52 protein-coding genes, 1 pseudogene and 1 riboswitch (1 of these 54 only partly in view) are annotated in these 57,671 nt (G+C 41.7%); of the genes and pseudogenes, 46 read left to right on the top strand and 7 right to left on the bottom strand.

Annotated features, from left to right (window positions below):
* Positions 1-1,184 carry the 3' portion of an ABC transporter ATP-binding protein gene (locus HMPREF2571_RS07025; RefSeq protein ID WP_070847542.1) on the top strand. It extends 604 nt beyond the left edge of the window, so 1,184 of the gene's 1,788 nt are visible here — the last part of the coding sequence; its start codon lies off the left edge, out of view; the stop codon is at positions 1,182-1,184.
* A gap of 96 nt (positions 1,185-1,280) precedes the next feature.
* Here the strand turns inward: HMPREF2571_RS07025 and queA are convergent, their stop codons facing one another.
* Positions 1,281-2,324, bottom strand: coding sequence for a tRNA preQ1(34) S-adenosylmethionine ribosyltransferase-isomerase QueA (gene queA, locus HMPREF2571_RS07020; protein ID WP_070847540.1), 1,044 nt, complete (start codon positions 2,322-2,324; stop codon positions 1,281-1,283).
* Positions 2,325-2,474: 150 nt separating this feature from the next.
* On the opposite strand from queA, the gene HMPREF2571_RS07015 reads away from it, so the two are divergent.
* The 31 genes from HMPREF2571_RS07015 (at position 2,475) to HMPREF2571_RS06865 (ending at position 38,265) form a co-directional block, all read left to right on the top strand.
* Positions 2,475-3,176 carry a glucosamine-6-phosphate deaminase gene (locus HMPREF2571_RS07015; RefSeq protein WP_070847538.1) on the top strand — a complete coding sequence of 234 codons (702 nt, stop codon included), beginning with the start codon at positions 2,475-2,477 and terminating at the stop codon, positions 3,174-3,176.
* Positions 3,177-3,373: 197 nt separating this feature from the next.
* Positions 3,374-4,357 (top strand): oxygen-dependent tRNA uridine(34) hydroxylase TrhO, encoded by a 984-nt coding sequence (locus tag HMPREF2571_RS07010; RefSeq protein ID WP_002889116.1) that lies wholly within the window; start codon positions 3,374-3,376, stop codon positions 4,355-4,357.
* Between the two features lie 178 nt (positions 4,358-4,535).
* Positions 4,536-4,733: a helix-turn-helix transcriptional regulator gene (locus HMPREF2571_RS07005; RefSeq protein WP_014621323.1), complete on the top strand. Its 198-nt coding sequence runs from the start codon at positions 4,536-4,538 to the stop codon at positions 4,731-4,733.
* A 13-nt stretch (positions 4,734-4,746) separates the two neighbouring features.
* On the top strand, positions 4,747-5,241 hold the full coding sequence (locus HMPREF2571_RS07000; RefSeq protein ID WP_014621324.1) for a DUF6773 family protein: 495 nt from the start codon (positions 4,747-4,749) through the stop codon (positions 5,239-5,241).
* A 78-nt stretch (positions 5,242-5,319) separates the two neighbouring features.
* Positions 5,320-6,090: a nucleoside phosphorylase gene (locus HMPREF2571_RS06995; RefSeq protein WP_070847536.1), complete on the top strand. Its 771-nt coding sequence runs from the start codon at positions 5,320-5,322 to the stop codon at positions 6,088-6,090.
* A gap of 90 nt (positions 6,091-6,180) precedes the next feature.
* Positions 6,181-6,864 carry a VIT1/CCC1 transporter family protein gene (locus tag HMPREF2571_RS06990; protein WP_002890291.1) on the top strand — a complete coding sequence of 228 codons (684 nt, stop codon included), beginning with the start codon at positions 6,181-6,183 and terminating at the stop codon, positions 6,862-6,864.
* A 129-nt stretch (positions 6,865-6,993) separates the two neighbouring features.
* Entirely contained in the window at positions 6,994-7,713 is a 720-nt protein-coding gene (locus HMPREF2571_RS06985) for a 16S rRNA pseudouridine(516) synthase (RefSeq protein WP_070847534.1), read from the top strand.
* A gap of 247 nt (positions 7,714-7,960) precedes the next feature.
* The gene (locus tag HMPREF2571_RS06980; protein ID WP_070847532.1) at positions 7,961-9,097 is read left to right on the top strand and encodes an amidohydrolase; all 1,137 of its coding nucleotides are present in this window, start codon (positions 7,961-7,963) and stop codon (positions 9,095-9,097) included.
* A 457-nt stretch (positions 9,098-9,554) separates the two neighbouring features.
* Positions 9,555-10,667, top strand: a complete 1,113-nt coding sequence (gene ald, locus HMPREF2571_RS06975; protein WP_070847531.1) for an alanine dehydrogenase — start codon at positions 9,555-9,557, stop codon at positions 10,665-10,667.
* A gap of 210 nt (positions 10,668-10,877) precedes the next feature.
* On the top strand, positions 10,878-11,240 hold the full coding sequence (locus HMPREF2571_RS06970; protein ID WP_037601547.1) for a hypothetical protein: 363 nt from the start codon (positions 10,878-10,880) through the stop codon (positions 11,238-11,240).
* 35 nt (positions 11,241-11,275) lie between these two features.
* Positions 11,276-12,076 carry an alpha/beta fold hydrolase gene (locus HMPREF2571_RS06965; protein ID WP_070847529.1) on the top strand — a complete coding sequence of 267 codons (801 nt, stop codon included), beginning with the start codon at positions 11,276-11,278 and terminating at the stop codon, positions 12,074-12,076.
* A 170-nt stretch (positions 12,077-12,246) separates the two neighbouring features.
* Positions 12,247-12,807 carry a PepSY domain-containing protein gene (locus HMPREF2571_RS06960; protein ID WP_070847527.1) on the top strand — a complete coding sequence of 187 codons (561 nt, stop codon included), beginning with the start codon at positions 12,247-12,249 and terminating at the stop codon, positions 12,805-12,807.
* Positions 12,808-12,909: 102 nt separating this feature from the next.
* Positions 12,910-13,584, top strand: coding sequence for a response regulator transcription factor (locus HMPREF2571_RS06955; RefSeq protein ID WP_002890309.1), 675 nt, complete (start codon positions 12,910-12,912; stop codon positions 13,582-13,584).
* 67 nt (positions 13,585-13,651) lie between these two features.
* A complete protein-coding gene (locus HMPREF2571_RS06950) occupies positions 13,652-14,899 on the top strand; it encodes a sensor histidine kinase (protein WP_241525151.1) in 1,248 nt (415 codons plus the stop codon).
* Positions 14,900-15,261: 362 nt separating this feature from the next.
* The gene (locus tag HMPREF2571_RS06945; protein WP_061652258.1) at positions 15,262-16,578 is read left to right on the top strand and encodes an FAD-containing oxidoreductase; all 1,317 of its coding nucleotides are present in this window, start codon (positions 15,262-15,264) and stop codon (positions 16,576-16,578) included.
* Between the two features lie 242 nt (positions 16,579-16,820).
* The gene (mvk, locus tag HMPREF2571_RS06940; RefSeq protein WP_070847526.1) at positions 16,821-17,699 is read left to right on the top strand and encodes a mevalonate kinase; all 879 of its coding nucleotides are present in this window, start codon (positions 16,821-16,823) and stop codon (positions 17,697-17,699) included.
* Positions 17,681-18,625 carry a diphosphomevalonate decarboxylase gene (gene mvaD / locus HMPREF2571_RS06935; RefSeq protein WP_061652256.1) on the top strand — a complete coding sequence of 315 codons (945 nt, stop codon included), beginning with the start codon at positions 17,681-17,683 and terminating at the stop codon, positions 18,623-18,625. The genes mvk and mvaD overlap by 19 nt, the downstream gene beginning before the upstream one ends.
* Positions 18,618-19,613: a phosphomevalonate kinase gene (locus tag HMPREF2571_RS06930; RefSeq protein ID WP_070847524.1), complete on the top strand. Its 996-nt coding sequence runs from the start codon at positions 18,618-18,620 to the stop codon at positions 19,611-19,613. Before mvaD ends, HMPREF2571_RS06930 begins: the two co-directional genes overlap by 8 nt.
* 48 nt (positions 19,614-19,661) lie before the next feature.
* The gene (gene fni / locus HMPREF2571_RS06925; RefSeq protein ID WP_070847522.1) at positions 19,662-20,666 is read left to right on the top strand and encodes a type 2 isopentenyl-diphosphate Delta-isomerase; all 1,005 of its coding nucleotides are present in this window, start codon (positions 19,662-19,664) and stop codon (positions 20,664-20,666) included.
* A gap of 459 nt (positions 20,667-21,125) precedes the next feature.
* Positions 21,126-21,281: riboswitch (M-box (ykoK) riboswitch) on the top strand.
* A 223-nt stretch (positions 21,282-21,504) separates the two neighbouring features.
* Positions 21,505-24,165 (top strand): magnesium-translocating P-type ATPase, encoded by a 2,661-nt coding sequence (gene mgtA, locus HMPREF2571_RS06920; protein WP_070847520.1) that lies wholly within the window; start codon positions 21,505-21,507, stop codon positions 24,163-24,165.
* A gap of 281 nt (positions 24,166-24,446) precedes the next feature.
* Positions 24,447-25,829, top strand: a complete 1,383-nt coding sequence (glmU, locus tag HMPREF2571_RS06915; protein ID WP_048676063.1) for a bifunctional UDP-N-acetylglucosamine diphosphorylase/glucosamine-1-phosphate N-acetyltransferase GlmU — start codon at positions 24,447-24,449, stop codon at positions 25,827-25,829.
* 78 nt (positions 25,830-25,907) lie between these two features.
* Positions 25,908-26,456: an NUDIX domain-containing protein gene (locus tag HMPREF2571_RS06910; RefSeq protein ID WP_070847519.1), complete on the top strand. Its 549-nt coding sequence runs from the start codon at positions 25,908-25,910 to the stop codon at positions 26,454-26,456.
* 3 nt (positions 26,457-26,459) lie between these two features.
* A complete protein-coding gene (gene macP, locus HMPREF2571_RS06905; protein WP_070847517.1) occupies positions 26,460-26,720 on the top strand; it encodes a cell wall synthase accessory phosphoprotein MacP in 261 nt (86 codons plus the stop codon).
* A 66-nt stretch (positions 26,721-26,786) separates the two neighbouring features.
* Positions 26,787-27,479: a 5'-methylthioadenosine/adenosylhomocysteine nucleosidase gene (locus HMPREF2571_RS06900; protein WP_070847516.1), complete on the top strand. Its 693-nt coding sequence runs from the start codon at positions 26,787-26,789 to the stop codon at positions 27,477-27,479.
* 392 nt (positions 27,480-27,871) lie between these two features.
* Positions 27,872-30,892, top strand: a complete 3,021-nt coding sequence (locus HMPREF2571_RS06895; protein WP_070847514.1) for a Spy0128 family protein — start codon at positions 27,872-27,874, stop codon at positions 30,890-30,892.
* A 130-nt stretch (positions 30,893-31,022) separates the two neighbouring features.
* Positions 31,023-32,021, top strand: a complete 999-nt coding sequence (locus HMPREF2571_RS06890) for an LTA glycolipid anchor biosynthesis glycosyltransferase, IagA/BgsA family (RefSeq protein ID WP_021144521.1) — start codon at positions 31,023-31,025, stop codon at positions 32,019-32,021.
* Positions 32,022-33,344 (top strand): glycosyltransferase family 4 protein, encoded by a 1,323-nt coding sequence (locus HMPREF2571_RS06885; protein ID WP_070847512.1) that lies wholly within the window; start codon positions 32,022-32,024, stop codon positions 33,342-33,344.
* Between the two features lie 458 nt (positions 33,345-33,802).
* Complete coding sequence (locus HMPREF2571_RS06880) at positions 33,803-34,198, top strand: hypothetical protein (protein WP_014634101.1); 396 nt, start codon at positions 33,803-33,805, stop codon at positions 34,196-34,198.
* 44 nt (positions 34,199-34,242) lie between these two features.
* Positions 34,243-36,189, top strand: a complete 1,947-nt coding sequence (gene thrS / locus HMPREF2571_RS06875; RefSeq protein WP_002890325.1) for a threonine--tRNA ligase — start codon at positions 34,243-34,245, stop codon at positions 36,187-36,189.
* A 49-nt stretch (positions 36,190-36,238) separates the two neighbouring features.
* On the top strand, positions 36,239-37,177 hold the full coding sequence (locus HMPREF2571_RS06870) for an alpha/beta fold hydrolase (protein WP_070847510.1): 939 nt from the start codon (positions 36,239-36,241) through the stop codon (positions 37,175-37,177).
* A gap of 29 nt (positions 37,178-37,206) precedes the next feature.
* Positions 37,207-38,265: a DUF3114 domain-containing protein gene (locus HMPREF2571_RS06865; RefSeq protein ID WP_070847508.1), complete on the top strand. Its 1,059-nt coding sequence runs from the start codon at positions 37,207-37,209 to the stop codon at positions 38,263-38,265.
* Positions 38,266-38,340: 75 nt separating this feature from the next.
* On the opposite strand, the gene HMPREF2571_RS06860 is transcribed toward HMPREF2571_RS06865, so the two are convergent.
* From HMPREF2571_RS06860 to HMPREF2571_RS06840, 5 genes are all read right to left on the bottom strand, one after another.
* A complete protein-coding gene (locus tag HMPREF2571_RS06860) occupies positions 38,341-38,532 on the bottom strand; it encodes a PspC domain-containing protein (protein WP_002886147.1) in 192 nt (63 codons plus the stop codon).
* Positions 38,533-38,588: 56 nt separating this feature from the next.
* Entirely contained in the window at positions 38,589-39,266 is a 678-nt protein-coding gene (locus HMPREF2571_RS06855; protein ID WP_002886236.1) for a PAQR family membrane homeostasis protein TrhA, read from the bottom strand.
* The gene (locus HMPREF2571_RS06850) at positions 39,259-39,708 is read right to left on the bottom strand and encodes a DUF1836 domain-containing protein (protein ID WP_002885964.1); all 450 of its coding nucleotides are present in this window, start codon (positions 39,706-39,708) and stop codon (positions 39,259-39,261) included. The genes HMPREF2571_RS06855 and HMPREF2571_RS06850 overlap by 8 nt, the downstream gene beginning before the upstream one ends.
* A gap of 168 nt (positions 39,709-39,876) precedes the next feature.
* Complete coding sequence (locus tag HMPREF2571_RS06845) at positions 39,877-41,148, bottom strand: hydroxymethylglutaryl-CoA reductase, degradative (RefSeq protein WP_070847507.1); 1,272 nt, start codon at positions 41,146-41,148, stop codon at positions 39,877-39,879.
* A 1-nt stretch (position 41,149) separates the two neighbouring features.
* Positions 41,150-42,316, bottom strand: coding sequence for a hydroxymethylglutaryl-CoA synthase (locus HMPREF2571_RS06840; RefSeq protein WP_070847505.1), 1,167 nt, complete (start codon positions 42,314-42,316; stop codon positions 41,150-41,152).
* A 305-nt stretch (positions 42,317-42,621) separates the two neighbouring features.
* Here HMPREF2571_RS06840 and HMPREF2571_RS06835 point away from each other — a divergent pair, with 305 nt between their 5' ends.
* The 9 genes from HMPREF2571_RS06835 (at position 42,622) to HMPREF2571_RS06800 (ending at position 49,412) form a co-directional block, all read left to right on the top strand.
* Complete coding sequence (locus HMPREF2571_RS06835) at positions 42,622-43,482, top strand: thymidylate synthase (RefSeq protein ID WP_014633426.1); 861 nt, start codon at positions 42,622-42,624, stop codon at positions 43,480-43,482.
* Between the two features lie 108 nt (positions 43,483-43,590).
* The gene (locus tag HMPREF2571_RS06830) at positions 43,591-44,094 is read left to right on the top strand and encodes a dihydrofolate reductase (RefSeq protein WP_045001870.1); all 504 of its coding nucleotides are present in this window, start codon (positions 43,591-43,593) and stop codon (positions 44,092-44,094) included.
* Positions 44,095-44,098: 4 nt separating this feature from the next.
* Complete coding sequence (locus HMPREF2571_RS10555) at positions 44,099-44,269, top strand: hypothetical protein (protein ID WP_002886174.1); 171 nt, start codon at positions 44,099-44,101, stop codon at positions 44,267-44,269.
* Positions 44,270-44,286: 17 nt separating this feature from the next.
* Entirely contained in the window at positions 44,287-45,513 is a 1,227-nt protein-coding gene (gene clpX / locus HMPREF2571_RS06825) for an ATP-dependent Clp protease ATP-binding subunit ClpX (RefSeq protein ID WP_002890340.1), read from the top strand.
* Between the two features lie 9 nt (positions 45,514-45,522).
* On the top strand, positions 45,523-46,122 hold the full coding sequence (yihA, locus tag HMPREF2571_RS06820; RefSeq protein ID WP_002885996.1) for a ribosome biogenesis GTP-binding protein YihA/YsxC: 600 nt from the start codon (positions 45,523-45,525) through the stop codon (positions 46,120-46,122).
* A gap of 132 nt (positions 46,123-46,254) precedes the next feature.
* Entirely contained in the window at positions 46,255-47,631 is a 1,377-nt protein-coding gene (locus HMPREF2571_RS06815) for an amino acid permease (protein WP_070847504.1), read from the top strand.
* An 11-nt stretch (positions 47,632-47,642) separates the two neighbouring features.
* Positions 47,643-48,593 carry a homocysteine S-methyltransferase gene (mmuM, locus tag HMPREF2571_RS06810; protein ID WP_070847502.1) on the top strand — a complete coding sequence of 317 codons (951 nt, stop codon included), beginning with the start codon at positions 47,643-47,645 and terminating at the stop codon, positions 48,591-48,593.
* 112 nt (positions 48,594-48,705) lie between these two features.
* Entirely contained in the window at positions 48,706-48,960 is a 255-nt protein-coding gene (locus HMPREF2571_RS06805; RefSeq protein WP_002886199.1) for a DUF1912 family protein, read from the top strand.
* 74 nt (positions 48,961-49,034) lie between these two features.
* On the top strand, positions 49,035-49,412 hold the full coding sequence (locus HMPREF2571_RS06800) for a helix-hairpin-helix domain-containing protein (RefSeq protein ID WP_002885939.1): 378 nt from the start codon (positions 49,035-49,037) through the stop codon (positions 49,410-49,412).
* A gap of 117 nt (positions 49,413-49,529) precedes the next feature.
* On the opposite strand, the gene plsY is transcribed toward HMPREF2571_RS06800, so the two are convergent.
* Positions 49,530-50,171 carry a glycerol-3-phosphate 1-O-acyltransferase PlsY gene (gene plsY / locus HMPREF2571_RS06795; protein ID WP_002886068.1) on the bottom strand — a complete coding sequence of 214 codons (642 nt, stop codon included), beginning with the start codon at positions 50,169-50,171 and terminating at the stop codon, positions 49,530-49,532.
* A 137-nt stretch (positions 50,172-50,308) separates the two neighbouring features.
* Between plsY and parE the strand changes: the two genes are divergently transcribed.
* The 5 genes and pseudogenes from parE to HMPREF2571_RS06770 all read left to right on the top strand — a co-directional run bounded on the left by parE (position 50,309) and on the right by HMPREF2571_RS06770 (position 57,574).
* Positions 50,309-52,258 carry a DNA topoisomerase IV subunit B gene (parE, locus tag HMPREF2571_RS06790; RefSeq protein WP_013990942.1) on the top strand — a complete coding sequence of 650 codons (1,950 nt, stop codon included), beginning with the start codon at positions 50,309-50,311 and terminating at the stop codon, positions 52,256-52,258.
* 155 nt (positions 52,259-52,413) lie between these two features.
* Positions 52,414-52,962 carry a hypothetical protein gene (locus HMPREF2571_RS06785; protein ID WP_045771883.1) on the top strand — a complete coding sequence of 183 codons (549 nt, stop codon included), beginning with the start codon at positions 52,414-52,416 and terminating at the stop codon, positions 52,960-52,962.
* 618 nt (positions 52,963-53,580) lie between these two features.
* Positions 53,581-56,037, top strand: a complete 2,457-nt coding sequence (parC, locus tag HMPREF2571_RS06780; protein ID WP_045771882.1) for a DNA topoisomerase IV subunit A — start codon at positions 53,581-53,583, stop codon at positions 56,035-56,037.
* A gap of 156 nt (positions 56,038-56,193) precedes the next feature.
* A pseudogene (locus HMPREF2571_RS06775) lies at positions 56,194-57,225 on the top strand (branched-chain amino acid aminotransferase); the annotation flags it as partial.
* 118 nt (positions 57,226-57,343) lie between these two features.
* Positions 57,344-57,574, top strand: coding sequence for a DUF2969 domain-containing protein (locus HMPREF2571_RS06770; protein WP_045771880.1), 231 nt, complete (start codon positions 57,344-57,346; stop codon positions 57,572-57,574).
* The last annotated feature ends 97 nt before the right edge of the window (positions 57,575-57,671 follow it).

Below are 57,671 nucleotides of genomic sequence, written 5' to 3'. Positions count from 1 at the left end.
CTCAGCCCTACTTTAAACAGCAGGCTGATGCTCTAGGTACTCTTAATGGTTTTGTTCAGGAAAATCTGACTGGCTTCAATGTGCTTAAGCTTTTTGGGCGTGAGGATAAATCCTTGGATGATTTTAAAGAAATCACGGAAGACCTTCAGAAGGTAGGCTTTAAGGCTAATTTCATTTCAGGACTTATGATGCCGGTTCTTAACGGTTTATCTGACTTGACCTATCTCATTGTTGCTGTTCTAGGTGGTTTGCAAGTCTTGGCTGGTCACTTGACGATTGGTAATATGCAGGCCTTTGTTCAGTACGTTTGGCAGATTAACCAACCTATTCAGAACTTGACTCAGTTGGCTGGGCAATTGCAGAGTGCTAAATCCTCTTTAGACCGTATTTTCCAACTCATGGATGAACCAGACGAGGCTAATGATGCTACTGAAGTGCTAGAGGGAGATTTGACTGGCCAAGTTAGCTTTAAGCATGTGGACTTCCAGTATGTGGCTGATAAACCTTTGATTCGTGACTTTAATCTTGAGGTTAATCCTGGTGAAATGGTGGCCATTGTCGGTCCTACCGGTGCCGGAAAATCAACGATTATCAACCTTCTCATGCGTTTCTATGATGTGACTGCCGGGTCTATCTCGGTTGACGGTCATGATATCCGTAACCTGTCTCGTCAGGATTATCGTAAGCAGTTTGGTATGGTGCTTCAGGATGCTTGGCTCTTTGAAGGAACTATCAAGGAAAATCTTCGCTTTGGTAATCTTGAGGCAACTGACGAAGAAATTGTTGAAGCCGCTAAGGCAGCCAATGTGGACCATTTTATCCGTACACTACCTGGTGGTTACAACATGGAAATGAACCAGGAATCAAGTAACATCTCACTAGGACAAAAGCAACTTTTGACCATTGCGCGTGCGCTTTTGGCTGATCCTAAAATCTTGATTTTGGACGAGGCAACCTCATCGGTTGATACCCGTCTGGAACTCCTGATTCAAAAAGCCATGAAGACCCTTATGCAAGGTCGAACAAGCTTTGTCATTGCCCACCGTCTGTCAACTATCCAAGAAGCAGACAAGATTTTGGTCCTTAAAGATGGTCAAATCATCGAACAAGGAAACCATGAATCCCTCCTTGCAGACAAAGGTTTCTATTACGACTTGTATAATAGCCAGTTTGCGGAGAAATAAACAAAAAATCCATCAGTTCATAACTGGTGGATTTTTTCTGAATGTGGAGATCAATAAAAGAGACTTCTCCTATAGGGAAAAGTCTCAAAATCAATATTATTTCTCAGCACGTCGTGTGACGAACATGGCATCTCCGAAACTGAAGAAGCGGTAGCGCTCTTGGACGGCGTGTTTATAGGCATCAAGGACGAATTCACGGCCAGCAAAGGCTGAAACCAACATCACCAAGGTTGATTTTGGAAGGTGGAAGTTGGTTGAGAAGGCATCTACGACTGTGAATTGGTAGCCTGGTTTGATAAAGATATTGGTCCAGCCTGAGTCGGCTTGGAGTTTGCCATCGTATTTATTGCCGATTGTTTCTAGTGTTCGGATAGAGGTTGTTCCAACAGCAACAATGCGACCTCCAGCAGCTTTGACACTATTGAGGGTATCGGCAGCTTCTTGGCTGAGAGTGTAAAACTCAGAGTGCATCTCATGTTCGTCAACATTCTCAACAGAAACAGGTCGGAAGGTTCCTAGTCCAACGTGAAGGGTGAGGTAGACCAATTTTACGCCTTTGGCTTCAATCTTTTGAAGTAATTCAGGAGTGAAATGGAGACCAGCTGTTGGAGCAGCGGCAGAGCCATTTTCCTTGGCATAGACTGTTTGGTAACGGTCGCGGTCTTCCAATTTTTCATGGATATAAGGTGGCAATGGCATCTCACCCAAACTTTCCAAAACCTCAAGGAAGATACCATCGTAGCTAAATTCTACGATTCGTCCACCGTGATCTAGTTCCTCAGTAACAGTGGCGGTCAAGCGTCCATCACCAAAACTGACTTTAGCACCTACTTTAAGGCGTTTGGCTGGTTTGGCTAAAACTTCCCATTGATCCCCTTGGGTATTTTTCAAAAGGAGAAATTCCACATGGCCGTGGGTATCAGGCTTTTCACCGTAGAGACGGGCAGGAAGCACGCGCGTATTGTTCATGACCAAGGCATCGCCAGGGTTAAGCTGGTCAATGATGTGGTCGAAGTGGGTATCAGTCATTTCCTTGGTTACAGGATCAATGACCAAGAGTTTAGAGGCATCACGTTGTTCCAATGGGGTTTGGGCAATTAGTTTCTCTGGTAGTTCAAAATCAAAATCGTTTGTATTCATTTGTTTCCTCGTTTAAAAATTTTCAGCCTTTTTATTATAGCACGATATAGGATGACAGTCATTAAAGGAGTTGAGTGAAAGCGCTTGACAAAAAGGTTAAAAAAAGAGATAATAAAGAAAATGGTATATACCAATATCGAGGTGAATAGAATGAAAAAGATTTTAGTTAAGAATCAAGTTGAGGGAGGCCAAGTTGCCTTTGATCTTCTTAAAGAGAGCCTTGCAGCGGGTGCTCAAACCTTGGGCTTGGCGACAGGTAGTTCACCTATCGCTCTTTACCAAGAGATGGTTGAGAGTGACGTGGATTTTTCAGAGCTTTACAGCGTCAATTTGGATGAGTACGTCGGACTAGCACCAGACCATGAGCAGAGCTACCATGCCTTTATGAAGGCTCAACTCTTTGATGCCAAGCCATTTAAGGAGAGCTTCTTGCCTGACGGCATGGCTGAGGACTTGGAGCAGGCGGCTAAGGATTACGATGACGTCTTGGCACACCATGTCATTGACTTGCAAATCCTAGGAATCGGAAGTAATGGGCACATTGGATTTAATGAGCCAGGTACGCCTTTTGATAGTCAAACTCATGTGGTTGACTTGACTGATAGCACCATTGAAGCCAATAGTCGTTTCTTTGCCAGTCGTGATCAAGTCCCTACGAAGGCTATTTCGATGGGAATTGCTTCTATTATGGCTGCTAAGAAGATTATCTTGTTTGCCTATGGTGACAAGAAGGCAGATGCCATTTTCAAGATGGCCAAGGGTCCGGTGACAGAGGAAGTCCCAGCTAGTGTCTTGCAAAATCATCCAGATGTGACTCTTATCCTAGATGAGGCAGCCGCTGCGAAATTGTAGGATAATATATGAGTCAAGAAGTTACGAGTATAGAAAAAAACAGGTTGAGCCATTTGGCGCTCAGCCTTTTTCTTTTGTGAAAAGTCACTTCCAAGCAAATCAATTGCCTAGCCCTCTTTGATAGCGCTATAATAGTTAAGTTGACTTTGACTATCAAACAACAGATATAGATATCTCATAAAGAAAGAGGACATACAATGGCAAAACCTATTCGAGTATTGCTTTATTATAAATACCTTCCCATTGAAAACGCTGAGCAATTTGCAGCTGACCACTTGGCTTTCTGTAAGTCAATCGGTCTGAAAGGACGCATCTTGGTCGCCGACGAGGGAATTAATGGAACGGTTTCTGGTGACTATGAAACCACTCAAAAATACATGGACTATGTTCACAGCCTTCCAGGGATGGAGGACCTTTGGTTCAAGATTGATGAGGAAGAGGAGCAAGCTTTCAAGAAGATGTTTGTTCGCTACAAGAAGGAAATCGTTCACCTTGGCTTAGAGGATGATAATTTTGACAGTGACATCAATCCACTTGAAACAACGGGTGCCTACTTGTCACCAAAAGAGTTTAAAGACGCCCTTTTAGATGAGGACACTGTTGTCCTCGATACACGTAACGACTATGAGTATGACCTTGGTCACTTCCGTGGAGCCATTCGTCCAGACATTCGTAACTTCCGTGAATTGCCACAATGGGTCCGTGACCATAAAGAAGAGTTCATGGACAAGCGCGTGGTTGTGTACTGTACTGGTGGTGTCCGCTGTGAGAAATTCTCAGGTTGGATGGTCCGTGAAGGCTACAAAGATGTTGGTCAGTTGCACGGTGGAATTGCCACTTACGGAAAAGATCCAGAGGTTCAAGGGGAGCTTTGGGATGGTAAGATGTATGTCTTTGACGAGCGTATTGCCGTTGACATCAACCATGTAGATCCTGTCGTTGTCGGTAAGGATTGGTTCGATGGGACGCCTTGCGAACGCTATGTCAACTGCGGTAACCCATTCTGTAACCGTCGTATTCTTGCTTCAGAGGAAAATGAAGACAAGTACCTCCGCGGCTGCTCACATGAATGCCGTGTTCACCCACGCAACCGTTATGTCTCTGAAAATGGTTTGAGCCAAGAAGAAGTTGTCGAACGTCTTGCGGCAATTGGTGAAAGCTTAGATGTAACACCTGCTTAAGTTTAAATAGTGAAGAAGCTGAGAGAAATCTCGGTTTTTTATTTTGCAATTTATTTCTAAAATAATGACATATATATATTGCAAATGGAAATATATAGTGTATAATTAAGATGAAAACAGATGGTGAACCTAATCAATGTCGACGATAATATCAGATAAGATGAAAAGGAGGGGGCATGTGGCAAAGAATTTACGCTTAAAAGCAGCTCGAGCAGAGCATGATATGACCCAGGGTGACTTGGCAGAAGCGGTAGGTGCAACAAGACAAACCATAGGGTTGATTGAAGCTGGAAAGTACAATCCCAGTCTAGCCCTATGTATTGCCATTTGCAAAACACTGGACAGGACTTTGGATCAACTGTTTTGGGAGATTTAGGAAGGAAGTAAAGATGATGAAATTTAAGCTTGTTAATAATAAAGTTACAGATGAACGAGAAAAAGCTCTAAATAATAAAGTTGGTGCAGAATGTTTTTACATAATGATTGCTGGGACGCTTGCGTGCTTGGTCTATAGTTCCTTCTTTAACAAGGGGGTTATTACCTCTAATTACTTGGCCTTTCCATTATTTATAGCATGGATTTGGTCTATTTATAGATCTGAACGACTTAGTGTTAACACATTTGGGGGTTCCGGAATGACAGTCTTAGGTTGTTTACTGGTGACTGCGCTTATCACTCTTATGATAATGTCAGCTAACTATCAGTTTAACCACAATGTCTATCATAATAATCCCCTGGATCCTAGATATCTCATGGCTTGGCCACTTACTTATATTTTGTATATTCCCTTTGTCTTTTTTATGAATTGGGCTCTCACAGCACTGGGAAGATATGAGAGAAGACGTCTTGAAAAACAGCTGGACGATTTGGAGAATGAAGAATAAATAGTGATAGAATCAGACCGTTCTTTTTGGTCTGATTTTTTTGTGTTATAATGGGTCCTAAAACTAAGGAGGTCACGTATGCTACTAACTGAATTTGATGATAATAGACAAGCGATTATCAATCCCGAGGACTTGAATGAGCCTCTTGAGGGGTTTCCTAAAATAGCTGTATCCTGTTTTTCTCGTTCGACCTTTCAACGAATGCTTGAGATGTTTCCTCATGAACTTATCTATGAAACGTCCATGGCGAATGTGGCTATTCCGATATATAAGCTTGTTATTGATGAGCAGGAGTTGGCTCTTTTTAATGCACCTGTAGGTGCCTCTGCCTGTGTGGCTATTTTAGAGGATATTTTTGCTTTGGGAACTGATAAACTGGTGCTCTTTGGGACTTGTGGGGTGCTTGATGAAGATATTAAAGAGACTTCTATTATTATTCCTAGTCATGCTCTTAGAGATGAAGGAACGAGTTTTCACTATGTGGAAGCTAGCAATGAGATTGCGGTAAATGTGGGTGTTTTAGCTTGTTTTCGTTCCTATCTCAATGAGCGTCAGATTCCTCATAAGGAAGGCAAGGTCTGGACAACTGATGGTATTTACCGTGAGACGAGTGCTAAACTCAAAGCTCGAAAGGCAGCAAGGGCCATTTGTGTGGATATGGAGTGCTCTGCAGTTGCAGCTTTAGCAAAGTTTAGAGGTGTTGAGGTCTGCCACTTCTTCTATGCTGCGGATCACCTTTCTGAAGGTAATTGGGACGCTCGTAACCTGATGAATCATATGGACTTGGATGAAAAGGACAAGGTGGCTTTATTAGCTTTGGAGTTTGCGTGTGACTGGAGTAAACCTTAAAAATTCTACTTTTCAAACTTCTTATTTGTAATCATTCTAAATAACTGCTATAATACTTTTTAGAATCATTCTAAATAAGGAGTAAGAGAATTGGAAGATAAGAATTTTGCAGAACGCTTAAATATTTTGAGAGCTGGTGTTTTGGGTGCCAATGATGGCATCATTTCCATTGCAGGAGTGGTTATCGGTGTGGCCAGTGCGACATCAAACATCTGGTTCATCTTGATTTCTGCTTTATCAGCGATTTTTGCTGGTGCCTTTTCGATGGCAGGTGGCGAATATGTCAGTGTGTCAACGCAAAAAGATACTGAAGAAGCTGCTATCGCTAAGGAACAAGCCCTCTTGGACCGCTCTCCTGAGGCAGCTAGAGAGAGTTTGTATCAAACCTTCCTCAGTCAGGGGGATTGTGAAACGGCAGCTGAAGTTAAGGTTAATCAAGCCTTCAATAAGAATCCGATTAAGGTCTTAGTTGAGGAAAAATATGGGGTGGATTTAGATGAAATTACGAATCCATGGCATGCTGCTGTCTCTAGTTTCCTGGCCTTTTCAGTTGGTTCCTTGCCACCAGCCCTAGCTATTATGCTGTTCCCTGAGCCTTACCGTATTCCTGTAACAGTGGTCGTGGTTGCCCTTACCTTGCTCTTGACTGGTTATATCAGTGCCAAGCTCGGAAAAGCACCTGTTAAGCAAGCGATGTTGCGTAACTTGACAGTAGGACTCTTGACCATGCTTGTGACCTTCTTGGTCGGGCATATCTTCCATGTAAATGTGTAAGTGTTAATAATGTGATAAGTCTATCTTTTAAGGTAGACTTTTTGTTTCATCCAGAGTTCTTTTGATACCTTTCTTATGTCCTCCTTTTTTAGTCTGCTAGACCAGGCTTATCCGTGGTACAATAAGGTTATGCGTTTAGACAAATTATTAGGACAGGCAGGCTATGGTTCCCGCAATCAGGTTAAGAAGCTCATTCGTAGTCGTCAAGTTTATGTAGATGGTGTCTTGGCGGATAGAGATAATCTTAATGTGGATGCTAGTCTTCAAACCATCACGGTTTCTGGTAAGGAACTGGAGCATACGCCAGAAGTTTACTATCTCATGAATAAGCCAGCAGGTGTAGTGTCAGCTCGAAAGGACAAGAAACACCAAACAGTCATTGATTTGATTAAGCCTGAAGATCAGCGAGACGGTCTCTATCCTGTGGGCCGATTGGATAGAGATACGGAGGGTTTGGTGCTGATTACTAACAATGGGCCTCTGGGCTTTGCCATGCTTCACCCCCGCTATCATGTGGCTAAGACTTATTATGTTGAGGTCAATGATGTTCTTGGGCCTGATGCACCTGAATTTTTTAAGTCAGGTGTTGTCTTTGAGGATGGTACTGTTTGTAAATCTGCTCAGCTAGAAATTCTAAGTTTTGCGAGTGACAAGAGTAGTGCTCACATTACGATTTCGGAAGGTAAATTTCATCAAGTGAAAAAGATGTTCTTGGCCTATGGGGTCAAGGTGACCTATCTTAAGCGGATTTCTTTTGGAGCGTTTAAGCTTGATGAAGGGATAGCAGTAGGTTCCTATCGAGCGTTAACGGAAGCGGAAAAAGTGATTTTGCGTACTTATTTGGGCTAGTCATTTCTTCTTATTAAGGTATGATAGGAACTTTCAATCTCCTGATAGGTCTACCCTATCACTAGGCTTTATACTGTAAGGCCCATAATGACGGTCTTTTCTAGGGGTATAAGTAAAACTTATGACATTATATAAGTTTTTTTAATTTCTCAAGCCTTGTTTCTGGTGGTATGATGGTATCAATTCGATTGAGAAATGAAGTAAGTCAGGAGCAATGACCAAGTCTAATCAGAGAGGGAGGTTCATTATGACAGAAGCATTTTATAATCATTTAGCAAAGACACGTCATCAGATTCACCAACATCCAGAGGTTTCTGAGGAGGAGCACGAGACGACAGTCTTTTTGAAAGGCTATTTGAGAAATCTAGGTATTGAGCCTTTAAATTATCCCTTGAAGACAGGACTTATCGCTGAGATTGGATCAGGTCATCCGATTATTGCTTTGCGTGCTGATATTGATGCCCTACCGATTAAGGAAAAGACAGGACTTCCTTATGCCAGCGACAATGGGGCCATGCATGCTTGTGGTCATGATTTTCACCAGACCTCTCTTCTCGGAGCTGCTCAGCTTTTAAAAGAAAGAGAAGCAGAGCTTAAGGGGACCGTTCGATTGATTTTCCAACCAGCCGAGGAGAATTTCCAAGGGGCCTATCAGGTCATTGAAGCGGGTGGTCTTGACGGTGTGTCAGCTATCATCGGTTATCACAATAATCCTCACTTGAAACCTGGTCAGATTGGACTTCGTTCGGGGGCTATCATGGCTGGTGTGGAGCAGTTTAGAGTTGATGTTAAGGGTGTTTCTTCCCATGCGGCCCGTCCTGATTTGGGTGTTGATACGGTCTTGGTCACTACTACTATCATCAACAATTTACAGCAAATTGTAGCTCGTACGGTATCACCCTTTGAATCAGCGGTATTGTCAGTTACTCATATCGAAGTTGGAAATACTTGGAATGTTCTTCCAGCAGCAGGCTTTTTTGAAGGAACGATTCGTACCTTTGAGCCTAAGGTTCGTGAAGATGTCATTGCTCGTTTTGAAAAGGTCGTTCAGGCGACAGCAGACCAGTTTGGTGCTCAAGTTGACATCACTTGGGGCAATTCGCCTTACGTGACCTACAATGACCAGACACTCACACCTCTCATCTTTGAAAATTCTAAGGCCTTCGCAGAAGTGATTGAAACCTTGCCATCAACAGGGGGCGAAGACTTTGCGGCTTATCAAAAGGAAATACCAGGAGTCTTTGCCTTTGTTGGCTCTAATGGCGAAGAGAATGCACCAGACTGGCACCATGATGATTTCCTTGTGAAAGATGAGGCCTTGCCAGTAGCTGTTAATTACTATGTGGAAAACGCCCTCTTCCTACTTGACTATTTTAAGGAGTAAGAAAAATGACCATTCCCTTAATCGGTATTACCAGTAATGAAAAACCTGTCGAAGAAGGAAGTCCCATTTATAGGTGTTCAGTGGCATCCTGAGTTTCTCTTGGGACATAAGCTCTTAAAAGACCAAGGACTCTTTGATTATTTTGTTAAGAGTTTTAAATAAAGCTTAAGGACTTTAAATTGGTACTACTTTTGATATTGAAAAGGAGGACGTGCCTAAGGAAAAATATTCTTTTGATCATTTAGTTTACACTTAAGAACCCAGCCGATTGGTTGGGTTCTTTTGTCGTATTTTAGAAGCAAGATTTCAGGAGTTAGAAAGGGAGGGAAGATTTTTCACTTGCTATTTTTGAGCTTTTTAGATAAAATGAAAGCGTTATCATTTCAAAAATAGATAGGAAGTGGTCAAGTCATCTTTTTGATGTTTGACTTTATAACTTCCGAATAAGGAGAAACGTATGTTAATTGGTATTCCAAAAGAAATCAAAAATAACGAAAACCGTGTGGCTCTAACGCCTGCGGGTGTGCAAAGTCTTGTAGCTAAGGGACATGTCGTGTTAATCGAAACAAATGCAGGCCTTGGCTCTGGTTTTGCGGATGCAGATTATGCCAATCAAGGTGCTAAAATCGTTGCAACTGCTGCAGAAGCCTGGGCAGCTGAGCTTGTGGTTAAGGTGAAAGAACCTCTTGCAGCAGAATATGGCTTCCTTCGTGAGGATCTTTTACTCTTTACCTACTTGCACATGGCAGCAGCTCCAGAATTGGCAGATGCTATGGTCAATGCTAAGACAACAGGTGTGGCCTATGAAACAGTACGTGGCCAAGAAGGTCACCTACCACTTTTGGTTCCAATGAGTGAAGTTGCAGGACGTATGGCCGTTCAAATCGGTGCTCACTTCTTGACCAAACAAGAGGGTGGCTCTGGCGTTCTCCTAGGTGGGGTACCTGGTGTTCCTAAAGGGAAAGTGACTATTATCGGTGGTGGTGTCGTAGGGACACATGCGGCCCGTATCGCACTTGGACTTGGGGCTCAAGTGACTATTCTTGATATCAGTGCCAAACGTTTGTCTGTCCTTGAGGAAGTCTTTGGTAGCCAAATTCAAACACTTATGTCAAATCCGCTCAATATTGAAGCGAGTGTTCGTGATGCTGACGTGGTTATCGGTGCTGTTCTTATCCCAGGTGCTAAAGCACCGAAACTTGTTACTAACGATATGGTTAAACAAATGCGTCCAGGTTCTGTTATTGTTGACGTTGCCGTTGACCAAGGTGGGGTTGTTGAAACTGCGGATCGCGTGACCACTCACGATGAGCCCGTTTATGAAACACATGGTGTCCTTCACTATGCCGTTGCCAATATCCCAGGAGCTGTGGCACGTACATCAACCATTGCCCTTACCAATGTCACTTTGCCTTATATCGAAGCCCTTGCAGGAAAAGGATTCAGAAAAGCCATTAACGACGACGAAGGTCTTCGTCAAGGGGTTACAACCTACCAAGGTCATATTACTAGCAAACCGGTTGCAAAAGGTCTAAACAGAGAGTATACATCAATTGATGAATTGGCATAAATAGATTATTTAGCATAAACAAAGAGGAGTCGCACCATGATTTGGTTGGCTCTTTTTTTGTGGTCTGAGATAAGAAATGCTACAAAGCCGAAACTATTAGAATTTTTCTAATTTTGGTCTTATTTTATGCTATAATGAGTAGACATATTAAGGGCAGTAATGAGTATCTATAAGGTATTTTATTCATGTTTGCCATTAGGAGGTTTTATCATGGCCAACCATATTCGTGTGATCACAGCAATTATTTTCTCTCAACTTCTCGTTCTTTATTTTGGTTTTCGTATGGATGTCTCTTTGACCGAACTGCTAACTACAGTAGCTGTGGCATCCCTGGTTGAGATTATTTATCATGTGAAGTTTGTTCGTAAGATAGGAGCCAATATTTCTTTTGAGACTTTTTGGAAAAACTGTGACCAACTTTTTAGAAAAAATGCTGTGCTGTTGGCTATTTTACTTTGTGATCTGCTTATTTTTAAAGGTGGGGATTTCTTGGCCTTCATTCTTTGGCAAGTTACCTTTGTTGTCTTGGTAAGTATTATCATCATGGCATCAAATAATGCCCCGGACGCATGATAATACTTAAATCTTACAATGAAAGTGTGTAGATAATGTTTAGCATTCAAAGAAATCATTTGTCGGACCCAGGTGTAGATTATGTCACTTTTGGTAAGGGAGACAAAACTCTTATTATCATTACGGGATTAAGTTTGCAACGATTAGGTGATATGTCCAACCTTGCCATTTACTCGCTATTTTATCGATACGCTAAGGAGTATACGGTCTATATTTTTGATAGAAAGGACCATATCGAAGAAGGCATTACTATTGAGAATATGGCGGATGACCTCTCTCAGTCCTTGCAAGAATTACATATTGCTAATGCTTCTATCATAGGCATATCACAGGGAGGTATGATTGCTCAGCTGTTTGCTATCAAGTATCCTCAAAAGGTGACTAGTCTGGTGTTAGCTCTGACACTTTCTCGCAATAATGCCGTCAGTAGAGAAACCATCGGAGGGTGGATAGCGATGACTGAAAATAACGATATGGACCAGCTAAATAGGGATTCGATGAGTAAATCATTTTCGTCACCTGTTTTAAAGAAATTATATGTGATTAACAGATTATTTTTGAAGTCTGTAAGCAAGGAAAAACGTCATCGCTTTGTCTGTTTAGCCAAGTCAATTCTAGCTTTTGATTGCTATAGTTCGCTTGGTAAAATCACTTGTCCGACCCTTGTTCTGGGAGCCAAAAACGATTTAGTTCTGGGAGTGGATGGCGCCAGGGAACTTGCAAATAGCATTCCAAATGCTTCCTATTACGAATTTGACAAACTAGGACACGCGGCCTTTATTGAAAGTAAGCAATTTAATAAAATGATATTAGAATTTTTGCGGAAGAATGCTTAGGTAGTGGACTTAGGGGAATAGATAAAGCTAGACCAGATACTCACTCCAAAGAAAAATCAAGAAAAGTAGTAAAAAAGTTGTTTATTCATTTTAGGTTCATCTTTCTTAGCTAAAATAAAATCATCAAGAAGAACTTGATAAGTTAATCAAAAAGAAAGTTGGAATATATCATGAAAAAAACAATTAAACAAAAAACAGTTATTACACTTGCATCACTTGGTCTCGCATGTAGTTCAGTAGTAGTGTTTGCTAATACTACTAAAGCTACTAAAAGTACTGGGTCAACTACCCAATCAAGTTTGACGGTGGAACAGGCCAAAGAAAAAGCCCTCAATGAATCGAAAAGTGGTCAGGTAATTGGTTATGAGCAAGAGAATAAGTCTAGAAAAACTGTTTTTGAGATTACAATACTTGATGGTCAAAATGAGAAAGAATACAAAATTGATGGCCAGACAGGGGATGTCTTGAAGTCTAAAACGAAAGACTTGACCAAGGATAAGGATGATAAGCAATTGATTAATGCTAGTTATAAGATTGATTTAGCTGGTGCTGAAAGTCAGGTTAAATCTAAATATCCTAAGGCTACTATTGAAAAATTGCAATTAGATGTTGAGAATAATACACTTGTCTATGACGTTAGTCTAACTGAGGGCAAGAAAGAGATTGATCTTGAACTTGATGCTAATACAGGCCAAATTGTAGAAGAAGAGATTGAAACAGACAAAGATTAATTTTAGTTATTAAAAATCTAAATCTCGACTAGTCCTTTACTAGCCGAGATTTTTCATACGAACATGATATAATATGGGATAAGAGAGTGAGAGTAGATATCTATGAAAATATTAGTAATTGAAGATGAAGTTGACTTAAACCGGAGCATAGTGAAATTATTAAAAACACAAAAATACAGTGTTGATTCGGCGTATGATGGTCAAGAGGCATTGGACTACATCAAAGTTTCACAGTATGATGTGATTATTTCAGATATTATGATGCCTAAATTAGATGGTTTGGGGGTATTGTCCTACTTGAGAAATCATCATATTAAGACACCGCTTTTGTTGTTAACGGCAAAAGATACACTAGAAGACAAGGTGACGGGTTTGGATGCTGGTGCAGATGACTATCTCGTAAAACCTTTTGAATTCGATGAATTGTTAGCTAGAATTCGTGTCATGCTTCGAAGAGATAATAGGGAAAATCTAACCAGTAGTGTGGTTTTTGGAGACTATTGTCTAGATTTTGTGAAAAAAACGTTGACTCAAAATGGCCAGCTGATTGACTTAACCTCTAAGGAATTTGAACTTCTTGAATGCCTGGTTAGACACCCGAATATTGTTTTAAGTCGGGAGCAAATTAGAGAGCATATTTGGGATTTTGATTATGTGGGAGAATCGAATATCATTGATGTGCTAGTCAAGAATATTCGAAAGAAATTGGGGAATCCGTCAATTATTCAGACAAAGAGGGGCATGGGCTATGTTTTCAAAAATGAAGAATCAGACTAAACAACCCTCTATAATTTCGAAGGTAACACTTTGGTATACAGTGTTTGTCTCCTTACTATTCATTGTCATGTTTGTAGCCTCTTTTATCATATCAGGAACTTGGTCTGACTATGAATCACGAAGTGAGTTGGAACAAGAAACGGTAGAATTGTCTACGGATCTTGATGATTTTGAGTCCTTTGATGATGGTATCTATTTTGCACTCTACAATCAAAATAAGGAGTTTGAAAAAGGGGCACTCCCAAGTGATTTTGATGCGAATGCTTCCTTTAAGTCTGGTAAATTATCTACCTATAGCAGTTCACAAATGAACTATTATTATTACGATGTTTATAATGCCAAGAAAGGAAAGTGGATTCGTGGTGTGCGAACCGCATCTGGACTGAGTAAGGAATTAACCTTGTTTTTAATTTCGATAGCTATTCTTGCTCCCATTTCAATTCTTGGTATGGCATGGGTAGGACGTCGAATTTTAAAACGTGCCTTTGTGCCAATTAAAGATGTGACTCAGATGGCGGAAGAGATTACAGAAAGTAGAGACTACACTAAACGTGTTTCCTCTTCTTATAAGCTGTCTTATGTTGAAACGACACGATTGACCAAAGTTTTTAATGACATGATATCATCGGTCCAGTCGACTTTTGAGAAAGAAAAGCGGTTTAATCAAAATGTTTCTCATGAACTTAGAACACCACTTTCTGTCATCTTGTCTGAAAGTGAGTTTGGTTCGAAATATGCTGATAGTCTGGAAGAATCCAAAGAATCCCATACTATCATAAAGCGTCAGGCGAAATTAATGAAAAATATGACGGAGCAAATTTTGGAGTTGTCTAAAACTCAGAAGCTTAATTGGAATGATTTAGAAAGATTATCGTTGTCAAGCCTGATATCAGAATATTGCCAGGCACAAGAAAGAAAGTGGGCAGAATCAGCTATTGATTTTAAAGTAGCTATTGAACCCAATTTATGGATAAAGGGTGAGAAGTTACTTGTCATCCGAATGCTCGATAATCTGCTGAGTAATGCTATGAAATTTACTCGTACTAGTATTTCCATTACTCTTGAAAGGGTGGACAATCAGGCTCTTTTAAAAGTGGCAGATGATGGTATTGGTATCTCAGAAGACCAGCTCAATAAAATCTGGGACCGTTTTTATCAGGTCGAAGATTCTCGAAACAAATCGCTCAATAGTGGTGTTGGGTTAGGTTTATCCTTTGTCAAAGATATTGCAGAGTTACACCGGGCAGAACTTGATATTCAGTCTAAAGAAGATGTCGGCAGTACGTTTATTATTTGTTTCCCTCTAAGTGATTAAGAATACTGGATGAGGCTTAAAAGTATTTATTTCTAGCTAAACTATATTGAAGTTTTGGGATCTAAAAAAGATTTGGTTCTGGGAGTGGATGGTGCAAGGGAACTTGTCGATGGAATCCCAAATGCTTCCTATTATGAATTTAGCAAACTGGGGCACGCGCCTTTATCGAAAGTAAACAATTTAATAAAATGATATTAGAATTTCTGCGAAAGAATGCTTAGGTAGTGGACTGATAGAAACCTATTAAAATAGAATGAGAAAGGGGTTACAATAAAAGCTGTAGCCTCTTTTTATTTCCGGTTCAATTGTGTGCAGTCTGAAAAATTAAATGATAGAATGGCGGTAGATAGGAGGATACAGAAATGTTAAACTATGATTTGATTGTTATCGGTTTCGGTAAAGCCGGTAAAACTCTGGCTGCTAAGATGAATGCAGCTGGTAAGAAAGTTGCTGTCATCGAGCGCAGTAAAGCGATGTATGGTGGTACTTGCATTAATATTGCTTGTATCCCAACTAAGACTATGATTGTTGCGGCTGAGAAGGGCTGGTCATTTGACGATACCATGAAGGAACGTGGTGCAGTGACTGGTCGTCTTAATGCTAAGAATTATAAGATGTTGGCAGACAATGGCGTTGATGTCATTGATGCAGAGGCACATTTTGTGTCGAATAAGGTTATTGAAGTAGTAGCTGGTGATGACCGCCAAGAGCTTACAGCTGAGACTATTGTTATCAATACTGGTGCTGTATCTAATGTCTTGCCTATTCCTGGCTTGACAACAACTAAGCATGTTTACGATTCAACTGGTATTCAAACCCTCAAAGCCTTACCAAAACGTTTAGGTGTCTTAGGTGGTGGTAATATCGGTCTTGAATTTGCTGGCCTTTATAACCGTTTGGGAAGTCAAGTGACTGTCTTGGATGCAGCGACTAGCTTCTTGCCACGTGTGGAGCCATCTATTGCTAAGTTGGCCAAGGAATACATGGAAGAGGACGGCATTGTCTTTGAGCAAGGTGTTAAAACTTCCGAAGTGAAAAATGACGGTGATGAAGTTGTCGTTGTTACTGACAAAGGCGAGTTCCGTTTTGATGCACTCCTCTATGCGACAGGACGCAAGCCTAATATCGAACCTCTTCACTTGGAAAATACTGATATCGCCTTGACTGAGCGCGGTGGTATCCAGGTCAATAAACATTTGGAAACAAGTGTTCCTGGTGTCTTTGCAGTTGGTGATGTTAATGGTGGTCTTCAATTTACCTATATCTCACTAGACGATTTCCGTATTGTCTTTAATTACCTAACTGGTGATGGCAGCTATAACCTTGAAACACGTGGAGCTGTTCCAACTGCTATGTTCCTCAACCCACCTTTGGCACAAGTTGGTCTTACTGAAGACCAAGCCAGAGCAGCAGGTGGACCGGTTGCTGTCAAGGAACTTCCAGTTGCTGGTATGCCTCGTGGTCATGTTAATGGCGATTTGCGTGGTGCCTTCAAAGCTGTGGTAAACCCTGAAACTAAGGAAATCTTGGGAGTGACACTCTTTGGTCAAGAATCCCATGAAATTATCAATCTAATTACCCTAGCGATGAATCATCACATTCCATACACAGATTTGGCTAAACAAATCTTTACTCACCCAACTATGGCTGAGAACCTAAATGATTTGTTTGCGATTTAAAATGAAAAGAGCCGAGAGGCTCTTTTTTTGAAAACATATCTCTAATACAAAGCGACACTCTAGGTTAGATGTCGCTTTTTTTGCGCTTTGATGATAAGATAGAAGTGCTATAAGAAAATTCTTTAGATTGGTGCTCTTTGTCTCCTTTGAATGCTTGATTGACCTTGAGTCACCACTAGAATCTGTATGAAAAATCTAGAAAGACACTCGCCTACAAATTCGTCCGTGAGTGTGTGTAATTTATGACTAAGAAAGTAGGAGTGGGCAAGGCTCACAGTAAGATTATTTTGATGGGGGAGCACTCGGTCGTTTATGGTCATCCTGCCCTTGCTCTCCCTCTTAAGGATATTGAGGTTGTCTGTCAGATTCAGGCGGCTGAGACTCCTTTGACGCTCAAGGCTCAAGATCCCTTGACGACAGCCATATTTTCAGCGCTTAATTATCTGGAAATCAAGAATCAGCCTATCAGCTATGCTATTAAGTCTAGTGTCCCTGAAAAGCGTGGCATGGGGTCATCTGCGGCTGTGGCTATTGCGGCAATTCGAGCGGTCTTTGATTATTTTGATCAGGAGCTTAGCCAGGAGACCTTGGAAATGCTGGTTCATCAGGCGGAGACCATAGCCCATAGTAAACCTAGTGGCTTAGATGCAAAGACCTGCTTGAGTGATCAAGCCATTAGCTTTACGCGTAATGTCGGTTTCAAGGAAATTGAGGTCAATTTAGGTGCCTATCTGGTCATTGCTGATACGGGTATCCATGGAAATACCCGTGAGGCTGTGGAAAAGGTTGAGGCCATTGGTTTAGATGCCTTGTCAGATCTCAACCAACTGGGCGAATTAAGCCAGAAGGCAGAACGAGCCCTCAAAGCCAAGGATCAAAAGCTTCTTGGGAAACTCATGTCTCAAGCCCATAATCATCTTAAATCTTTAGGGGTATCTTGTGATTTGTCGGATCTTCTAGTAGCAACTGCTCTGGAGCATGGTGCACTGGGAGCCAAGATGTCAGGCGGAGGACTTGGTGGCTGTATTATTGCCCTGACAAGTACTAAAGACCAAGCCCGAACGATTGCTAAAAAACTTCAAGAAAAAGGAGCCGTAAACACGTGGATAGAAAGCCTGTAAGCGTCAAATCGTACGCAAATATTGCTATTGTCAAATACTGGGGTAAGGCGGATGCCGAGCGTATGATTCCTTCAACCAGTAGTATCTCACTGACTTTGGAAAATATGTATACGGAAACCAAGTTATCTTTTCTGTCTGAGGATGCGACCAGTGATGTCATGTATATCGATGATGAGCTCCAAGGGGAAAAAGAAACAATCAAGGCCAGCAAGGTTTTAGACCTCTTCCGTGCTAATCCAAACCAACATGTCAAGATTGAAACTTGGAACAACATGCCAACAGCTGCAGGTCTATCATCAAGTTCCTCAGGACTTTCTGCCCTAGTTAAAGCAGCTAACGAGCTCTTCCAAGTCGGAAAAACGCAGTCTGAATTAGCTCAAATTGCCAAGTTTGCTTCAGGCTCCTCATCACGGTCTTTCTTTGGACCATTGGCAGCCTGGGACAAGGATAGTGGTGAAGTGTACCCGGTTGAAACAGACCTTAAATTGGCCATGATTATGCTGGTGTTAACAGATCAAAAGAAACCTGTATCAAGCCGAGAAGGTATGAAATTGTGTACCGAAACATCGACTTCTTTCCCAGAGTGGATTAAACATTCTGAGCTGGATTATAAGGATATGTTGACCTACCTCAAAGCAAATGATTTCCAAGCGGTCGGTGAGCTTACGGAAGCTAACGCTCTTCGTATGCACCAAACAACAAGTACGGCTAACCCACCATTTTCATATCTAACGGAAGCCTCATATCAGGCTATGGACAAGGTTAAGGCCCTCCGTGCCTCTGGTGAGCAGTGTTACTTTACTATGGATGCAGGACCAAATGTTAAGGTGCTCTGTCTGGAAGAAGACCTAGACCGCCTAGCAGACCACTTCCGTAAGGACTATCAGGTCATTGTTTCACGCACCAAGGAGTTGCCAGATGCCTAAGCAGTCGGTCAGTCAGGTCACAGTAAAAACAGGTGGGAAACTCTACATTGCTGGAGAATACTCAGTCTTAACAGCTGGGCAGACAGCCCTAATCCAATTTATTCCTATTTTCATGTCAGCAGAGGTCAAGGAAGCACAAACTACCCAGTTGTCCTCAGACATGTTTGACTATAGTGTGGGCCGTGAGCTAGACGCAAATTACGCCCTCATTCAAGAGGCTTTGAATACTTTTGAGGCCTTTTGTGGTGAGAAGTTACCCGCTTTGGACCTTTCAATCACTGGAAAGTTGGAACGAGATGGGGTTAAATTTGGTATCGGTTCTTCGGGTTCTGTTGTGGTATTGACCCTCAGGGCCTTGGCAGCAGCCCTTCAGAAAGACTTATCTAAAGACATTCTTTTTAAATTAGCTAGCTACACCCTCCTCAAGCAAGGAGACAATGGTTCTATGGGTGATTTAGCTTGTATCGTATACGAGGATCTGATTTCCTATCGGTTCTTTGACTGTGCAAAAATAGCAGAGCTTATAGACCAAATAACTCTATCTGAGCTTTTGGAAAAAGACTGGGGCTATCGTATCAGTCCTGTAGTGCCAGTTCTCCAAGCTCACTTTTTGGTGGGGTGGACCAAGCAAGCTGCTATCTCAAAAGACATGGTTAAAATGGCCAAATCTCGCATATCAAGCAAGTATTTAAGTGAAACAGAAGTTGCCGTCCAAGATGCCCTCAAGGCACTGGAAACAGGAAATAAGAATTTACTTAAGAGCAGCCTTCAAACTGTCAGTGACCAGTTGGAATCACTTAGTCCAGATATTTATGTGGACAAGCTGAAAAAACTCAAAGAAGCAGAGCAAGGTCTCGATGCCATTGCTAAGTCCTCTGGAGCTGGAGGTGGCGACTGTGGTATCGCCTTTGCCTTTGACCAAGCTAGCCGAGATGCTCTAGTCGAGCGTTGGCAACAGGAAGGTATAGAGCTTTTGTATGAGGTTTAAGGGTCAGCCTAGTAGACATTATCACTCAAGAAAGTAAAGAAATAACCTATGACAAATCGTAAAGACGATCACATCCGTTATGCCCTCAAGTACCAATCGCCCTACAATAGTTTTGACGATATGGAACTTATCCACAAGTCTCTACCGACTTATGATTTAGATCAGATTGACTTGTCCACACATTTTGCGGGACGAGATTGGGATTTTCCCTTTTATATCAATGCCATGACAGGTGGTTCCGCTAAGGGTGGTGCTGTTAATCGAAAATTAGCTGAGGTGGCCAGCCGCACAGGTATTCTCATGGTGACGGGTTCCTACAGTGCTGCTCTAAAGGGAGAAGAACCAGAATCCTTTGACTATCGCCAAGAGTTTCCAGACTTAGACCTAGCGACTAATATCGGTGTGGATAAGTCTGTGGACCTGGGGATTAAGACGGTGGAAGCGATGAATCCAGTATTTTTACAGCTCCATGTTAACCTTATGCAGGAGCTTCTCATGCCTGAGGGAGAGCGTATTTTCCACACTTGGAAGGAAAATGTGGCGGCTTATGCACAGAAAATAGAGGTTCCTCTTGTACTCAAGGAGGTCGGCTTTGGTATGGATGTGGAAACCATTCGTTATGCTATATCTCAAGGCATTAAGACTGTGGATATCTCTGGTCGTGGTGGGACTAGCTTCGCCTATATTGAAAATAGTCGAGGCGGCAACCGTGATTACCTCAATGACTGGGGACAAAGCACCGTTCAGACCCTCTTGCAAGCCCAAGACCTTCGTGATAATGTGGAAATCCTAGCCTCAGGTGGCGTGCGCAATCCACTTGATATGGTTAAATGTCTGGTCTTAGGAGCAAAAGGTGTCGGCCTCTCACGAACAGTCCTTGAATTGGTGGAACGTCATCCTGTGGATAAGGTTGTGGCTATCGTTAATGGCTGGAAAGACGACCTTCGTCTCATCATGTGTGCCCTTGATTGTCGAACTGTTGATGAGCTCAAATCTGTGGATTACATCTTACATGGTAAGCTACAAGGGACTTATATCAAACAAGAGAAGTAGTAAAGAGCCAAGTGCTCTTTTTTAATTTTTAAAGATGATAAAACAATTTCTCTAGGCGATGATATTATGGAGACATCATTTTAACACCGGTCAAGGATAAATAATAACATTCTTGATTTGATTTGATTTGTTTCTAGCGAGCACTTAACGAGACTTTCCGCTGTGAGAAAAGTTCTAGAAATACTTGTATTTCTAGAACTCGGAATTTTTGAGAGTAAAACAGTTTGGGGAACTGTTTTAGCCTGAGCCTAGAAATTAAAAAGTGAAGGGGCTCAAAAATTAGTCATGGAGCTTCGAAGAAGTTCGCTGACGTCCGCACTCACTTAAGGAAAGTCTAAAAAAATCCATTTTACAAAAGAATATCTTACAAAAAAGAGCGGAAGCTCTTTTTTTATTACCCACTCAAGCAAAAAGTAACTTTTCCCCTTGACAAGTTACCGCCTTAGGAGTATTATTTTTAGTGAAATACGGTAGGTGAGGCTACCACAAGGATACGGATGACTACCGCAAAGCAGTGGAGACACTACTCGTTGGTCAACAGTCCTGATCGCCAAGGTCAAGACTAAGCTCATTTCATCGCCTTGCGGAGCTAAAGCTTGAACGGTCCATTTTTTGACAGAATCTATTAAAAAATCCACCTCGAGTTTATAGAGTCTTACCTGTATATGGGTAGGACTCTTTTCATTTTTCTGAGGTCCACCCAGCATCAAAAAATTGAAAGGAGAAACCTATGAGACTAATCGACGATCACCCCGAACCGCACCTAACCAGTCAATCGCTGATTAGTGTCTTAGGGACTCCATAAGTGATTGGCTCATGATTAAATAAGGAGATTCCAATGTCAACAAATAAAGAAAGACTTATTGCTGCTCTTCAAGAGCCACTTGAAACAACCCTTACTCGCTACAAGACTCATTTGGATGGCTTGAAGGAAGACCAAGTAGAAGAAAACCGTGACCTTTATGGGGAAAATGTCATAACCAAAGGACAAGAGGATTCTATCATCAAAAAGATTTATGAATCTATCATCAATCCCTTTACTGTTATTCTCCTAGTCATCGCTCTGGTTTCCTTTATCACCAATGTCTGGCTTGCTAAACCAGGTGAAGAAGATCCAACGACTTCTATCATCATTGTCACTCTAGTTTTGATATCTGGTGGTATCCGTTTTATTCAAGAACTTCGTAGTGACAAGGCTGCTAGCAATTTGTCTCGCATGATTGTCAATACAGCAACAGTGCTTCGAGATGGCAGTGAGCAAGAAATCCCAATCGATGAAATTGTGGTTGGAGATGTGGTCAAACTGAGTGCGGGAGATATGATTCCGGCGGATGTGGTCTTGCTAGACTCTCGTGATTTCTTTGTTCAACAGTCTGGCTTGACAGGTGAAAGCGATGCTGTGGAAAAGGCTTGTCTGTCTAAGGCGGATGGTCAAAATCTAGAGAGTTTGCTTGAGAGTGAGAGCCTTGCTTTCATGGGAACTAATGTTATCTCTGGTCGTGCAACAGCCTTGGTTTTAGTTGTTGGTGATGAAACCATGATGGGAGCAATTGAGCAGACCATCAATACTTATGACGAACCAACTTCATTTGAACGTGAGATGAATTCCATTTCTTGGCTCTTGATTCGACTCATGTTGGTTATGGTTCCTGTTGTTTTTGTGATTAACGGTTTAACAGATGGGGACTGGCTTGAAGCCGGCGTCTTTGCCCTTAGTGTGGGAGTCGGTTTGACCCCAGAAATGTTGCCGATGATTATCACAGCCAGTCTTGCCAAGGGTTCTATCATTATGGCCAAGGAAAAGGTGGTCATCAAAAAACTTAATGCTATTCAAGACCTAGGGGCTATCGACATCCTTTGTACGGATAAGACAGGAACCCTGACTCAGGATGAAATCGTTCTTGAGTACCCTCTTGATATCCATGGTGACCTTGACCTATCAGTACTTCGGAGAGCCTATCTTAATTCTTATTTCCAAACTGGCTTAAAAAATCTTATGGACCGTGCCATTATTAGCCGAACTGAAAGAGAAGCTAAGAAACATGACATCGTTCGTGACCTTGACCAGACCTTCCACAAGATTGATGAGCTACCTTTTGATTTTGAACGTCGTCGCATGAGTGTCATTGTTCAAGACACTGATGGATTTGTTAGCATGGTGACAAAAGGTGCCCTTGAAGAAATGCTCTCTGTTTCTAACTATGTGGAATACAAGGGAGACATTATCCCATTGACTGACGATGTTCGTGAGGAAGTCCTTGCGGAAGTTGCACAGTTGAATGAACAAGGTTTGCGTGTTCTCGGTGTTAGCTACAAATCACAACTTAATGAAAATGACGTCTTTAGTGTTGAAGATGAAAGTGATATGATTTTGACGGGATATCTTGCCTTCCTTGACCCACCAAAACCATCAGCAGCACCTGCTATCAAGGCTTTGGCGGAATATGGTGTGACCACAAAAATTTTGACTGGAGACAATGATAAGGTGACACAGGCTGTCTGTGAAAAAGTTGGTCTAGATGTGACGCACATTCTACTTGGAAGTGATCTTGATACCATGTCAGATCAAGATTTGGCTAAGGCTGTGGAAACGACAACAGTCTTTGCTAAGTTATCCCCAGACCAAAAGGCACGAATTATCCTAAGCCTTAAGGAAAATGGGCATAAGGTAGGCTATATGGGTGATGGTATCAACGATGCCCCATCCATGAAGGTGTCAGATGTGGGGATTTCTGTGGATACAGCTGTTGATATCGCCAAAGAAACTGCAGATGTTATCTTGCTTGATAAGGATTTAATGGTCTTGGAAAAAGGTTTGGTTGAAGGACGGAAGGTCTATGCTAATATGACCAAATATATCAAGATGACCGTTTCTTCAAATTTCGGGAATATCTTTTCTCTCCTCTTTGCCAGCATTTTCTTACCATTCCTACCAATGGCACCTGTGCATTTGATTGTCCTAAATCTTGTCTATGATATCTCTTGTATCGCCCTTCCATTTGACAATGTGGACAAGGAATTTCTTAAAGAGCCACATATCTGGGAAGCCAAATCAATCATGCGTTTCATGGCTTGGATAGGACCTATTTCGTCCGTATTTGATATTTTGACATATATCTTGCTCTATTTCATCATTGTGCCAATGATTTTGGGGCATGGCTATGTTCATGGTTCACCAGAAGCAGCAGCCTTTATCATTATTTTCCAAACAGGTTGGTTTATCGAATCTATGTGGTCTCAAACCATGGTTATCCACATGTTACGTTCACCAAAACTACCATTTATTCAAAGTCACCCAGCACTATCAGTTGTTGTGACAACCTTATTTGCTGCTTTCTTTGTGACTTCTCTTCCATACAGTCCATTGGCTAGTCTCTTAAAACTCAGCCATCTAAACGGTCTCTATTTCATTCTCTTGTTTATCATCATTACTTTGTATATGCTTAGTGTTACCTTTGTGAAGCATATCTATATTAAGAAATACAAAGAATGGTTATAGGATAACTATTCTTAGAAAAAGAGCGTCAGCTCTTTTTCATTACCTTTCATTCTGCCAAAACCTTTTCATTTATGGTATAATAGGGCGATTATAGATAATCAGAGGCCCTAAAAAACGTCAGTTGTGAGGACATGTTTTCTAAGAAATGAGAGACAATGTTTTCAAGGCCCCTTTCTTTCGTAGGCTATCCCAGTGGGAGGTGGAGGCCCTGAGATTTGGGGCTCAAGGCTAAGACCGCCACGAAGGAAACCATCAAAAAAATCTTAAGAAGGAAAAAGAAAATGAGTAATTACGCAATTATCCTTGCTGCGGGTAAAGGAACTCGCATGAAATCAGATCTTCCAAAAGTATTGCACAAGGTTTCGGGCATCACTATGCTTGAGCACGTCTTCCGTGCAGTTTCAGCTATCGAACCAGCTAAAAACGTTACTGTTATTGGTCACAAGGCTGAACTTGTTCGTGAGGTTTTGGATGGTCAATCTGCCTTCACTATGCAAACTGAGCAGTTGGGGACTGGTCACGCAGTAATGATGGCTGAAGAAGAGTTGGCTGGACTTGAAGGGCAAACGCTTGTTATCGCCGGTGACACGCCTTTGATTACTGGTGAAAGCCTTAAAAACCTTATTGATTTCCATGTTAATCACAAAAATGTTGCCACTATCTTGACTGCAACTGCAGACAATCCATTTGGTTATGGTCGTATTATCCGTAACGAAAATGGCGAAGTGACTAAGATTGTTGAGCAAAAAGATGCCAATGAGTTTGAACAACAAGTCAAAGAAATCAATACAGGGACTTACGTTTTTGACAATAAACGTCTCTTCGAAGCACTTAAAAACATCAATACTAACAACGCTCAAGGGGAATACTATTTGACTGATGTCATTTCTATTTTCCGTGAGAATGGTGAAAAAGTAGGTGCCTTCACCCTTCGTGACTTTGAAGAAAGTCTTGGAGTTAATGACCGTGTTGCCCTAGCTACAGCAGAAGATGTTATGCGTCGTCGTATCAACAAGGCTCACATGGTCAATGGTGTTACTTTCCAAAATCCAAACGCTACTTATATTGACGTGGATGTGGAAATTGAGCCAGATGTTGTCATTGAAGCTAATGTGACACTTAAAGGACAAACTAAGATTGGTGCAGAGTCAGTGCTTACTAATGGTACTTATATTGTTGATTCAACTATCGGTGCCAAAACGGTTATCACTAACTCTATGATTGAGCACTCAGTGGTTGAAGAAGGTGTTACTGTTGGTCCATTTGCCCATGTTCGTCCAGATTCAACTCTCAAAAAAGATGTTCATATCGGTAACTTCGTTGAGGTTAAGGGGTCTACTATCGGTGAAAATACCAAAGCTGGTCACTTGACCTACATTGGTAATGCGGAAGTTGGTTCTGACGTTAACTTTGGTGCCGGAACAATTACCGTAAATTATGATGGACAACACAAGTTCAAGACACAAATTGCCAACAACGTCTTTATCGGAAGCAATTCAACCTTGATTGCACCGCTTGAAATTGGGGCTAACGCTCTCACAGCGGCTGGTTCAACCATCACAGATGATGTGCCAGCTGACAGCGTAGCCATTGGACGTGGCCGTCAGGTCAATAAAGAAGGCTATGCCATTAAAAAACCTCACCACCCAAGCCAACAAAAGTAGGCTTAAGACTATCTGAGCTAGATTCTCTTGTAGAGTAGAGGTAGCTTAGAATGAGGTCAGAAGTAAAGGAGTCAATTCATGGAGTTTGAAGAAAAAACACTCAAACGTGAGTCAAAATTTAAGGGACATATTTTTGAAGTTGCAGTAGACGAGGTCCTCTTGCCAGACGGTAAGACGGCTGGTCGTGAGCTCATCTTCCACAAGGGAGCAGTAGCCGTTTTAGCGGTTACCCCAGAAGGAAAAATCATTATCGTCAAGCAATACCGTAAGGCTATTGAGGCGGTTTCTTACGAGATTCCTGCGGGTAAGCTGGAAGTCGGTGAAGCTGGCGATGAGATGGCTGCAGCGGCGCGTGAACTTGAAGAGGAGACTCAATACAAGGGTGATCTGGAATTGATTTATGAATTTTACACAGCCATTGGCTTTTGTAATGAGAGAATCAAACTCTATGTAGCGACCAATCTTAAACCTGTGGAAAATCCACGTCCACTTGATGATGATGAGTTCCTTGAACTCTATGAATTGACTTATGAAGAGTGTATGGAACTTGTAGCGTCAGGGGCTATCCAGGATGCCAAAACTATCATCGCACTCCAATACTATGCACTTCATCTCGGAGGAAAATAAGCTATGGGAAAACCACTTTTGACCGACGATATCATTGAGCAGGCCAAGCGTGGGGAAATCGATTTAGAGGAACATCCTTATTATGAGGACTATGATCAAGAGTTCTACGATGAGGATTATGAGGCTGATTACCAGCCTTCTGCCTACAAGAGCCGTCGAATTGAGAATGCCAAACGTAATCAATTTCAACACAAGCTTAATCGCATCCTCTTTTGGGTTGTGGTCCTCTTGATTATTCTCTTCATTGCTGTCTTTTATTTCTAAGAAGTCTATGAGTCAGATAGCCCTAGCTACTGATTCAGGAAAGATTACAAGCTGAAAAGGAACTATATGAAAATCGGAATTATCGCTGCCATGGAGCAGGAGTTAGTGCTTCAAGTGGAGCAATTGGAAAATAAGGTTGAAGAAACTGTTCTTGGCAATACCTACTATACAGGACGTTTAGGAAAACACGACGTCGTTTTGGTGCAATCAGGTGTTGGTAAGGTTATGTCAGCCATGTCTGTGGCTGTCTTAGCAGACCATTTTGGCGTTGATGCCCTCATTAACACTGGTTCTGCTGGAGCAGTAGCACCTGGACTTAAAATTGGAGATGTGGTTGTGGCGTCAAAATTAGCCTATCACGATGTTGATTTGACAGCCTTTGGCTATGATTATGGGCAAATGTCTATGCAGCCACTTTACTTTGAAAGTGACTCTACCTTCGTAGAGACTTTCGAAAAGGTCTTGGCTCAGGCTTCCATTGATTCTAAGATTGGGCTTATCGCTACGGGTGATAGCTTCATTGCGGGTCAAGACAAGATTGATGCTATTAAGGGGCATTTTCCAGAAGTCTTGGCTGTAGAGATGGAGGGAGCAGCTATTGCTCAAGCCGCACACAGTGTCAAAAAGCCTTTCATCGTTGTACGTGCCATGAGTGATACAGCTGCTCATGATGCTAACATTACCTTTGATGAATTCATTATTCAGGCGGGGAAACAATCAGCTGCTATCTTGGTTGAGTTTCTCAAAGAACTTGCCTAAAATACATTAAATGAGTGCTTATGCTCATTTTCTTAATTAATTTAAAGACGACTGCTATTCATTTAAGAATGGCAGTTTTTTTCTGCTTTTAGATAAGAAAACCTTCTCATTTTTTAAAGAAAAAATCTGAATTTTAGCATTTTTCAGACGGAAATTGAATTAAAATTATGGCAATAAAATGAGAAAGAAAAACAATATTAAAAGAGAGACTCCGAAAGAAAGCTTATAATATAAGGGTTTGAAAATTTCACTATCTATTGATATCTTAGAAAGCTTTACAAAACCTCCAAAGGGGTAAATAATTATCTTGCAAAGTTCTGAAAATAGTGTATAATTCAGAATGAAAAGGGTTACAAAAATGTTAAGATTTGTAAAAATGGGAGGATAGAATCATGAATAACCGATTCGGTGATTCGAGGCAGCGTTTCTCCATCCGTAAGTTTACGGTGGGCGTTGCTTCGGTCTTACTTTCGTCTGCAGTTTTTGGTGTAAGTACCGCCAAAGCAGATCAAGCTGAAGAGCCTAAAGGCCAACCAGCGACGAGTGTACTTGAGGAAGCCAGTGAGTCTGATGGTGGGGGCCAAAGGACAAGCACTAGTGCCTCAAGTCAAGAAGTGACAGCTGCTGAACCTACCGTTCAGGCAGAAAGTACCAGTGCTATCTCAGTGACTGCTGTTTCTAGTGAAGTTGCGCTTCAAGAGCAAACGGTTGCAAGCTCTGAGCAAACAAGTTCATCACAAGATAAGACTAGTGAGGGGCTCAGTGAGAAACCTGTTACAGTCAATGAAACACGAGAAGCTAGCGCTAGCGACCTTGCTGCAGCAAACAATACGAGTTCCACTTCGTCTGATAATTTCGGACTGAAGGTTACCAACCTAAGTCGCCCGATCCCAGCGGATGTCAAGGTGACAAAGACAGGTACTGAAATCACTGTTCAAAATCCTGATGTGGAAATGGAATTTCCGAACGGAAATAGTAAGTACGCTACTAGCAAGGTTGTCTACCACAATATTCCTTTCCCTGATGATATGACTATCAATGAAGGGGATCAGGTCATTTTTAATTTGCCTGAGCAGTTGCGTTTCCGTACTAGCTACGATATCAATGTCTATAATCCAGACAATCAAATTGTAGGTCTGGCTCAAATTGATCCTGAGAAGAATCGTGTCACAACGACCTTTAATAACTATTTCCAAACACATCCCAACAATAAGCTCATGAGTTTGGAGTTGGATACCCTTTATTCTGAAGAAGTAGATGAAGGGGAACATCTTACTCTTGATTTTGAGGGACGTATCATTCATGTTTCAGTGGGTAAAGTGCAATCACCTCCTCCAGGTCAAGAAGTTATTTCTAAGTGGGGTAGTCAAGACAAGCGTGATCCAACTATCCTAAATTGGCAGATGCGTCTCAATTACTCACGACGTCTCCTTAACAACTTGAAACTGGTTGATACTTGGTCTGACAATCAAAGATTTGTGGACGGTTCTTTGCAACTTCGCTACATTGATTCGGCAGATCCTTGGATTGACAAGGGATCAGCTATGGATCTGATTAAGAGTTTCTCTTATGATGATAGCCATTTTGAGCTTAAACTCAATCAGTTGGACCGCATGGTTTATGTTTGGTATCAAACCCGTTTGACACAACCTGTTGAAGAATCAACTAACCCTGTCAACCGTATTAAACTTCATGCTGATGTTGTTTCCGATTCTTACAAGTCAACTATTCGCTTGGTTGGTGGCCGAGGAGATGCCATCGGAGATAACCTCGCTCATTTCAATCTTGAGCTTGAGAAGGACTTGGCGGGTAGAGACCTTAAGGATAAAGAATTTACATTTAAATTAGTTGATGTGACTGATAGTGCCAATCCTGTTGACTTAGGGGAAACCACTAATGATGCCAAGGGTAAAATCGTCTTTTCAGATCTCTCACTCAGTAAGCCAGGTATTTATCATTATCGTGTGACAGAGGTTCCAGGTAATGACGAAGATGTGGTCTATGACAAACTAGAAGCCAATATCACCATTCAGGTTGTTCGTGAAACTGTGGACAATCAAGTCAAATTGGTTGCCAAGGTTGCCTATCCAGAAGACATTATCTTTAACAATAAATTGGTAACACCAGCCAAGGCCAAAATTGCATTTGGTAAGGAATTGACCAAGGCAGGCGTTAAACAAGATCTAAAAGCAGATCAATTCCAATTTGTTCTTAAAGACCGTTTTGGAAAAGTCCTTGAGACTGTTGGCAATACAGCTGATGGTCAGGTTGCCTTTAGTGAGTTAACCTTTAACAAGGTAGGTACTTACAACTACACTGTTGAAGAGCTTACAGGTAAGGATGACTCAATTGTTTATGATAGCATGAAAGCTGCTGTTTCTATCACGGTAACACGTGATGGCGACGCTCTTGTTTCAACCGTGGTTAATCCTAAAGACACTATCTTTAACAACAAGTTTGTGACTCCAGCTAAGGCCGCTATTCAGTTCAGTAAGGAATTGACTAAGGCAGGTGTCAACCAAACTTTGACTGCTAATGAGTTCCAATTTGTCCTCAAAGATAGTGCCGGCCATATTGTCGAAACAGTTGGTAATACAGCTGATGGTCGTGTTGCCTTTAGTGAACTTCACTTTGATAAGGCAGGAACTTACACTTACACTGTTGAAGAAGTTAAGGGAACTAACGAAGATATCATCTATGATGGTATGAAAGCAACTGTCTGGATTACAGTAACACGAGATGGTGATGCATTGGTATCAACAGTTGCTAATCCAAAAGACACTGTTTTCAATAACTATGTTAAAGACGTGCAACCAGCTAAGGCCAAATTCGAATTGACCAAGGTTCTTACAGGTCGTAACCTCAAAGATGGTGAGTTTAGTTTCGTCCTTAAGGACGACAAGGGTAATGTTATCCAAACAGTGACCAATAATGCACAAGGAAACATTAGTTTTGGAAATATTGTCTACGACAAACCAGGTGTTTACTACTACACTGTTGAAGAAGTCAAGGGTAATGAAGCTGACGTGGTTTATGATAACATGGTGGCTAAGTTCCAGGTGACCGTTACTAAGACTGTAGGTGAAAAGGAAAATCTACTTGTAGCAGCTGTTCTCCTTCCTTTGGATACAGAATTCAACAATAGTTACATTCCTCCAAAACCTCCTACACCACCGACACCACCAAGTGTCCCACCTAAACCACCAGTAGTCCCACCAACACCACCAACTCCGCCTACTCCACCGGTGACTCCAAAACCAGCTAAGCCAGTTCAATCCTCTGAGAAATCAGGACCTCAACTTCCAGAGACTGGTCAAGCAAACGATACTGCCTTGCTTGCCCTTGGTGTGGCAGCAGAAGTGGCAGCAGTCATGGGTGTAGCATATAGCCATCGTCGCCGTAAAGACGTTTAAGATGATGACCTAAAAGATCGAGTATTCTCGATCTTTTTTAGTATTTGGCTGTCCATCTCATTAAATGAGAAATCAAGATAAAGCCAACTGCAAGATGAAATTTCTACTAAATTAAGCTATAATGAAGAGTATGAAAGTTCTACTTTATCTTGAAGGAAAATCGGTTCTTGAAAAATCAGGAATCGGACGAGCTCTCCACCATCAGATGCATGCCTTGGACTTGGCGGGGATTCCCTATACAACGGACATCTTGGGTGATTATGATGTCGTTCATATTAATACTTATGGGCCACGCAGCTTGATGTTGTTGCATGCTGCAAAACGCCGTGGCAAGAAGGTCATCATGCATGGTCATTCGACACGTGAGGACTTTGAGAATTCATTCATCGGTTCTAACCTTTTGGCCCCACTTTTTGGAAAATATTTGGCCCACATGTACCAAAAGGCTGATTACGTGATTACGCCATCTGAGTATTCCAAAAAATTGATTCAGTCTTACGGAGTGACCACACCAATCATTGCTGTTTCAAATGGGATTGATTTGAAAAAATACGGTAAGGATCCACGTAAGGAAGAAGTTTTCCGAGACTACTTTGGTATCAAGGAAGGACAGCCAGTGGTGATTTGTGCGGGGCTTTATTTCCAACGCAAGGGAATTGAAGATTTCGTCAAGGTTGCCGAAAAGATGCCTCATGTTCGTTTCATTTGGTTAGGTAGCATCAGCAAATGGTTGATTCCTAAGAAGATTCGAGACATTGTCAATGGTAAGCATCCTGATAATGTCAGCTTCCCAGGTTATTTCAAGGGAGCCGTCTTCCAGGGAGCTATGAGTGGTGCTAATGCCTTCTTTTTTCCGTCCTATGAGGAAACCGAAGGAATCGTAGTGCTAGAGGCCTTTGCCAGTCACCAACATGTGGTTTTGCGTGATATTCCTGTTTATGAGGGCTGGGTTGATGACAAATCTGCTTCATTCGGGCATAACGTGGACGAATTTGTAGTTGCCTTGCAAGATATTATCGATGGTAAAGTGGACAAACGTGAAGAAGGTTACAAGGTTGCGGAAAGTCGCTCGATTGATGATGTCGCCCAAAAACTTGTTGAAGCCTACAAAGAAGTATTGGAGATTTAAATGCGTATCGGATTGTTTACAGATACCTATTTTCCACAGGTATCAGGTGTTGCGACCAGTATTCGCACACTGAAGACGCAGTTGGAAAAAATGGGGCATACAGTCTTTATCTTTACCACGACTGATAGAGATGTTGACCGCTATGAAGACTGGCAGATTGTCCGTATTCCTAGTGTGCCTTTCTTTGCTTTTAAGGATCGCCGAGTGGCTTATCGTGGCTTTTCTAAGGCTCTAGAAATTGCAAAACAGTACAAGCTTGATATTATTCACACGCAGACAGAGTTCTCCTTGGGGCTTCTAGGGATTGCCATTGCGCGTGAACTTAGGATTCCTGTTGTGCACACCTATCATACTCAGTATGAAGACTATGTCCGCTATATTGCCAAAGGTATGGTCATCCGTCCAAGTATGGTTAAGTACATTGTTCGTGGCTTTATGAGCGATCTGGACGGGGTTATCTGTCCGAGCGAGATTGTTTATGACCTTTTACTCAAGTACAAGATTGCTGCTGAAAAACGGGTCATTCCAACAGGCATTGAACTTGAAAAATTCCAGCGTCCAGAGATTACCGAAGAAGATGTAGCGGACTTGAGAGCCAAGCTTGGTATTGCTTTGGATGAAACCATGTTGTTGAGCTTGTCTCGTGTCTCTTATGAGAAAAATATCCAAGCAGTCCTGGCGGCTCTACCTTCGGTTTTAGAGGAAGACGATAAGGTTCGGTTAGTTGTTGCTGGCGATGGCCCTTACCTACCAGACCTGAAGTCCCAAGCCAAGAAACTTGGTATTCTGGATAAGGTGGTTTTCACAGGTATGATTGCGCCTAGTGAGACAGCGCTTTATTATAAGGCTGCTGATTTCTTCATTTCGGCATCAACCAGTGAGACTCAGGGCTTGACCTATCTGGAAGCCTTGGCTAGTGGTACCCCAATCATTGCTCACGGAAATCCTTATTTGGATAATGTGATTACAGACCAGATGTTTGGAACGCTTTATTATCATGATAATGATTTAGCTGGGGCCATTTTGGAAGCAGCCATTGCAACACCAGAAAAAGACGAAACTAAGTGGGCTGACAAGCTTTATGAAATTTCTGCGGAAAACTTTGGAAAACGTGTCTATGAGTATTACTTGGACCTTACGATTTCTAAGGATTTCCACAATGATTTGAATGGTGAAGATAGTACCATGAAGCGCTTGACGCGAATGGTAACTTATTTGCCAACTAAGGCTATTACCTTGCCTGTTAATGGCTCTGTTCGTATTCTCAAAGGATCAGCCAAACAGGTCAAGAAAATTAGAAATATCACGAAACTTTTGGATTAGGAAAGCTACCAGATTTTCCTAGTCAGATAAAATCTTAGAATTGATTAATAAAAGAGATAATTAGCTTGAAAAATTACAGTTTCATGCTATAATAACGCATAGAGACATATCAGTCATGGGAAATCTTTCAGAGAGCGTGTGGCGCTGGAAATCACGCAGAGGACATGATTGGGACTACTCGATTAACTTTTTATGCAAACATAAAACGGTGGCCACGTTAGAGCCAATCAGAGGTGTAGGACAGACTCGTTTTTTGTCGTACATGAACTAAGGTGGAACCACGTTGCGACGTCCTTTTGAGGATGTCGCTTTTTATATTATTTGGTATGCTTTACAATTTTTAGAATGTCTAGTTTAGATAGAAAAGCTTTACTTTGTGACTAAATATTTTCTCTTTGATTACTAAAAGGATTGTTTAGAACGAGGTGACACTATCTATTTAGTTGAGGAAGAATTTTATGGGGTTCAACTATGAAGCTATCAAGGCCTACCTGATTGACCACGGTGTGGATGCTAGTCTTGCTGAGACCATGCACGCTATCTATGCTACTAGGAGAATCGGTAGGTCAACTTTTGAGTATTTCCTAATTGTTTTTACAGAAACAGAGGTTTTGATTATTTCTCTTACTCTTTTAGGAAAATTAGGAGATATTATCGCCAAATTTCCTGAAGAGACGATTAAGTCTTATCAGTTTAAAAAACGCTTGTTTATTGGTTATAAACTTCGCATTTTTCTAAATGATGGCAGGGAGCTAGACTTTAATGTCAACAAGATATTGATTGGAGCGGATTGGCATAAGACGGAATTGCAAAGCATCCTAGAAACAAATTATTACAACAAAAAGATTAAATAGAAAGGAAGAAGGGGCTCATCCTTTAGGGCTCTGACATCTTAATTATGATTAACATTACTTTCCCAGATGGCGCTGTTCGTGAATTCGAATCTGGCGTTACAACTTTTGAAATTGCACAATCTATCAGCAACTCTTTGGCTAAGAAAGCTCTTGCTGGTAAATTTAACGGCAAATTGATTGACACAACTCGTGCTATCACTGAAGATGGAAGCATCGAAATCGTGACACCTGATCACGAAGACGCTCTTCCAATCTTGCGTCACTCAGCGGCTCACTTGTTTGCCCAAGCAGCTCGTCGCCTTTTCCCAGATATTCATTTGGGTGTTGGTCCAGCCATCGAAGATGGTTTCTACTACGATACTGACAATGAAGCTGGTCAAATTTCTAACGAAGACCTTCCTCGTATCGAAGAAGAAATGAAGAAAATCGTTAAAGAAAACTTCCCATCAATCCGTGAAGAAGTGACTAAAGACGAAGCGCGTGAAATCTTCAAAAATGACCCATATAAATTGGAATTGATTGAAGAGCACTCAGAAGACGAAGGTGGTTTGACTATCTACCGTCAAGGTGAGTACGTTGACCTTTGCCGTGGCCCACACGTACCATCAACTGGTCGTATCCAAGTCTTCCATCTTTTGAATGTTGCAGGTGCTTACTGGCGTGGAAATAGCGATAATGCTATGATGCAACGTATCTACGGTACAGCTTGGTTCGATAAAAAAGATCTCAAGGCTTACCTTAAACGTCTTGAAGAAGCTAAAGAACGTGACCACCGTAAACTTGGTAAAGAACTTGATTTGTTCATGATTTCTCAAGAGGTTGGTCAAGGTCTTCCATTCTGGTTGCCAAATGGTGCGACAATCCGTCGTGTCTTGGAACGCTACATTGTTGATAAGGAAGTAGCAGCAGGATACCAACACGTCTACACTCCACCAATTGCTTCTGTAGAACTTTATAAAACTTCAGGTCACTGGGATCACTACCGTGAAGATATGTTCCCAACAATGGATATGGGAGATGGTGAAGCCTTTGTTCTTCGTCCAATGAACTGTCCTCACCACATCGAAGTTTACAAACACCATGTGCATTCTTACCGCGAATTGCCTATCCGTATCGCTGAAATTGGTATGATGCACCGTTATGAAAAATCAGGTGCCCTTACAGGACTTCAACGTGTGCGTGAAATGTCACTTAATGATGGTCATACTTTCGTAACACCTGAACAAATCAAAGATGAGTTCCAACGTACGCTTCAATTGATCATCGACGTATACGAAGATTTCAACTTGACTGACTATCGTTTCCGTTTGTCATACCGCGACCCTAAAGATACTCACAAATACTTCGACAATGACGAAATGTGGGAAAATGCTCAAAGCATGTTGAAATCAGCCATGGATGACATGGAACTCGACTACTTTGAAGCAGAAGGTGAAGCTGCCTTCTACGGTCCAAAACTTGATATCCAAGTGAAGACTGCCCTTGGTAATGAAGAAACACTTTCTACTATCCAATTGGACTTCTTGCTTCCAGAACGCTTTGACCTTAAATACATCGGAGCTGATGGGGAAGAACACCGTCCAGTTATGATTCACCGTGGGGTTATTTCAACAATGGAACGCTTTACAGCTATCCTTATTGAAAACTATAAAGGAGCCTTCCCAACTTGGTTGGCACCTCAACAAGTGACTGTTATTCCAGTTTCAAATGAAGCCCACACAGATTACGCTTGGGAAGTTGCTAAACAACTTCGTGACCGTGGTATCCGTGTTGAAGTGGATGAACGTAACGAGAAAATGCAATACAAGATTCGTGCGTCTCAAACACAAAAAATCCCTTACCAATTGATTGTTGGTGATAAGGAAATGGAAGACGGAACTGTTAACGTTCGTCGCTATGGACAAAAACAAACACACACTGAAGCTGTGTCAGAATTTGTAGAAAATATCCTTGCTGATATTGCTCGCAAATCACGCCCAGATGCCGAATAAATCAGAAAGTCGGTTAGCTAAGCTAGCTGACTCTTTAGTAGGATAAAGCATGCACGTTTTTAGGAAAAGACTTTTATTTCTGCTGGGAGCAGTCCTGCTCTTGTTACTGTCTAGCTTTACTTATCACAGATTATCCTTGCAAAGAGAGAAGGCTTCTCTCAACCCTATGGGGCAAATGGTGTCTGTTAATGGCCATGACATGAGCGTCTTTGTAAAGGGGGAGGGGCCACAAACTCTAGTTTTTCTTTCTGGTGCTGGAACAGCCTCTCCCATTCTAGATTTTAAAGACTTGTATGATGGGCTTTCGAAGCAGTATAAGATAGTCGTTGTTGAAAGGGCTGGCTATGGTTACAGTGAGGACACATCTAAGTCCCGAGATGTTTCTGAGGTTCTTTCAGAGACACGACAAGCCCTAGCCAAGGCCCATGTATCAGGTCCTTATATTATCCTCTCCCATTCGATGGCCTCCTTAGAGACACTTCTGTGGCAGGAAAAATACCCTAGTGAAGTGAAAGCTATCATTGGTTTAGATTGGGCCCTACCTGAAAGTTATTCCCATTTGAAAATGCATCCCCAGATTTTACGTATGGCTCGGTGGGGAAGTCAATTAGGCCTATTAAGGTATTTACCGAGTCGCTTATATGTGCCTAATGCCAATCTAAGTAGTAGTGACCGCCGCCTCTATCAACGGATAGCCTATCGTCAAATATTGTCAAAGGCTATGTTAAATGAGAGCCTGTCTGTTAAGGAAAATGCGAAAAAGGTTACTTCTAGCATTGATTCACATATTCCAACCTTACTGATGGTCTCGAATGGTGAGGGTACAGGTTTTAGCCAGGAGGACTGGCGGCATTATGCGACTAGCTTTGCAAAGGACCAGAAAAATATCGAAGTGACTTTTTATGATTCTCCGCATTATCTTTATCACTATCAGACCAAAGAGGTGTCCGAGAAGATAGAGGAGTTCATCAAAGAGACGACTGATTAAATTTACGTATGTTATTGAGGAGAGATGTGATGCTCATTGGTTCAAAAGCCTTTCGACACTTATGGAAGAACTGGCAAAGGGACTACCAACCATTGCAAGTGCTAAAGCTATTGCTAGCTTATATAGAGATGCCAGAGGACTTATCGGGAGAGCTTGAAGAAACCCAACACCTTTTATCTTATTTCGATTCTGACTTAGCACCGCATGATTCCTTCTGGAAGGATGTCGTGAAATTGGTAGATCTGGCTTTTCCTGATGATAGTTTGTCTAAGAATGTTTCTATAGAGCGACAAATCCATCAGCTACGATACCTGATTTCTAGTCAACAGGCCCAGTATGTGCGGACGCATTATAAAAAGCCAGGGATGACAGATAAAGAAGCTTTGGCTGTCTATCTGAGATGGAAGCCTTTCACCATGTTTGATCAGGGACGTTTGCACCAGAAGGTTTCTATCTGTGATGGCAAGGCGGTTTATCCTGATGGGATTCCAAGTGTTAATTTGAAAATTCTTCTCTATAATCGGATTGAGTTTATTCTGGATAGTCAGGGGAATTTTCTCAATGAGGTCGATGCGGAGCAGGTGACTGAAAGTGGGGTGGTTAATGGTGCTAGTTTCAACTACGGTAATTTCAAGCGCCACTGGCAATTGGATGTGGAGCCGGTCCAACCACATGACCCTGATTTTCGTAATCAGATGACCAAGGGTTTTCGTTCACCCAACAAATTGAAAAAACGTTGGGGACAGCAAGCGCCTGAACAGTTTGATAAATCTTTCTACAATCCAAAAGGCATCTATGCCCAGTCTCATAGGTCTTTGGCAAATGATGTCAAACGCCAAGCCAGACTTTTTCTCGCTCTGGTTTATGGCTTTAAACCGGATCAGACCAAGCAATCAAAGGAGGTTCATATGTCTAAACAACCACAAAACAATAAGGGAACAGCAGTTCTAGGCTCACTAGTCTTTATGGCCTTATACGCCCTAGGTATTTGGCACAATGCTGTCCGAGGAAATATTCCCTTTCTCATTCTTTGGAGTGTTTTACTCCTTGTTAATGTCAGCTATTTGATTTTCCGCTTGAGAAAATAAAAAAAAGAAAGTGATATGGACCTAAATGGTAAGAAATTTAGGTCTGTATCACTTTTTTGTATATTCAATGATAACTTACCACTTGCTTTCTTCTGGGATAATAATCCAGCAAATGATGTAGAAAAGAAAGCCTGTTCCGAATAAGAAAATCGCTGCAGCCCAAATGAGGCGAATAATGACAGGGTCGATGTCAAGATATTTAGCGATACCAGAACAAACACCGGCAATGATTTTGTTGTTTGGATCTCGTCTGAGTTCTTTTTTCATATGATTTACCTCCGTATGCCTTATTATACCATAACACCTTGAAGTCTAGTATTAGCTTAAGGAAGCATGAAGTAGACGATACCCAGATATTGCAGAGCCGAAGCTAGCATGATGAAGAGGTGCCAAATCATGTGGAAGTATGGTTTTTTCTTAGCATAAAAAGCTGCCCCAACCGTGTATGACAATCCTCCGGCAAGCATAAGTCCCCAAAAGGCTGGCCCTGTCTTGGTGACGATAGCTGGAATAATGAAGATAACCAACCATCCCATCATCAGATAGAGGAAGAGGGAGAACTTTTCATTGATTTTTTTAGCAAAGATTTTGTAGAGAATGCCAAAAATGGTTGTTCCCCATTGAAGGATGATGATGCTATAGCCTAGCCAACCGCCAACCAATGAGAGGGCAACAGGGGTGTAGCTTCCAGCAATGGCGATATAAATCATGCTGTGGTCAATAATTCTTAGAACCATCTTGTGGGGTGAGTTGTAATCCATAGCATGGTAGATGGCTGAGCTCAAAAACATGAGGAATAGGCTGATAACGAAAACAGACATCCCGACAGCAGCAGTCATGCCGTAGCCGTTGTTGGCATGAACAGCAGTAATTGGCAGTAAGACCAGCATGGCCACAGCTCCGACGGCGTGTGTCACGCTGTTTGCCACTTCCTCACCAAAGCTAAGTTTTTTACTGAGTTTGAGGTTGGGAGAAGTATTAAAAGTAGCAGTATTAGACATTATTTCCTCCTTCAAGGTCGTTCAAAAGTTGATGGGTAGCTCGGTAACATTGAAGCGTCTGACAGGCTGAGAGTATGACTTGCGGAGCTTCTTGTGGAAACTGACCATTCATACAGGCTACAAAGTCATTATAGTAGCTCTTTTGACTTTCAGCATCTGTTCGTAGGATTTCTAAGGTTTTAGCAATCTCAGAAATCTCAAAGACGGTCTTTAGACTAGTGATGACAATAAGTCTAGCTACCTGAGCAGCATTATATTTTTTCTTGATGGGTTTTGCGACATGGCCGTGTTTGACATAATTATTGACCATAGAGGCGGTTAGCCCCTTGTCGTTTGGTCCCAGAGTGCTTTGGGTGACCTGGTTGACATAGAGCAAAACCTGATCCAAATAGAGTTCAATCTCTGGTAATTCTTCCCAGAGAGGGTATTGTTGTGTTGTCAAATTATAAAAACCTCTTTATCTAGTTTTCATAACTAGATTATAACATTATAGAAATTCAAGTCAAGTCAGAACTTTTGAGATATGAAAAAGATGTTGAAATAATATTTTCAACATCTTTATTTTTTATGTGATAAGGCAGAGTGATTTTTTATGCTTTTGAATCACTTCTTATGGGGTTCTGAGTTTCTCCAAAATTGCTTGTGCAGTTTCTTGGTTCATATGTTTGGCCTTGAGAAGTTCAGCCAAAACCTGAGGCATTTCTTCAGGAATAGCCCCAGCTAACAAGGCCAGAGATTTGGCTTGGAGTTTCATATGTCCTGCTTGGATTCCTGTTGAAGTCAGGGCTTTCAGAGCAGCCAGATTTTGTGCCAAACCAAGAGAGACGATGATACTGGCTAGTGTTTTAGCATCTGTATGATTAAGCAAATCATGGGCGATAGAAGCACTAGGGTTAAGTCCAATTGAACCTCCACGGGTTGCGATTGGCATGGGGAGGGTTAATTCTCCAACTAGTTCCTTAGCTTCCTGGTCATAAGTCCATGTGGACAGACCACGGTAGCTACCATCCTTGCTAGCAAAGGCATGACTACCGGCCTCAACTGCTCGCCAATCATTTCCGGTTGCGATAACTAGGGCATCGATACCATTGAAAATTCCCTTATTATGGGTAGCTGCTCGGTAAGGATCGACCTGAGCCAGTTGGCTAGCCATCTCCATTTTCTTGGCTAGGTCATGTGCCTCTTCCTTATTTCGACTGAGGAAGCGCGTGCTAAGACGACAAGTCGCTGTCACAAGACTCTCAGTGGCTAGATTTGAGAGAATAGCCATGAGGCTTTGACCTTTTGACAGGTTTTCCAACTCTGGTACCAGAGCTTCCATCATGGTGTTGACCATATTGGCTCCCATGGCTTCTTGGGTATCAACGGCTAGATAGACAATGAGGAAGTCTCCTTTCGTCTCAGTCCAGAGCTTGCGAGGGCCACCCCCACGCTTAACAATAGAAGGATGAGCCTCTTTGGCAATCTCTATAAGGTCCTGACTGGCTGCTTGAATTTTTCTTGAAGCATCATCCTTATCAGGAACGTCAAAGAGGGCAACTTGGCCAATCATCTGACGGTCATGAATCGTAGTCGTGAAACCACCAGAACGCTTAATGAGCTTGCTAGCGTAGGAAGCAGCAGCCACAACTGAAGGTTCTTCGGTAACCATGGGAACCTGATAAGTCACACCATCTACCAATACATCTGGGCAAATGGCAAAGGGAAGTGTGAATCGACCAATGACATTTTCAGCCATTTGATTGGCTGTTTCAAGGGTAAGTTGTTGGTCCTTATCCAGAAGATTTTGATTTTCCTGAGACAAAAGAGCATTCGTTTTCAAATGCTCTTTACGTTCTTGCGGTGTCTTCTTGGAAAAACCAGTCCAAAAGAGTTTTGTCATATTAATTTCCTTTATAGATACGTTGGTGTTCAGAGATTTCGGCTAAACGGAAAGCTCCGGTTTGGTAATCAGCGAAATGAGTAGAGCCTGTGTCATCCAACTGAGTCTCTTCATAGAAAAGTTTTTCATAATCAGCAACGCTTAATTGTTCACGTTTGGCAAAGGTATCTAGGCGGTCCGAACGAAGCAGGTCTTTGTAACCTTCAACCAGACGTCCTGAGAAAATTTCAGAAACAGCTCCAGAACCGTAAGAGAAGAAGCCAATCTTATCTCCAGCTTTAAGGTCTTGCGACTGTTCAAGCAAAGAAAGAAGTCCAAGATAGAGTGACCCTGTATAGATATTCCCAATTTGACGACTATAGGTAATTGAAGCATCGAAGTTGTTTGTCAGACGCTCTTTGTTCTCTGGATTCAAATCTTTTGGAATAATCTTGTTAAGTCCCTTAAGAGCTAGCTTAGGATAAGGAAGATGGAGACAAAAAGCGGCAAAATCAGCAAAGTCAGCCTGATGGCGTTCTTGATAAGCTGCCCAAGTTGTCTTCAAACTGTCAAGGTACTGCTTGGTTGAATAGATGCCTTGAACATAAGGCGTTGAACTGTAGTTTGGACGCCAGAAGTCCATGACATCACGAGTTTGAGCCACATTATCATCAGCAAGTTCCAAAATACGTGGATTCTGACTGACTAGCATAGCTACAGCACCAGCTCCCTGAGTTGACTCCCCAGAAGATCCGACACCATAGCGGGCAATATCACTAGCGATAACCAGAACTTTGCTATCTGGGTGAGTTGCCACATGCAACTTAGCATAGTTAAGTCCGGCTGTTGCAGCGTAACAAGCTTCCTTCATTTCAAAAGAACGGGCAAAAGGCTGAATACCTAAAAGACTGTGAACATAGACAGCAGCAGCCTTGGACTGGTCAATGGAAGACTCAGTAGCCACGATGACCATATCGATAGCTTTTTTGTCGTCGTCATTTAAAATATCAGCCGCCGCATCAGAGGCAAGCGTCACGATATCTTCTGTAATCGGCGTAATACTGGTTGCATCAAGCATCAGCCCCTTGCTGAATTTTTCAGGCTCCGCCCCACGGGCAAGAGCGAGATCAGCCATGTTTAGAACATATTGACTGGTCGCAAAACCAATCTTATCAATTCCAATAGACATATGATGTTTCCTTTTTTCTTCATTGTAGAGTATCCAGAAGATACTAATCTATAGTGATTTTACCATAAAAGAGCGCTTTCGCCTTGAAAAAACTTTGATAGTTAGTTATATCTCATTTTTTGATAGGAACTGGGGGATTTTACACGACTTACTTTTGCTATTCCATAGCTTATATTTCTCATTTACACCAGAATAAGGTAAAATTGAAGTGGCACTCTAGTAGTTTTCTAGCTATGTTAGAGAAGTAAAGTTGTTTCTATATATGTTGCGAGCGTTAAATGTGACATTGAATAAAGAGGAAAATCATGACAAAAGCAGACACTATTTTTAAAGAAAATATCACTAAAATCATGGAAGAAGGCGTTTGGTCAGAGCAAGCACGTCCTAAATATAAGGATGGTACGACAGCCAATTCCAAATACATCACTGGAGCTTTTGCAGAATATGACTTGAGCAAGGGAGAGTTTCCAATTACCACTCTTCGTCCTATCGCTATCAAATCTGCTATCAAAGAAGTGTTTTGGATTTATCAAGACCAGACAAACAGCCTAGATGTCCTTGAAGACAAGTATAATGTGCATTATTGGAATGATTGGGAAGTTGAAGGCGTGCCTGCCAATAATGGGGACAAGCGTTCAATTGGTCAGCGTTATGGGGCGGTCGTTAAGAAGCACGATATCATTAACCGTTTGCTGGCTCAGTTGGAGGCTAATCCATGGAATCGTCGCAATGTCATCTCCCTTTGGGATTACGAGGCCTTCGAGGAGACAGCAGGACTTCAGCCTTGTGCTTTCCAAACCATGTTTGATGTTCGTCGTGTGGGTGAGGACATTTATTTGGACGCCACTTTGACGCAACGCTCTAACGATATGTTGGTGGCTCATCATATTAATGCCATGCAGTATGTGGCTCTTCAGATGATGATTGCCAAGCACTTTGGTTGGAAAGTTGGTAAATTCTTTTATTTCATCAACAACCTCCATATCTATGACAATCAATTTGAGCAAGCTGAAGAACTTCTCAAACGTCAGCCATCTGATTGCCAACCACGTTTAGTCCTCAATATTCCTGATGGAACTAATTTCTTTGATATCAAACCGGAAGATTTTGAATTGGTTGACTATGATCCTGTTAAGCCTCAACTCAAATTTGACTTAGCAATTTAATAAACGTTGATAATTTAAGTCCATAAAGAGCTGGCAAAGTTTTTTCCAAGCTCTTTTTCTCTTTTTTTGTTAGAATGGATTGTAAACTTAAAAAGAAAAGGAAATACTTTGTCTAAACAACTCATTGCTATTTGGGCGGAAGCTCGTAACCATGTTATTGGGAAGAATCACACCATGCCTTGGCATTTGCCTGCTGAACTGGCACATTTCAAGAAAACGACCATGGGCTCAGCAATTCTCATGGGGCGTGTGACCTTTGATGGCATGAACCGTCGTTGCCTGCCAGGACGTGAAACCTTGATTTTGACACGAGACGAGGACTTCGACTGTGAGGGTGTAACGACCGTTACGAGTGTTGAGGAAGCCCTAGCCTGGTTTGAACAGCAAGATAAGGATCTCTATATTGCTGGTGGTGCTGGTGTCTACAAGGCTTTTGATGGACATTATGATGCACTCATCAAGACAACTATTGAGGCTGATTTAGAGGGAGACACGTATTTTCCACAACTAGATATGACGGCATTTAAAGAGGTATCACACGAACGTGTGGCCAAGGATGATAAAAATGCCTACGACTTTATCATAAGTCGCTATGAAAAAGAAGGAGACTAGGTTCATGCAACGTAGTGTTTTTGGGTTATTTACTGCATTATTGGGGGTACTTTGTGTGCTCTCTGCCATTCCTGCCTTTCGCAAGAAACGTTATGGGTTAGCAGTTTTTCTCTTTTTAAATGCTTTTACCAACCTTGTCAATACTATTCACGCCTTCTATGGCACCCTATTTTAGAAAAGAGTGAGGAATAAATGGCTGGAAATCGTAATGAAGAAATGGTTTATTGTTCATTTTGTGGCAAAAACCAAGAAGAAGTAAAGAAAATTATTGCCGGCAATGGCGTCTTTATCTGTAACGAATGTGTGGCCTTGTCACAAGAAATCATTCGTGAGGAAATGGCAGAAGAAGTTTTGGCTGACTTGGCTGAAACACCAAAGCCAAAAGAACTTTTGGATATTTTGAACAATTATGTCGTGGGGCAAGACCGTGCTAAACGTGCCTTGGCGGTAGCTGTTTACAACCACTATAAACGTATCAACTTCACAGAAAGTCGTGAAGACAATGATGTTGATTTGCAAAAATCAAATATTCTCATGATTGGACCAACTGGTTCAGGGAAGACTTTCTTGGCTCAGACCTTGGCTCGTAGCTTGAATGTTCCTTTCGCGATTGCGGATGCGACATCATTGACTGAGGCAGGTTATGTGGGTGAGGACGTGGAAAATATCCTCCTCAAACTGATCCAAGCGGCAGACTTCAATATTGAACGTGCGGAACGTGGCATCATCTATGTCGACGAGATTGATAAGATTGCTAAAAAAGGTGAAAACGTATCAATCACTCGTGACGTTTCTGGTGAAGGGGTTCAACAAGCCCTCTTGAAGATTATCGAAGGAACAGTAGCTAGCGTTCCACCTCAAGGTGGTCGTAAACACCCTAACCAAGAGATGATTCAAATTGATACGAAGAATATTCTCTTTATCGTGGGTGGTGCTTTTGATGGTATCGAAGATATCGTTAAGCAACGTCTTGGTGAGAAAATCATTGGTTTTGGTCAAAATAATAAGGCGATTGATGATGACTCATCATACATGCAGGAAATTGTGGCTGAAGATATCCAAAAATTTGGTCTTATCCCTGAGTTTATCGGACGTTTGCCAGTCCTTGCGGCCCTTGAACAGTTAACGGTTGACGACTTGGTTCGTATTTTGACAGAACCTAGAAATGCCTTGGTTAAACAGTACCAAACCCTTTTGTCTTATGATGGGGTTGAACTTGAGTTTGACCAAGATGCTCTTGAAGCTATTGCAAGTAAGGCGATTGAACGTAAGACTGGTGCGCGTGGGCTTCGCTCTATCATTGAAGAAGTCATGATGGATGTCATGTTTGAAATTCCTAGCCAGGAAGATGTGACTAAGGTTCGTATTACCAAAGAAGCCGTTGACGGTACAGCTGCTCCAGTTTTGGAAACAGCGTAAGGAGGACCTATGGCTGAAGAACAAGTCCTAAATACGCACAATGCTGAGATTTTGCTCAGTGCGGCAAATAAGAGTCACTATCCCCAAGATGACCTCCCTGAGGTTGCTCTAGCAGGACGCTCGAATGTTGGTAAATCAAGCTTTATCAATACCCTTCTTGGTCGTAAAAACCTAGCACGTACTTCTGGGAAACCAGGGAAAACCCAGTTGCTTAATTTCTACAATATTGACGACAAGCTACGCTTTGTGGATGTGCCAGGTTACGGTTATGCCCGTGTGTCCAAAAAAGAACGTGCCAAATGGGGGAAAATGATTGAGGAGTACCTCGTGACTCGAGACAATCTTCGTGTGGTTGTTAGCTTGGTAGACCTCCGACATGAGCCAACTCAAGACGATATCCAAATGTATGAATTTCTTAAGTATTATGAAATTCCAGTTATCGTTGTAGCGACTAAGGCTGACAAGATTCCTCGCGGAAAATGGAACAAGCACGAATCTATTATTAAGAAAAAACTCAATTTTGATAAAAATGACCATTTCATCGTCTTTTCATCTGTCACACGTGACGGTTATGATGAAGCATGGGATACGATTTTGGCAGAATTGTAAGAAAAGCTCGGAGCAATCCGAGTTTTTTTCTTGTTGTGATAGTCTTTAACTATCTCTTTGATAGTTTCCACTTATTATCCAAGGGGATGATATTGTGATAAGCTTGTTTTATCACATATATTGGAGGAATCTATGGAAAACCTTAATTATGAAAATGAGGGTCAGTTCCAACGGAAGATGACTTCTCGACACCTCTTTATGCTATCGCTGGGTGGTGTCATTGGTACTGGTCTCTTCTTGAGTTCAGGCTATACGATAGCACAAGCAGGACCCCTTGGAGCTATCCTATCTTATCTTGTGGGTGCTATTGTTGTTTACTTGGTCATGCTTTCATTGGGTGAGTTAGCAGTTGCCATGCCAGTAACGGGGTCCTTTCACACCTATGCTACTAAATTTATCAGTCCGGGAACCGGCTTTACGGTAGCTTGGCTTTATTGGATTTGTTGGACGGTTGCCTTGGGAACAGAATTTCTGGGGGCAGCCATGCTGATGCAACGTTGGTTTCCATCGGTACCAGCCTGGATGTTCGCAGCCTTCTTTGCACTGGTGATTTTTGGGATTAATGCTCTGAGTGTGAGGTCATTTGCGGAAGCAGAATCTTTCTTCTCGTCAATAAAAGTCATTGCTATCCTGGTCTTTATCATCCTGGGTCTGGGGGCTATGTTTGGTTTGGTCAGTTTTGACGGTCACCGTGAGGCTATTATGTTCAAGCACTTGACGGCCAACGGTCTCTTTCCAAATGGTGGACTTGCCATTGTGTCAGTCATGTTGGCGGTTAACTACGCCTTTTCGGGAACAGAGTTAATCGGTATTGCAGCTGGTGAGACAGACAATCCTAAAGAGGCTGTTCCACGAGCTATTAAAACAACGATTGGACGCTTGGTTATCTTCTTTGTCTTGACCATTGTGGTCTTGGCCTCGCTTCTTCCCATGAAAGAAGCAGGAGTTTCCTCAGCACCTTTCGTTGATGTCTTTGACAAGATGGGAATTCCATTTGCGGCGGACATCATGAACTTTGTTATCTTGACAGCTATCCTTTCCGCTGGAAATTCAGGACTTTATGCGTCAAGCCGTATGCTGTGGTCTTTGGCCAATGAGGGGATGCTCAATAAAAAGCTAGTGAAAATTAATAGGCATGGTGTTCCAATGACAGCCCTTTTGATTTCTATGGCAGGAGCAGTTTTATCGCTCTTTTCAAGTATCTATGCAGCAGACACAGTTTACCTAGCTTTGGTATCGATTGCTGGATTTGCAGTTGTTGTTGTCTGGCTCTCTATTCCTATGGCACAAATCAACTTCCGTAAACAGTGGAATTTAGAGCATTCTGATGATGAGTTAGATTACAAGACACCGTTTAATCCAATTCTACCTTATATCACAATCGTTCTCTTGGCCATTTCTGTGCTTGGGATTGCCTGGGATAGTTCACAACGTGCGGGACTTTACTTCGGTATTCCTTTCATGATTTTCTGCTACCTCTATCACTACCTTCGCTTTAAAAAATGGTAAGGAGGCCTTGTATGGCAATATTTAAAGACTATCTAGAGAATAAATCTCCCCTCATTCTTCATGGGGCTTTGGGAACAGAGATGGAGAGCTTGGGTTATGATATTTCTGGCAAACTCTGGTCAGCCAAGTACCTGCTTGAAAAGCCAGAAGTTATTCAAAAAATCCACGAAACCTATGTAGCTGCTGGGGCTGACTTGATTACCACATCGTCTTATCAGGCAACCTTGCCAGGCTTGATAGATGCTGGACTTACTGAGAAAGAAGCGGTGCAGATTATTGCCTTGACAGTTCAGTTGGCAAAGGATGCACGCGATAAGGTCTGGGCAACTTTGGATGACAGTGAGAAGGCTAAGCGTCCTTATCCATTGATCTCTGGTGATGTCGGTCCTTACGCAGCCTATTTGGCCAATGGTTCTGAGTACACTGGTGATTATGGTCAGATTACCATCAAGGAACTTAAGGAGTTTCATCGCCCTCGCATTCAAATTCTCCTAGATCATGGTGTCGATTTATTGGCTTTGGAAACTATTCCTAATCATCTGGAAGCACAAGCTTTGACTGAACTTCTGGCTGAAGAATTTCCAGAAGCAGAAGCTTATATCAGTTTTACAGTCCAAGAACCAGGCACTATCAGTGATGGGACTTCTCTAGATGAGATTGCCCAGCTTGTTGGCCAGTCAGACCAAATCTTGGCTCTAGGAATCAACTGTAGTTCGCCTCTGCTCTATAATCAGGCTCTTGCTATTCTTAAAAATGCTGGAAAAGCCCTCATTACTTACCCCAACTCAGGTGAGGTTTATGATGGTAGCACGCAGACTTGGAAACCTAAGGATAAGGATGCTCTGACCTTAGTCGAACACAGCAAAGATTGGCATACTCAGTTTGGGGTGAAGATTTTAGGTGGTTGCTGCCGCACACGTCCAAATGATATTAAAGCCTTATATGCAGAGTTTAGAACCTAGTCAAATTTCTAATTATTTGTTATAATAGGAGACTGTAAGGCTATGAGCTCTACACACTATTAGTAGAAAATGAAGCCAGCGTTAAGCTGGTTTTTAAAATGAAGAGGAAAATATGACCTACGAACAAGAATTTCTAAAAGACTTCGAAGCCTGGGTTGTTACCCAAGTAAAAGTAAACGAAACGGCCTTGGCCGCTAGCAAGAAAATCTGGGAAGAAGATGGCGATGAGCGTGCACGTGATGCAAGTTATCGCTATGAAGCCAAATTGGATGCTTACAATTTCCTAATTGGCAAGTTTGCCAACTATCGTGCTGGCAAAGGTTTCCATGATATGCCAGATGGCTTGTTCGGGGAACGTCACTATTAATAGAGGATGAAAAAGAAAATGATGACAGCACTTTATGGAAAGATGTCGTCAATTAAAATAGGAGAATACTAAACATGGCTAAAGTAAAAAATAAAAAGAAAGCTTTTAAACACCGTTTGAAAAAACAAGGACTTTTCAATAATGTTAAAGCCCCTGTTCCACCAGTTGCGCCTGTTCCACCAGTGCCACCAGTAGCACCACAACCTGTTGCTGAAACTAAGACAGTTGCTAAGGAAGAAGTAGCAGCAAAAGACCTTAGTCTTGAAGCTTTTGCAGAACTTCCAGAAGTTGAAGGTCTTCGTTCAAACCTTGTAGAGACTCTTTACAATGAAGGTTTGACTTCAGCAGAGGCTTTTGCTACTGTGACTGAAGAAGAAGTTCTTGCACTCAAGGGTGTGGGACCTGCGACAGTTAAAAAATTGAAAGAAAATGGTGTCAGCTTTAAAGCTTAAGCCTAAAAAAGATCCGAGGTGTAGACTTCGGATCTTTATTCTTTGACTTGGGAAGCATTGTTTGATTAGGAGAACAAGAAAACCACTAGCTTTTTGCTAGTGGTTGATAGATCTGTATTATTTATTTGGATTTTGTTTGGTTAAATTAAGTCCAAAAGGTACCAAGTTTTCTTGATGCCTACGGATTCGCCCCATATTTTCAGTGTGGCGGAAGATAATAATCAAAGCCATGATGGTAAGGACCCCAGTGAAAATAAGGTCATAGCCATCTAGCAAGAAGTGGATGGCTGGAAACACAGCCAAGGTAATCAGTCCAACAATTGCAGCAGTGACACTAGAAAATGAGATCATGCTGGTTAGATAGAGTGTTAGGGCAAAGACCAAGAGTAGGAAGACACAGTAGAGTGGGGCGAAACCAAGAAGCACCCCGGCACTTGTCGCAACGGCCTTCCCACCTTTAAATCCAGCAAAGATTGGAAAAACATGTCCGATAATGGCAAAGAAACCAATGACTAGAGGTGAAACCTCTGTAACACCAAGCCAGATAGGAAGAAGAACAGCCAAGGTACCCTTGAACATATCCACCAAGAAGGTGATGGTACCAGCAGTCTTACCTAGAACACGAAAGGTATTGGTTGTTCCAGTATTTCCAGAGCCATGCTCACGAAGATTGATATGGAAGAATAGTTTCCCAATCCAGAGGCCGGTCTGAATGGAACCTAGCAAGTAGGCGATTAGGATTAACAATAAGATTTTCATGAGATAATTATAGCATACAGCCTAGTAATTGACAAAGTCAGTCAGCCTTAAGATATCTTTTGGACTTTCTTGATTTCTTTTGCAAATTCTTCTGAAAACTTATAAAATAATAAGGATGAAAATTTTGGAGGTCACTCTTGGCTAAAAAAGAAATTAATGTAAATAATTATAATGATGATGCCATTCAGGTACTAGAAGGGTTGGATGCGGTTCGCAAGCGCCCTGGAATGTACATTGGCTCAACAGATGGAACAGGACTTCACCACCTCGTTTGGGAGATTGTCGACAATGCGGTCGATGAAGCTCTTTCTGGTTTTGGTGATGTTATCGCTGTTACCCTAAATAAGGATGGTTCCGTTTCTGTTTCTGACTCTGGACGTGGGATGCCGACAGGTATGCATGCCATGGGTAAACCAACAGTTGAAGTTATTTTCACTGTTCTCCACGCTGGTGGTAAATTTGGACAGGGTGGTTATAAGACTTCTGGAGGTCTTCACGGTGTGGGTTCCTCAGTTGTTAATGCGCTGTCTAGTTGGCTTGAGGTAGAAATTACCCGTGACGGTAGTGTTTATCGCCAACGTTTTGAAAATGGTGGTCACCCTGTAACAGGGCTTGAAAAGATTGGTAAAGCGCCTAAGTCTAAGACAGGTACAAAAGTTACCTTTATGCCTGATGCGAGCATCTTTTCAACAACTGACTTTAAATTTAACACTATCTCAGAGCGTCTCAAAGAATCAGCCTTTCTTCTTAAGAATGTCACTATGACATTGACTGACTTGCGTGGCGAAGAAGAAGTTCGTGAAGAATTCCACTATGAAAATGGGGTTCAAGACTTCGTGTCATACCTGAATGAGGACAAGGAAACGTTGACACCAGTTATCTATATTGATGGAGATCAACAAGAATTTCACTTGGAATTAGCCCTTCAGTATAATGACGGTTACTCTGACAATATCCTTTCCTTTGTCAATAATGTCCGTACTAAGGACGGAGGCACCCACGAAACAGGCTTCAAGTCTGCCATTACCAAGGCTCTTAACGATTATGCGCGTAAGACGGGTCTTCTCAAAGAAAAGGATAAGAACCTCGAAGGGTCAGATTACCGTGAAGGTTTATCAGCAGTTATCTCGCTTTTGGTTCCTGAAGAACACCTTCAGTTTGAAGGACAAACCAAGGACAAACTGGGATCTCCTTTAGCTCGTCCGATTGTTGATAGTATTGTTTCAGAGCATTTGACTTACTTCCTTATGGAAAATGGGGATCTGGCTTCTAACTTGGTGCGTAAGGCTATCAAGGCCCGTGATGCCCGTGAAGCTGCTAGAAAAGCGCGTGATGCTAGTCGAAATGGTAAGAAAAATAAAAAAGACAAGGGGCTCTTATCAGGGAAACTGACGCCAGCCCAGTCTAAAAATGCTAAGAAAAATGAACTCTATCTAGTCGAAGGGGATTCTGCTGGTGGATCAGCCAAACAAGGCCGTGATCGTAAATTCCAGGCTATCCTGCCTCTTCGAGGTAAGGTGCTCAACACTGAGAAAGCCAAAATGGCTGACATTCTTAAAAATGAAGAAATCAATACCATGATTTACACCATTGGTGCAGGTGTTGGAGCTGATTTTAACCTTGACGATATCAACTACGACAAGATTATCATCATGACCGATGCCGATACTGATGGGGCTCACATCCAGACCTTGCTACTTACTTTCTTCTATCGTTATATGCGTCCACTGGTTGAAGCAGGACACGTTTATATCGCTTTGCCTCCTCTTTACAAGATGTCTAAAGGAAAAGGTAAGAAAGAAGTTGTCGAATATGCTTGGACGGACGGGGAACTTGAGGAACTTCGTCAAAAATTTGGTCGTGGAGCTATTCTCCAACGTTACAAGGGGCTTGGTGAGATGAATGCTGACCAGCTTTGGGAAACAACCATGGATCCAGAGACAAGAACCCTTATCCGAGTGACGATTGACGACCTAGCGCGTGCCGAACGTCGCGTCTCAGTCCTTATGGGAGATAAGGCAGCACCACGCCGTCAATGGATTGAAGATAACGTTAAATTTACCTTGGAAGAAAGTGGCGCATTTTAAGTTGCAGGCCAGAAGGGAATGTAATAAGATAGAACTAGGGAGAGCGTTTACAATCAATAGAAACTTGGGATTATAAAGAAACAAGTTGATTATTTTCTACATCGTTTATTAACTATTTGCAGTGTCATTGACTAGAAATCAATGGAGGTAGAAAAATGGATTTTAATGTTATCGATTACCTAGCTTACCATGCAGATGTAGCTATTCCGGCTATTATTCTTATGGTTATTGTTTCTGCTATATACTTATTTTTTTATGGTATACGTCCTATAAAAACACGCTTTTTGATCCTCTTTCTCTTATCTATAGTCTCCCTCATAATCTTCGTGCTGGATAACCCCCTCTATTATTATTTGGGTAGTCCATACTCAGGCTTATTATTTGTTTTTTACTACCTGATGGTCTTTTCAGTGTTTTATGTACCATTCTCACTAATAGCTTTTATAAAGAGTCTTCTACATTTAACACGCTTTCAAACCAATTATTCAATCTTATTAGCGATTAATAGTTTTTTCGCCACATTACTGGCTTTCCTCAACCTACTTTTCTTACAAGGGGCTTTGGAATTTCTCCCAAATTCATCCATGTACCTTATTTTTATCCTCCTAGCGGCAAGTGGTATTGCTCAAACTATAATAGGAAGAAAGGAAAACGAAAAAAATAAAGATTATATGGCTGAGTCAGGAAAAGACAATGTGAGGTAGACCTATGTTATCTAAGGTATTAAGTTTCATACTGTATTATCCTCAAGTAGTCCTCCCTGTTTGTGGAGTGGCAATAGCTTATTTAAGTGTTTATAAAAAGCGACCAATAAAAACACGTTTTTTGCTTCTGCCTATACTAGTAGTGGTAACCTTCCTTCTATCTTTGATAGATAATCCATTCTCAGATAGAACCTACTCGGGTTTGTTATTTGTCTTCTATAATGTGTATGTTTTTACTCCCTTAAGTGTTGCTTGTAGTATCACATCACTTTTAAAAAGTATCTATCATTATAGATTATTTCGTATCCCATTAGCTACTGTTCTCGTAATCAACGCCTCTATAATGACTTGTTTAACCCTCATAAACTTTATCTTATTCTTTGGTGAACTTTCTACTTCATTGACACTATCTTGTGTATTCTTCATTTTAATTGCGATAAGTACAATCGTTCAATTTGTGATTGGTGAAATAGAAATTAGGAAGGTTAAAACCATTCTTCTACAGTTGCAAAATCAAGGAAAGACATTGTGAGGCGTGGCAGTGAGGTAGGAAAGTTACTATTTGTCTTTCACATTATTTCAAATCATTACTTAAACTAAAAAATAAAGAGAAATCTTATGTCTAATATTCAAAACATGTCCCTTGAGGACATCATGGGGGAGCGTTTTGGACGCTACTCCAAATACATTATTCAGGAGCGTGCGCTTCCTGACATTCGTGACGGTTTGAAACCCGTTCAACGTCGTATTCTTTATTCCATGAATAAGGATGGCAATACCCATGACAAGGGCTATCGTAAATCTGCCAAATCGGTGGGTAACATTATGGGTAATTTTCACCCACATGGCGATAGTTCCATTTATGATGCCATGGTGCGTATGTCTCAGGACTGGAAGAATCGTGAAATCTTAGTTGAAATGCACGGTAACAATGGTTCTATGGACGGTGATCCACCAGCGGCTATGCGTTATACAGAGGCTCGCTTGTCAGAGATTGCTGGCTACCTTCTTCAAGATATTGATAAAAACACCGTTCCTTGGGCTTGGAACTTTGATGATACAGAGAAGGAACCAACCGTATTACCTGCCGCCTTTCCAAACCTCTTGGTTAATGGGGCTACAGGGATTTCTGCTGGTTATGCCACAGATATTCCACCGCATAATCTGTCAGAGGTCATCGATGCCGTTGTCTACATGATTGATCACCCCTCTGCTAAACTGGATAAATTGATGGAATTCTTGCCTGGTCCAGATTTCCCAACAGGGGCTATCATTCAGGGCAAGGATGAGATTCGTAAGGCCTACGAAACTGGTAAGGGCCGCGTCGTTGTACGCTCACGTACTGAAATTGAACAACTCAAAGGTGGCAAGGAACAAATCATCGTTACTGAAATTCCTTACGATGTCAATAAGGCAGTTCTTGTTAAAAAAATCGATGATGTTCGAGTCAATAACAAGGTTCCAGGTATTGCGGAAGTTCGTGATGAGTCTGACCGTACAGGGTTGCGTATTGCTATTGAACTTAAGAAGGATGCTGACAGCCAAACTATTCTTAACTACCTTTTGAAATATACGGATCTTCAGGTCAACTACAATTTCAACATGGTGGCTATTGATAATTTCACCCCACGTCAAGTTGGCTTGCAAAAGATTTTATCTAGCTACATTGCCCACCGTCGTGATATTATCGTTGCTCGTTCAAAATTTGACAAGGAAAAAGCTGAAAAACGTCTTCATATTGTCGAAGGTTTGATCCGTGTTATTTCTATTTTGGATGAGGTTATCGCTCTTATCCGAGCTTCTGAAAATAAGGCTGATGCTAAGGAAAATCTTAAGGTCAGCTATGATTTTTCAGAAGAACAAGCAGAAGCTATCGTGACCTTGCAACTTTATCGTTTGACCAATACGGATATCGTCACGCTCCAAAATGAGGAAGCCGATTTACGCGAACAAATTGCGACCTTGGCTGCTATCATTGGTGATGAGCGTACCATGTTTAATGTCATGAAACGTGAACTCCGTGATATCAAGAAGAAATTTGGTAATGACCGTCGTTCAGAGTTGCAAGCAGAAACCAAGACTATTGAAATTGATACTGCAAGTTTGATTGTTGAAGAAGAAACCTATGTCAGCATCACTCGTGGTGGCTACGTCAAACGTACCAGCCCACGTTCCTTCAATGCTTCAACGATTGACGAAGTTGGAAAACGTGATGACGATGATTTGATTCTTGTCCAGCAGGCCAAGACGACACAACACCTCTTGATGTTCACTAATCAAGCCAATGTGATTTATCGCCCAATTCATGAGTTACCAGACATTCGTTGGAAGGATTTGGGTGAACATCTATCACAAACCATCACCAATTTATCTAAGGATGAAGAAGTGCTTTACGCAGAAATCCTGGATGATTTTGAAGCTGGTACTTACTTAGCAGCCACTAAGCTTGGTCAGATTAAACGTTTCGAACGCAAGGAATTTACGCCATGGCGTACCTACAAGTCTAAGTCGGTTAAATACGCTAAACTCAAGGATGATAGTGATTTTATTGTCGCAGTCACGCCAATTCAATTGGATGATATTATGATTATCACTCAAAAAGGTTATGCCCTTCGCTTTAACGCGGACGAAGTGCCAGTAGTTGGTGCCAAGGCAGCAGGTGTTAAGGCAATCAATCTTAAGGATGATGATACCGTTCAGGCTGTTTTTGTAGCAAATACTCAAAGTTTCTACCTTCTGACACAAAGAGCTAGTCTCAAACGTGTAGCTACAGCAGATATTCCGCAGGCTAAGCGAGCTGGTCGAGGTCTCCAAGTTCTTCGTGAGCTTAAGACGAAACCACATCGTGTCTTCACTGCGGGTCCAGTCTTTACGGAAAATGCTGGTGGCGAAATAGATCTTCTAGCAACACCAGTGGAAGAGATTCCTCAGACCTTGCTTGTAACAGCAACAACAGGCGAAACGGCAGAGGTTGACTTGTCCCTTCTAAATCTTTCAGACCGTACTAGCAACGGTAGTTTCATTGAAGGATTAGCAGACAAAGAAGTCTTTTCTGCCAAGATTATTGAAAGATAAAGATAAGAAAGCTTTGTTCTCTTATTAGAGGGCAGAGTTTTTTTCTTTGATGGGCAAAATAAGTGTTTTAAAAAGAATTGTCAGAATTTTGCAACATAACCTTGAAATTTTCAATGAAAAGGACTATACTAGAAAGCACATAGTAACAGAAAAGAGGACATACATATGACAGTTGATTTAGACTGGGAAAATTTAGGATTTAATTACCGTAAACTTCCATTCCGTTATATCTCATATTACAAAGACGGTAAATGGGACGAGGGGCAATTGACTGAGGATGCGACTTTGCATATTTCAGAAGCATCTCCAGCCCTTCACTATGGTCAAGAAGCTTTTGAAGGACTCAAGGCTTACCGTACTAAAGATGGCTCTATTCAATTGTTCCGTCCAGATGAAAATGCTAAACGTTTGCAACGTACTGCGGAGCGTCTTTTGATGCCACAAGTTCCTGTTGACAAATTTGTAGATGCATGTAAACAAGTTGTACGTGCAAATGAAGAATATGTTCCACCATATGGTACAGGTGCAACACTTTATCTCCGTCCATTGTTGATTGGGGTTGGTGATATCATTGGTGTGCATCCAGCAGATGAGTATATCTTTACCATTTTTGCTATGCCAGTAGGTAACTACTTCAAAGGTGGTTTGGCTCCAACAAACTTCCTTATCCAAGATGATTATGACCGTGCTGCGCCACATGGTACAGGTGCTGCTAAAGTTGGTGGTAACTACGCAGCAAGTATGTTGCCAGGTAAGATTGCACATGACCATAACTTCTCTGATGTGATCTACCTTGATCCAGCAACTCACACTAAGATTGAAGAAGTGGGTTCTGCAAACTTCTTTGGTATCACAGCCGATAACGAATTCGTAACACCACTCAGCCCATCTATCTTGCCATCTATCACTAAGTTCTCATTGCTTTACTTGGCTGAAAATCGCTTTGGCATGAAAGCTATCCAAGGTGATGTTAAGATTTCCGAATTGGATAAATTTGTCGAAGCAGGTGCCTGTGGTACAGCTGCCGTTATCTCACCAATTGGTGGGGTACAACATGGTGATGACTTCCATGTCTTCTACTCAGAAACTGAAGTAGGTCCTGTAACACGTAAACTTTATGATGAGTTGACAGGTATCCAATTTGGTGATGTTGAAGCACCAGAAGGATGGATTGTCAAAGTTGACTAATTCTTAATAGATAAACGATTATTTTAAGGCTTGCTCTTGCAAGCTTTTTTCTTTTTCGGTAGAATTAAGAAGATACATTAAGAAAGGATGGCTCGAGCCAAGGATCGGGTATAAGTCTATGAGTAAAAAAGATAAAAAAATTGAAATCCAAATTAATGATGCTAAAGTAGTCGTCAATAAAGCAACTATTGAAGGTTTTGAACTTCTTGTTGGTAAGAAAGTCATCGGACAAATTGTGGAAATTGATGGTAAGTTTGCCGTTGTTGACAAGGAAAATGTTGTAGGTTTCCACAAAAAAATGGATGATGCAGTAGCTACCATTATTGAATCATACAATCTTAATCATTAAAATCCAAAGTAAAGGCTTGCTTTGGTCAAGAAACTGTGATATACTATTTCTTGTTCTTAAGGAGAGATAGCGAAGAGGCTAAACGCGGCGGACTGTA

Source organism: Streptococcus sp. HMSC068F04, from assembly GCF_001837455.1.
Taxonomy (GTDB): domain Bacteria; phylum Bacillota; class Bacilli; order Lactobacillales; family Streptococcaceae; genus Streptococcus; species Streptococcus salivarius_D.
This window is presented reverse-complemented; position numbering and strand designations above follow the sequence as displayed.

Coding starts and splice junctions, on each gene's coding strand:
- HMPREF2571_RS06880 (WP_014634101.1), top strand. CDS start 33,803: ATGGGGTTCAACTATGAAGCTATCAAGGCCTACCTGATTGACCACGGT.
- HMPREF2571_RS06965 (WP_070847529.1), top strand. CDS start 11,276: ATGTTTAGCATTCAAAGAAATCATTTGTCGGACCCAGGTGTAGATTAT.
- clpX (WP_002890340.1), top strand. CDS start 44,287: ATGGCTGGAAATCGTAATGAAGAAATGGTTTATTGTTCATTTTGTGGC.
- HMPREF2571_RS06785 (WP_045771883.1), top strand. CDS start 52,414: ATGGATTTTAATGTTATCGATTACCTAGCTTACCATGCAGATGTAGCT.
- HMPREF2571_RS06800 (WP_002885939.1), top strand. CDS start 49,035: ATGGCTAAAGTAAAAAATAAAAAGAAAGCTTTTAAACACCGTTTGAAA.
- HMPREF2571_RS06885 (WP_070847512.1), top strand. CDS start 32,022: ATGCGTATCGGATTGTTTACAGATACCTATTTTCCACAGGTATCAGGT.
- HMPREF2571_RS06900 (WP_070847516.1), top strand. CDS start 26,787: ATGAAAATCGGAATTATCGCTGCCATGGAGCAGGAGTTAGTGCTTCAA.
- queA (WP_070847540.1), bottom strand. CDS start 2,324: ATGAATACAAACGATTTTGATTTTGAACTACCAGAGAAACTAATTGCC.
- thrS (WP_002890325.1), top strand. CDS start 34,243: ATGATTAACATTACTTTCCCAGATGGCGCTGTTCGTGAATTCGAATCT.
- mgtA (WP_070847520.1), top strand. CDS start 21,505: ATGTCAACAAATAAAGAAAGACTTATTGCTGCTCTTCAAGAGCCACTT.
- mvk (WP_070847526.1), top strand. CDS start 16,821: ATGACTAAGAAAGTAGGAGTGGGCAAGGCTCACAGTAAGATTATTTTG.
- parC (WP_045771882.1), top strand. CDS start 53,581: ATGTCTAATATTCAAAACATGTCCCTTGAGGACATCATGGGGGAGCGT.
- HMPREF2571_RS06840 (WP_070847505.1), bottom strand. CDS start 42,316: ATGTCTATTGGAATTGATAAGATTGGTTTTGCGACCAGTCAATATGTT.
- HMPREF2571_RS06955 (WP_002890309.1), top strand. CDS start 12,910: ATGAAAATATTAGTAATTGAAGATGAAGTTGACTTAAACCGGAGCATA.
- HMPREF2571_RS06960 (WP_070847527.1), top strand. CDS start 12,247: ATGAAAAAAACAATTAAACAAAAAACAGTTATTACACTTGCATCACTT.
- HMPREF2571_RS07010 (WP_002889116.1), top strand. CDS start 3,374: ATGGCAAAACCTATTCGAGTATTGCTTTATTATAAATACCTTCCCATT.
- HMPREF2571_RS06985 (WP_070847534.1), top strand. CDS start 6,994: ATGCGTTTAGACAAATTATTAGGACAGGCAGGCTATGGTTCCCGCAAT.
- mmuM (WP_070847502.1), top strand. CDS start 47,643: ATGGCAATATTTAAAGACTATCTAGAGAATAAATCTCCCCTCATTCTT.
- HMPREF2571_RS06845 (WP_070847507.1), bottom strand. CDS start 41,148: ATGACAAAACTCTTTTGGACTGGTTTTTCCAAGAAGACACCGCAAGAA.
- HMPREF2571_RS06770 (WP_045771880.1), top strand. CDS start 57,344: ATGAGTAAAAAAGATAAAAAAATTGAAATCCAAATTAATGATGCTAAA.
- HMPREF2571_RS06910 (WP_070847519.1), top strand. CDS start 25,908: ATGGAGTTTGAAGAAAAAACACTCAAACGTGAGTCAAAATTTAAGGGA.
- HMPREF2571_RS06970 (WP_037601547.1), top strand. CDS start 10,878: ATGGCCAACCATATTCGTGTGATCACAGCAATTATTTTCTCTCAACTT.
- HMPREF2571_RS06945 (WP_061652258.1), top strand. CDS start 15,262: ATGTTAAACTATGATTTGATTGTTATCGGTTTCGGTAAAGCCGGTAAA.
- HMPREF2571_RS06870 (WP_070847510.1), top strand. CDS start 36,239: ATGCACGTTTTTAGGAAAAGACTTTTATTTCTGCTGGGAGCAGTCCTG.
- plsY (WP_002886068.1), bottom strand. CDS start 50,171: ATGAAAATCTTATTGTTAATCCTAATCGCCTACTTGCTAGGTTCCATT.
- HMPREF2571_RS06805 (WP_002886199.1), top strand. CDS start 48,706: ATGACCTACGAACAAGAATTTCTAAAAGACTTCGAAGCCTGGGTTGTT.
- HMPREF2571_RS06890 (WP_021144521.1), top strand. CDS start 31,023: ATGAAAGTTCTACTTTATCTTGAAGGAAAATCGGTTCTTGAAAAATCA.
- HMPREF2571_RS06865 (WP_070847508.1), top strand. CDS start 37,207: ATGCTCATTGGTTCAAAAGCCTTTCGACACTTATGGAAGAACTGGCAA.
- HMPREF2571_RS06980 (WP_070847532.1), top strand. CDS start 7,961: ATGACAGAAGCATTTTATAATCATTTAGCAAAGACACGTCATCAGATT.
- HMPREF2571_RS06995 (WP_070847536.1), top strand. CDS start 5,320: ATGCTACTAACTGAATTTGATGATAATAGACAAGCGATTATCAATCCC.
- HMPREF2571_RS06860 (WP_002886147.1), bottom strand. CDS start 38,532: ATGAAAAAAGAACTCAGACGAGATCCAAACAACAAAATCATTGCCGGT.
- macP (WP_070847517.1), top strand. CDS start 26,460: ATGGGAAAACCACTTTTGACCGACGATATCATTGAGCAGGCCAAGCGT.
- glmU (WP_048676063.1), top strand. CDS start 24,447: ATGAGTAATTACGCAATTATCCTTGCTGCGGGTAAAGGAACTCGCATG.
- HMPREF2571_RS07000 (WP_014621324.1), top strand. CDS start 4,747: ATGATGAAATTTAAGCTTGTTAATAATAAAGTTACAGATGAACGAGAA.
- HMPREF2571_RS06815 (WP_070847504.1), top strand. CDS start 46,255: ATGGAAAACCTTAATTATGAAAATGAGGGTCAGTTCCAACGGAAGATG.
- HMPREF2571_RS06930 (WP_070847524.1), top strand. CDS start 18,618: ATGCCTAAGCAGTCGGTCAGTCAGGTCACAGTAAAAACAGGTGGGAAA.
- fni (WP_070847522.1), top strand. CDS start 19,662: ATGACAAATCGTAAAGACGATCACATCCGTTATGCCCTCAAGTACCAA.
- HMPREF2571_RS06895 (WP_070847514.1), top strand. CDS start 27,872: ATGAATAACCGATTCGGTGATTCGAGGCAGCGTTTCTCCATCCGTAAG.
- HMPREF2571_RS06835 (WP_014633426.1), top strand. CDS start 42,622: ATGACAAAAGCAGACACTATTTTTAAAGAAAATATCACTAAAATCATG.
- HMPREF2571_RS06950 (WP_241525151.1), top strand. CDS start 13,652: ATGTTTGTAGCCTCTTTTATCATATCAGGAACTTGGTCTGACTATGAA.
- HMPREF2571_RS07015 (WP_070847538.1), top strand. CDS start 2,475: ATGAAAAAGATTTTAGTTAAGAATCAAGTTGAGGGAGGCCAAGTTGCC.
- HMPREF2571_RS10555 (WP_002886174.1), top strand. CDS start 44,099: ATGCAACGTAGTGTTTTTGGGTTATTTACTGCATTATTGGGGGTACTT.
- yihA (WP_002885996.1), top strand. CDS start 45,523: ATGGCTGAAGAACAAGTCCTAAATACGCACAATGCTGAGATTTTGCTC.
- HMPREF2571_RS06855 (WP_002886236.1), bottom strand. CDS start 39,266: ATGTCTAATACTGCTACTTTTAATACTTCTCCCAACCTCAAACTCAGT.
- ald (WP_070847531.1), top strand. CDS start 9,555: ATGTTAATTGGTATTCCAAAAGAAATCAAAAATAACGAAAACCGTGTG.